The organism is Synechococcus sp. UW106, from assembly GCF_900474015.1.
Classification (GTDB): domain Bacteria; phylum Cyanobacteriota; class Cyanobacteriia; order PCC-6307; family Cyanobiaceae; genus Parasynechococcus.
This window is the reverse complement of the sequence record NZ_UCNV01000006.1, coordinates 55,977-100,794: the sequence shown is the minus strand read 5'-3', so window position 1 is coordinate 100,794 and position 44,818 is coordinate 55,977. Positions and strand designations below refer to the sequence as shown.

At 51.2% G+C, this 44,818-nt stretch carries 60 protein-coding genes (1 of these 60 running past the window's edge); 25 read left to right on the top strand and 35 right to left on the bottom strand.

Going from position 1 to position 44,818, the window contains the following annotated elements; translation table 11 throughout:
- Window positions 1-803 precede the first annotated feature (803 nt).
- Window positions 804-1,583: a MarC family protein gene (locus tag DXY30_RS04595; protein WP_244281263.1), complete on the bottom strand. Its 780-nt coding sequence runs from the start codon at window positions 1,581-1,583 to the stop codon at window positions 804-806.
- A 526-nt stretch (window positions 1,584-2,109) separates the two neighbouring features.
- Between DXY30_RS04595 and DXY30_RS14295 the strand changes: the two genes are divergently transcribed.
- Window positions 2,110-2,274, top strand: a complete 165-nt coding sequence (locus DXY30_RS14295; RefSeq protein WP_206749519.1) for a hypothetical protein — start codon at window positions 2,110-2,112, stop codon at window positions 2,272-2,274.
- A 207-nt stretch (window positions 2,275-2,481) separates the two neighbouring features.
- Here the strand turns inward: DXY30_RS14295 and DXY30_RS04590 are convergent, their stop codons facing one another.
- The 4 genes from DXY30_RS04590 to mscL form a co-directional block, all read right to left on the bottom strand.
- Window positions 2,482-3,897, bottom strand: a complete 1,416-nt coding sequence (locus tag DXY30_RS04590; protein WP_137006790.1) for an ADP-ribosylglycohydrolase family protein — start codon at window positions 3,895-3,897, stop codon at window positions 2,482-2,484.
- Window positions 3,898-4,203: 306 nt separating this feature from the next.
- On the bottom strand, window positions 4,204-4,371 hold the full coding sequence (locus tag DXY30_RS04585; RefSeq protein ID WP_244281261.1) for a hypothetical protein: 168 nt from the start codon (window positions 4,369-4,371) through the stop codon (window positions 4,204-4,206).
- Window positions 4,372-5,061: 690 nt separating this feature from the next.
- Entirely contained in the window at window positions 5,062-5,190 is a 129-nt protein-coding gene (locus DXY30_RS14530) for a hypothetical protein (protein ID WP_256359540.1), read from the bottom strand.
- 55 nt (window positions 5,191-5,245) lie between these two features.
- Entirely contained in the window at window positions 5,246-5,617 is a 372-nt protein-coding gene (mscL, locus tag DXY30_RS04580) for a large conductance mechanosensitive channel protein MscL (protein ID WP_244281260.1), read from the bottom strand.
- Between the two features lie 271 nt (window positions 5,618-5,888).
- Here mscL and DXY30_RS13920 point away from each other — a divergent pair, with 271 nt between their 5' ends.
- Window positions 5,889-6,056, top strand: coding sequence for a hypothetical protein (locus DXY30_RS13920; RefSeq protein ID WP_170951129.1), 168 nt, complete (start codon window positions 5,889-5,891; stop codon window positions 6,054-6,056).
- 260 nt (window positions 6,057-6,316) lie between these two features.
- On the opposite strand, the gene DXY30_RS04575 is transcribed toward DXY30_RS13920, so the two are convergent.
- Window positions 6,317-6,574 (bottom strand): hypothetical protein, encoded by a 258-nt coding sequence (locus tag DXY30_RS04575; protein WP_115093558.1) that lies wholly within the window; start codon window positions 6,572-6,574, stop codon window positions 6,317-6,319.
- 27 nt (window positions 6,575-6,601) lie between these two features.
- Window positions 6,602-6,757 carry a hypothetical protein gene (locus DXY30_RS13915; protein ID WP_170951128.1) on the bottom strand — a complete coding sequence of 52 codons (156 nt, stop codon included), beginning with the start codon at window positions 6,755-6,757 and terminating at the stop codon, window positions 6,602-6,604.
- Window positions 6,758-6,866: 109 nt separating this feature from the next.
- On the opposite strand from DXY30_RS13915, the gene DXY30_RS04570 reads away from it, so the two are divergent.
- Entirely contained in the window at window positions 6,867-7,061 is a 195-nt protein-coding gene (locus tag DXY30_RS04570; protein ID WP_115093557.1) for a hypothetical protein, read from the top strand.
- Here the strand turns inward: DXY30_RS04570 and DXY30_RS04565 are convergent, their stop codons facing one another.
- From DXY30_RS04565 to DXY30_RS13540, 11 genes are all read right to left on the bottom strand, one after another.
- Window positions 7,062-7,220 (bottom strand): metallothionein, encoded by a 159-nt coding sequence (locus DXY30_RS04565; RefSeq protein WP_115093556.1) that lies wholly within the window; start codon window positions 7,218-7,220, stop codon window positions 7,062-7,064.
- A 26-nt stretch (window positions 7,221-7,246) separates the two neighbouring features.
- Complete coding sequence (locus tag DXY30_RS04560) at window positions 7,247-7,393, bottom strand: DUF1651 domain-containing protein (protein ID WP_244281270.1); 147 nt, start codon at window positions 7,391-7,393, stop codon at window positions 7,247-7,249.
- Window positions 7,383-7,856 carry a DUF1214 domain-containing protein gene (locus DXY30_RS14400; RefSeq protein ID WP_244281259.1) on the bottom strand — a complete coding sequence of 158 codons (474 nt, stop codon included), beginning with the start codon at window positions 7,854-7,856 and terminating at the stop codon, window positions 7,383-7,385. The genes DXY30_RS04560 and DXY30_RS14400 overlap by 11 nt, the downstream gene beginning before the upstream one ends.
- A 57-nt stretch (window positions 7,857-7,913) precedes the next feature.
- On the bottom strand, window positions 7,914-8,510 hold the full coding sequence (locus tag DXY30_RS14395; protein WP_244281258.1) for a DUF1254 domain-containing protein: 597 nt from the start codon (window positions 8,508-8,510) through the stop codon (window positions 7,914-7,916).
- A 179-nt stretch (window positions 8,511-8,689) separates the two neighbouring features.
- Window positions 8,690-8,932 carry a hypothetical protein gene (locus tag DXY30_RS04550; RefSeq protein ID WP_115093554.1) on the bottom strand — a complete coding sequence of 81 codons (243 nt, stop codon included), beginning with the start codon at window positions 8,930-8,932 and terminating at the stop codon, window positions 8,690-8,692.
- Between the two features lie 48 nt (window positions 8,933-8,980).
- Window positions 8,981-9,511, bottom strand: a complete 531-nt coding sequence (locus DXY30_RS14390) for a tyrosine-type recombinase/integrase (RefSeq protein ID WP_244281268.1) — start codon at window positions 9,509-9,511, stop codon at window positions 8,981-8,983.
- Window positions 9,512-10,252: 741 nt separating this feature from the next.
- Window positions 10,253-10,531: a hypothetical protein gene (locus DXY30_RS14290; protein WP_206749518.1), complete on the bottom strand. Its 279-nt coding sequence runs from the start codon at window positions 10,529-10,531 to the stop codon at window positions 10,253-10,255.
- Window positions 10,532-12,275: 1,744 nt separating this feature from the next.
- Complete coding sequence (locus DXY30_RS04535; protein WP_115025361.1) at window positions 12,276-12,509, bottom strand: hypothetical protein; 234 nt, start codon at window positions 12,507-12,509, stop codon at window positions 12,276-12,278.
- Between the two features lie 291 nt (window positions 12,510-12,800).
- Window positions 12,801-13,058 carry a hypothetical protein gene (locus DXY30_RS04530; protein ID WP_115093552.1) on the bottom strand — a complete coding sequence of 86 codons (258 nt, stop codon included), beginning with the start codon at window positions 13,056-13,058 and terminating at the stop codon, window positions 12,801-12,803.
- Between the two features lie 802 nt (window positions 13,059-13,860).
- Entirely contained in the window at window positions 13,861-14,076 is a 216-nt protein-coding gene (locus DXY30_RS04520) for a hypothetical protein (RefSeq protein WP_115093550.1), read from the bottom strand.
- 1,148 nt (window positions 14,077-15,224) lie between these two features.
- Window positions 15,225-15,452: a hypothetical protein gene (locus DXY30_RS13540; RefSeq protein ID WP_137006789.1), complete on the bottom strand. Its 228-nt coding sequence runs from the start codon at window positions 15,450-15,452 to the stop codon at window positions 15,225-15,227.
- A 99-nt stretch (window positions 15,453-15,551) separates the two neighbouring features.
- Between DXY30_RS13540 and DXY30_RS13910 the strand changes: the two genes are divergently transcribed.
- The 5 genes from DXY30_RS13910 to DXY30_RS04495 all read left to right on the top strand — a co-directional run bounded on the left by DXY30_RS13910 (window position 15,552) and on the right by DXY30_RS04495 (window position 19,999).
- Window positions 15,552-15,740 carry a hypothetical protein gene (locus DXY30_RS13910; protein ID WP_170951127.1) on the top strand — a complete coding sequence of 63 codons (189 nt, stop codon included), beginning with the start codon at window positions 15,552-15,554 and terminating at the stop codon, window positions 15,738-15,740.
- A 212-nt stretch (window positions 15,741-15,952) separates the two neighbouring features.
- The gene (locus DXY30_RS13905; protein ID WP_170951126.1) at window positions 15,953-16,129 is read left to right on the top strand and encodes a hypothetical protein; all 177 of its coding nucleotides are present in this window, start codon (window positions 15,953-15,955) and stop codon (window positions 16,127-16,129) included.
- A gap of 3 nt (window positions 16,130-16,132) precedes the next feature.
- Window positions 16,133-16,279: a hypothetical protein gene (locus DXY30_RS13900; RefSeq protein ID WP_170951125.1), complete on the top strand. Its 147-nt coding sequence runs from the start codon at window positions 16,133-16,135 to the stop codon at window positions 16,277-16,279.
- A gap of 285 nt (window positions 16,280-16,564) precedes the next feature.
- Entirely contained in the window at window positions 16,565-17,560 is a 996-nt protein-coding gene (locus DXY30_RS04510) for a pectate lyase (RefSeq protein ID WP_115093548.1), read from the top strand.
- A gap of 1,722 nt (window positions 17,561-19,282) precedes the next feature.
- Entirely contained in the window at window positions 19,283-19,999 is a 717-nt protein-coding gene (locus DXY30_RS04495; RefSeq protein ID WP_137006788.1) for a class I SAM-dependent methyltransferase, read from the top strand.
- Here the strand turns inward: DXY30_RS04495 and DXY30_RS14385 are convergent.
- Complete coding sequence (locus DXY30_RS14385; protein WP_244281256.1) at window positions 19,939-20,322, bottom strand: hypothetical protein; 384 nt, start codon at window positions 20,320-20,322, stop codon at window positions 19,939-19,941. The genes DXY30_RS04495 and DXY30_RS14385 overlap by 61 nt on opposite strands.
- A gap of 110 nt (window positions 20,323-20,432) precedes the next feature.
- Here DXY30_RS14385 and DXY30_RS04485 point away from each other — a divergent pair, with 110 nt between their 5' ends.
- Complete coding sequence (locus DXY30_RS04485) at window positions 20,433-20,630, top strand: chlorophyll a/b-binding protein (RefSeq protein WP_115093545.1); 198 nt, start codon at window positions 20,433-20,435, stop codon at window positions 20,628-20,630.
- Window positions 20,631-21,100: 470 nt separating this feature from the next.
- Complete coding sequence (locus tag DXY30_RS04480; protein WP_115093544.1) at window positions 21,101-21,568, top strand: hypothetical protein; 468 nt, start codon at window positions 21,101-21,103, stop codon at window positions 21,566-21,568.
- Window positions 21,569-21,579: 11 nt separating this feature from the next.
- Here the strand turns inward: DXY30_RS04480 and DXY30_RS04475 are convergent, their stop codons facing one another.
- From DXY30_RS04475 to DXY30_RS14525, 3 genes are all read right to left on the bottom strand, one after another.
- Window positions 21,580-22,062 (bottom strand): DUF427 domain-containing protein, encoded by a 483-nt coding sequence (locus DXY30_RS04475; protein ID WP_115093543.1) that lies wholly within the window; start codon window positions 22,060-22,062, stop codon window positions 21,580-21,582.
- 120 nt (window positions 22,063-22,182) lie between these two features.
- Window positions 22,183-22,581, bottom strand: a complete 399-nt coding sequence (locus DXY30_RS04470) for a hypothetical protein (RefSeq protein WP_115093542.1) — start codon at window positions 22,579-22,581, stop codon at window positions 22,183-22,185.
- Window positions 22,578-22,703, bottom strand: coding sequence for a hypothetical protein (locus DXY30_RS14525; protein ID WP_255617931.1), 126 nt, complete (start codon window positions 22,701-22,703; stop codon window positions 22,578-22,580). The genes DXY30_RS04470 and DXY30_RS14525 overlap by 4 nt, the downstream gene beginning before the upstream one ends.
- Before the next feature lie 120 nt (window positions 22,704-22,823).
- On the opposite strand from DXY30_RS14525, the gene DXY30_RS04465 reads away from it, so the two are divergent.
- The 5 genes from DXY30_RS04465 to DXY30_RS04445 all read left to right on the top strand — a co-directional run bounded on the left by DXY30_RS04465 (window position 22,824) and on the right by DXY30_RS04445 (window position 25,576).
- The gene (locus DXY30_RS04465) at window positions 22,824-23,111 is read left to right on the top strand and encodes a hypothetical protein (protein WP_115025161.1); all 288 of its coding nucleotides are present in this window, start codon (window positions 22,824-22,826) and stop codon (window positions 23,109-23,111) included.
- Window positions 23,098-23,559: a hypothetical protein gene (locus tag DXY30_RS04460; protein WP_115093541.1), complete on the top strand. Its 462-nt coding sequence runs from the start codon at window positions 23,098-23,100 to the stop codon at window positions 23,557-23,559. Before DXY30_RS04465 ends, DXY30_RS04460 begins: the two co-directional genes overlap by 14 nt.
- A gap of 155 nt (window positions 23,560-23,714) precedes the next feature.
- Complete coding sequence (locus DXY30_RS04455) at window positions 23,715-23,966, top strand: hypothetical protein (protein WP_115093540.1); 252 nt, start codon at window positions 23,715-23,717, stop codon at window positions 23,964-23,966.
- A 141-nt stretch (window positions 23,967-24,107) separates the two neighbouring features.
- The gene (locus tag DXY30_RS04450) at window positions 24,108-25,280 is read left to right on the top strand and encodes a tyrosine-type recombinase/integrase (RefSeq protein ID WP_115093577.1); all 1,173 of its coding nucleotides are present in this window, start codon (window positions 24,108-24,110) and stop codon (window positions 25,278-25,280) included.
- Between the two features lie 23 nt (window positions 25,281-25,303).
- A complete protein-coding gene (locus tag DXY30_RS04445; protein ID WP_115093539.1) occupies window positions 25,304-25,576 on the top strand; it encodes a DUF1651 domain-containing protein in 273 nt (90 codons plus the stop codon).
- Between the two features lies 1 nt (window position 25,577).
- Here the strand turns inward: DXY30_RS04445 and DXY30_RS04440 are convergent, their stop codons facing one another.
- Complete coding sequence (locus tag DXY30_RS04440) at window positions 25,578-25,919, bottom strand: hypothetical protein (RefSeq protein ID WP_115093576.1); 342 nt, start codon at window positions 25,917-25,919, stop codon at window positions 25,578-25,580.
- Window positions 25,920-26,210: 291 nt separating this feature from the next.
- On the opposite strand from DXY30_RS04440, the gene DXY30_RS13535 reads away from it, so the two are divergent.
- The 7 genes from DXY30_RS13535 (at window position 26,211) to DXY30_RS04415 (ending at window position 31,699) form a co-directional block, all read left to right on the top strand.
- Complete coding sequence (locus tag DXY30_RS13535; protein WP_206749517.1) at window positions 26,211-26,873, top strand: hypothetical protein; 663 nt, start codon at window positions 26,211-26,213, stop codon at window positions 26,871-26,873.
- Window positions 26,874-27,177: 304 nt separating this feature from the next.
- Window positions 27,178-28,158 (top strand): carbamoyl-phosphate synthase, encoded by a 981-nt coding sequence (locus tag DXY30_RS04430; protein ID WP_115093537.1) that lies wholly within the window; start codon window positions 27,178-27,180, stop codon window positions 28,156-28,158.
- A 210-nt stretch (window positions 28,159-28,368) separates the two neighbouring features.
- Window positions 28,369-28,587 (top strand): hypothetical protein, encoded by a 219-nt coding sequence (locus tag DXY30_RS04425; protein ID WP_115093536.1) that lies wholly within the window; start codon window positions 28,369-28,371, stop codon window positions 28,585-28,587.
- Window positions 28,588-28,710: 123 nt separating this feature from the next.
- Window positions 28,711-29,286 (top strand): hypothetical protein, encoded by a 576-nt coding sequence (locus tag DXY30_RS13530; protein WP_137006786.1) that lies wholly within the window; start codon window positions 28,711-28,713, stop codon window positions 29,284-29,286.
- Between the two features lie 777 nt (window positions 29,287-30,063).
- The gene (locus DXY30_RS04420; protein WP_115093535.1) at window positions 30,064-30,537 is read left to right on the top strand and encodes a hypothetical protein; all 474 of its coding nucleotides are present in this window, start codon (window positions 30,064-30,066) and stop codon (window positions 30,535-30,537) included.
- 216 nt (window positions 30,538-30,753) lie between these two features.
- Window positions 30,754-31,254, top strand: a complete 501-nt coding sequence (locus DXY30_RS13525; RefSeq protein ID WP_137006785.1) for a hypothetical protein — start codon at window positions 30,754-30,756, stop codon at window positions 31,252-31,254.
- A 136-nt stretch (window positions 31,255-31,390) separates the two neighbouring features.
- Window positions 31,391-31,699, top strand: coding sequence for a hypothetical protein (locus DXY30_RS04415; protein ID WP_115093534.1), 309 nt, complete (start codon window positions 31,391-31,393; stop codon window positions 31,697-31,699).
- Here DXY30_RS04415 and DXY30_RS04410 read toward each other — a convergent pair.
- The 5 genes from DXY30_RS04410 to DXY30_RS13520 all read right to left on the bottom strand — a co-directional run bounded on the left by DXY30_RS04410 (window position 31,673) and on the right by DXY30_RS13520 (window position 34,964).
- Window positions 31,673-31,999, bottom strand: a complete 327-nt coding sequence (locus DXY30_RS04410; RefSeq protein ID WP_115093533.1) for a hypothetical protein — start codon at window positions 31,997-31,999, stop codon at window positions 31,673-31,675. The genes DXY30_RS04415 and DXY30_RS04410 overlap by 27 nt on opposite strands.
- Before the next feature lie 372 nt (window positions 32,000-32,371).
- Window positions 32,372-33,628: an AAA family ATPase gene (locus DXY30_RS04405; RefSeq protein WP_115093532.1), complete on the bottom strand. Its 1,257-nt coding sequence runs from the start codon at window positions 33,626-33,628 to the stop codon at window positions 32,372-32,374.
- The gene (locus DXY30_RS04400) at window positions 33,629-34,246 is read right to left on the bottom strand and encodes a hypothetical protein (RefSeq protein ID WP_115093531.1); all 618 of its coding nucleotides are present in this window, start codon (window positions 34,244-34,246) and stop codon (window positions 33,629-33,631) included.
- A gap of 3 nt (window positions 34,247-34,249) precedes the next feature.
- Window positions 34,250-34,534 carry a helix-turn-helix domain-containing protein gene (locus tag DXY30_RS04395; protein WP_244281254.1) on the bottom strand — a complete coding sequence of 95 codons (285 nt, stop codon included), beginning with the start codon at window positions 34,532-34,534 and terminating at the stop codon, window positions 34,250-34,252.
- 4 nt (window positions 34,535-34,538) lie between these two features.
- Entirely contained in the window at window positions 34,539-34,964 is a 426-nt protein-coding gene (locus DXY30_RS13520; RefSeq protein WP_137006784.1) for a hypothetical protein, read from the bottom strand.
- A 306-nt stretch (window positions 34,965-35,270) separates the two neighbouring features.
- Between DXY30_RS13520 and DXY30_RS04390 the strand changes: the two genes are divergently transcribed.
- Window positions 35,271-36,188: a histone deacetylase gene (locus tag DXY30_RS04390; RefSeq protein WP_115093574.1), complete on the top strand. Its 918-nt coding sequence runs from the start codon at window positions 35,271-35,273 to the stop codon at window positions 36,186-36,188.
- Window positions 36,185-36,751, top strand: a complete 567-nt coding sequence (locus DXY30_RS04385) for a pyridoxamine 5'-phosphate oxidase family protein (protein ID WP_115093530.1) — start codon at window positions 36,185-36,187, stop codon at window positions 36,749-36,751. Before DXY30_RS04390 ends, DXY30_RS04385 begins: the two co-directional genes overlap by 4 nt.
- On the opposite strand, the gene DXY30_RS04380 is transcribed toward DXY30_RS04385, so the two are convergent.
- The 7 genes from DXY30_RS04380 to DXY30_RS04345 form a co-directional block, all read right to left on the bottom strand.
- On the bottom strand, window positions 36,752-37,087 hold the full coding sequence (locus DXY30_RS04380) for a hypothetical protein (RefSeq protein WP_115025165.1): 336 nt from the start codon (window positions 37,085-37,087) through the stop codon (window positions 36,752-36,754).
- Window positions 37,088-37,150: 63 nt separating this feature from the next.
- Complete coding sequence (locus DXY30_RS04375; protein ID WP_115093529.1) at window positions 37,151-37,666, bottom strand: hypothetical protein; 516 nt, start codon at window positions 37,664-37,666, stop codon at window positions 37,151-37,153.
- Window positions 37,667-37,678: 12 nt separating this feature from the next.
- Window positions 37,679-38,680 (bottom strand): hypothetical protein, encoded by a 1,002-nt coding sequence (locus DXY30_RS04370; RefSeq protein ID WP_170951124.1) that lies wholly within the window; start codon window positions 38,678-38,680, stop codon window positions 37,679-37,681.
- Between the two features lie 698 nt (window positions 38,681-39,378).
- Entirely contained in the window at window positions 39,379-40,416 is a 1,038-nt protein-coding gene (locus DXY30_RS04365; RefSeq protein ID WP_115093527.1) for a chlorophyll a/b binding light-harvesting protein, read from the bottom strand.
- A gap of 1,573 nt (window positions 40,417-41,989) precedes the next feature.
- Window positions 41,990-42,187, bottom strand: coding sequence for a hypothetical protein (locus DXY30_RS04355; RefSeq protein ID WP_115093525.1), 198 nt, complete (start codon window positions 42,185-42,187; stop codon window positions 41,990-41,992).
- A gap of 383 nt (window positions 42,188-42,570) precedes the next feature.
- Window positions 42,571-42,771 carry a 50S ribosomal protein L33 gene (rpmG, locus tag DXY30_RS04350; RefSeq protein WP_115093573.1) on the bottom strand — a complete coding sequence of 67 codons (201 nt, stop codon included), beginning with the start codon at window positions 42,769-42,771 and terminating at the stop codon, window positions 42,571-42,573.
- Window positions 42,772-43,548: 777 nt separating this feature from the next.
- The gene (locus tag DXY30_RS04345) at window positions 43,549-44,076 is read right to left on the bottom strand and encodes a hypothetical protein (protein WP_371638602.1); all 528 of its coding nucleotides are present in this window, start codon (window positions 44,074-44,076) and stop codon (window positions 43,549-43,551) included.
- Between the two features lie 40 nt (window positions 44,077-44,116).
- Here DXY30_RS04345 and DXY30_RS04340 point away from each other — a divergent pair, with 40 nt between their 5' ends.
- Window positions 44,117-44,818 carry the 5' portion of a putative 2OG-Fe(II) oxygenase gene (locus tag DXY30_RS04340; RefSeq protein WP_115093571.1) on the top strand. It continues 9 nt past the right edge of the window, so only the first 702 of its 711 coding nucleotides appear in the window; it begins with the start codon at window positions 44,117-44,119; its stop codon lies beyond the right edge, outside the window.

The window sequence follows — 44,818 nt, the reverse complement described above, 5'->3', positions numbered from 1 at the left end:
AAGCTTATCCACCCCTTGCTCGAGCTTTCAAGTTGTATTTCAAGAAGTTAATATTTTTCATATTTAAGGAGCAGGTCAAGTATTAGCTTAAGTTAAACATTGCGAAATAATTCGCAATGAAATCAACGGGGAATGGGTGAGAATAATAATTAGAGCGCTTGAAAAAACAAAAATGCTCTTTGGAGTTTGGTTCCATCAGGCATCTGCGATCCACTTCCAGGCGGCAACGCTGACCGGAATCCAGACGACGAAGAATAGGGCAAAGACTGGCATTGGTCTTGTTTTCTCTGCATTCACGGTCGCTGAAGGGGGGGGCGATCCCACATCACCCGAATGGGAGATTTCTGCTGGGTCGAACGGCACCAGTTGAGGGATGGGTATTGGCGCCCTTTTGGGCGTCGAATGTCAGCCGGTTAGAAGGTTCATTTGCGAATGAGCTGTGTGTGATAAACCGGCTTGTTTGTGTCTATCGAACGGGCGGCCTGCTCAGCCGCGAGCCTATTCTGAGCATCTTGTCCAATGCCTCAATGGCGTTGTGCCGAAGCATTCACCTACGGGTTTGCGGCACTGGTGGAGGGGGTGGCATCCAGCTGTAGGTACGCACCGAAACCGATTGCGCATGGACCGTTGCCGAGTCGGCTTTGAACTTACAAAGCAGTTGCTGTTCGGAACTCAATTTCCAACCCTAGCCACCCGTTTTTTCAGGCGGGAGGTTGATGACGCGTTCCTTATAATATCAAAGCCAATAAAAAACCCCGCCTTTCGAGCGGAGTGAATAGTTTCGTCGGGTGGAAAAGGGTTTTCTACGATAAGGCTTGACTCAGTAATGGGAATACTGAAACGAATCCATTAATCAGCATCTGAATAGCAATCGCGGTTAGCAGAAGCCCCATTACCTTTGTAAGTACCTGCAATGCAGAAGAACTGATTCGACTTGCTATGCGATCTCCAGCAGAAAAGATCAGAAACACCACAACACCCAGCAACAGAACTACCAAGCTGATTCCCAGTTGACCACTAAGGCTCGCAGCTAATGGGTCGGCAATGACAACCGTTAACGTTCCTGGCCCAGCAAGAAGCGGAATCCCAAGAGGGACAACACCTTTTACAGAAGAGGCTTGATCGCGAGCTACTGATTCAGGGTCGTGATGCTCTGGAGGCGTCTGCGAACGCAACATCGAAAGTCCAATCAAGACAACGACCACACCACCAGCAATTTGAAAGGCACCTCGACTGATACCAAAAAACTCAAGAAGACCGTTCCCAATCCATGTAGATAGCAGTAGAGCAATGACGAATGTTAAAGCTGCGCTGCGGGCAATCGCTCGATCACGTCGTGGATTTCCATCTGTGAAGGACAAGTAGATCGGAAGGTTCCCTATGGGGTTTGCAATTGTGAAGACACCAACAGCGGTATGCAGAAGGGACATCAATGAGAATGCTTTTAATTGATTTGTACTCGAAATATGACAAGGCTGCAAAAATGTTAGGAAAATCGTCTTACGCAGACCATCCAGGCTCAGCAAAGGCATTGGAATGCGGCTTCCTAAACATGTCAGGGGCATTGACGCGTAGCGCAACAATAAGCTCCCCCATCAGGAACAGCGCAATGCGTGTGTCGCGGGTCATGGGTCAGGCGTAGGTGCCTTGAGTGTTCCCCGCTCTGATCAGCGGTAAAAAAACCGCCATTGCTGACGGGGTGAATGTTTTGTCGGGAGATGGATAGCGACAATCACAACGCCCCCTGCTTTTCCCTTGCGGGTCTTGTATTGCTTTCAACCTGCGAATGATTTAACGATCACCGCTTCTGGCATCAGGCTTCCCGACAAAAAATGAAGCCGCCTGAGCTGGAGGACACAGCATCTTGTCGATTTCGTCGGCGATTTCGTCGGCGACGACTCGAACCTAATAGCAGGGTTTCTGCGTCTCGACCCAACACTCCTCTTTCTGTAGGTCAGCCATCCAGTCACACTCATCCTCTGCCCAATTGACGAGACGACCCAGTGCGAGGGAAGTGAAGCAATAGGCCTCGCAGAGTCATTCTATTTCGAGGATGTGGCTTGCACCTTTCCAAATCAGGCTGTGAATATACCAAGACTCTGAGATGCCTTGAATCAGTGGCTTCAGGTAGAACTCGGTATCGAGCAATTGAACGATCGCAAAGGCCTTGTCTTATGCTTCATGGAGAACTGCGTTAGCGAGGAGATTGGCGAGCTGATTGGCGGCGACCATTGCTGCCGTGTGCATCTTGATAACAACGTTGAGATTCATTGAGAATGACGTGGCCCGTGTGACATAGGCAAGATTTGCGAGAAAGCCATCAGGAGTCTTGTCTTCGCAAGCTTTGTTGACTTCTGGGATCAGGAAGTTTACCTCTGTTGAAGAAGAAAGCTGGAGCGGAACACTGAAAAATCTGTTGCTGGCAACAGTACTTGATCTGAAACAATGCTGAAATTCTTCATACACAAGACAAGATGATCTTTAAAGGTAGAAGTCATACTCCTTAGATTCACTAATGTTTTTCGATTCTCTAAACAAGCAATCGGAAAAAGCGTATGCGAAGGTGCGCATGTCCACATTAAATGTTCGCAAATGCCTTTCAACCTCTAAAAATATCGACTTAGTACCAAGCCGCCCTGAGAGCATTGAAATGGCAATGCTGAAAAATGTATCATTGTCGATCCACTTGCCGTAGTGATATCCGTGGCAATTGACAAAATCTTCGTATTCATTTGTACTCTTCAGATGGTCCATATCTTTGTCCCGCTGACTCTGCAAATAGGTATTGCTATCTATGGTGATCATGTTTTTATTGAATCTTGGATGCGGTGGAATATTAATACTTCTAAGCTTAAAGCCTTTGAACCATTTATTATAATTGTCGTCAGAATGGAAACTCCAAAAAGTAGCTGCAATCGGTGTCGACCAGCAAAGGTGATCGATACCTATATATTTTGAAAGCTGAAACAACTGAAGGGATGGATGGTGGTTTCTTGTCGCAATTATTGCAGCAGTATTTGCTCTATCAAGAAAGAAATCGGCTGAATTTCCTAGCTTCAGAATTCTGACTGCTCTTGCAAGTTGGTTGAACAGTGATGATGGAGTAGCCGTTACGTCCTGAGAAAAGATTTGCCTATACCTTAAAGCTGTTAATACAGAACTTAATCGAGCTTCAACTGATCCATGCGTGATGGACGCAATTTCCGATGCAGCACATACAAGATCTTCAAAGTTATTGGTATAAAAAGCTCCAATTCCAAGCGTTCGCATTGCCGCACCATCGGATACTCCTTTTTCTGCCTGATACAGACTATCGGTACTATTAATTAATTTCCACATCTGTCCTTTATATCTCTTTGGAGCAAGGCCTCCAGGAGAAAGAGGTTCTCCATTCATTGTGATCGGGGGAGAAGACCTCAATTTATGAACAATATCTGCGTGGCAAAACCCCGATTTTTGAATTAATGATTCTGCGATTAGAATTGTTTGCACAAAATCATCAGAACCGCCCGGTTTGCCGAACTTTGAATTCACCCATGCAAGACCTTCGAGAGCGTCATGGATTGAATTGGCAAATATACTGGGTGAGATTCTAGAATTAAGGCCGCTGTTTGATTGAACATTGTATGCAGTAGCACCCTCATCATTGATTAAAACTCTAGGGCTAGGAACATCACCAAGAACAAGTTCATATTGGATTCCCAGTTCTTTGAGTGCCAAGTGCGTTTGGGCTAAATTTAGATGTTCAGGCTGATTATCTTCTGTTCTAGCGGTCAAAAAATATACCTTTCCGCCAGTTCGATTAATTGCTCCTATTATTTCCTTTCCTTGGTGCGTTACCATATTGGTTCCATACATAAAGAATGTACCATCTAAGTCAACTAGATATGCAGCCAAGGTTCTCTAAAAATAGTGACTAAACCAATCGTAACGCCGGACCTGAAGTTTCGAGCACCTCTCAATCATTGAATACATTGGGAATACTCCCATTAATCAAAAATCCTTCGGCGTTCAGCTGCTTAACGGTGTCGTGGAGGTTGATGTAGGTCATTGATTTAGTGTGATGTGAGATTAAGTGGGAGGTGTTTATCCCCGATGTACAGACCATCGCCGTAATCAACGACCCAGCTGATGACCCCAGTCATCTGCAGGTGTGATGTTGGTCACAGAGCCCAAAAGCCGTTGCAATAAAAGGGCTTACGACTAACCCGCTTCGGGTGCCCAGCCCACTTCCTTCTGCCACGTCGGTGCCCACAACTTGCAGCGCTTCTCTAGGTGCTGACCCTGCTGCAGCTGCTTCTGCCTGAGGTTGCAGCCCACCATCGTGTGGCAGTGCTGGTCAACGCCATAGGTGAAGTACTGGCAGGTCATGCAGACCACGCCGCCTTTCCAATTCTGCAGGTCGCGCTCGCCTACGAAGCCCCACTCCTCCGCAACCCCTCATCACTAATACATATGTTCTAGCAGCGATGCCCTGTTGCCGTCAACTCGCCACTGCAACGTCGTGCCCTCCCAGTGACTCGACACGCACTTCCGACGACGGACCTTTACCTCGACCCTTCTGAGGACAACAGTATTGCCAAGCATCTGGAGTGAACATAACGCGTCTTCAGTAGAGCCTTGTACCCCGCATTCAGTTTTCGATGAAGCCAACCGAATTCCCATTTTTATGTTGCAGGAGTATCCCTCCTGTTACGTCTGGATGGCTCGTCCAAACACCACCCCTTTCATCCACAAAAACCCCGTTGCCTTGATGGCTATAAGTCTCTGTAATGCCATCTGACCAACGCATCGTCAAAACGAAAGGGTTCTGCGAAACAGAACAAGGCATTCCCCTTGAGTTGAAGCAGCAGGTTCCTCGGTACTCAGCTGCTTGGGCTGTAGTTGAAAGCGAGAGGACGGCAGTAAAAAGAGCAAATGGCAGGAATGTTCGGTGGCGAAGGGGCATTCGTCATTCTGTGTTGTGGGACTCTCGCCCCGTGAACACACCATGTCCGTTCCAGCTGGGAATCAACTCCCACAAACGAGTGATTTATTCAGCGGGTTGCATCCCCCATCTGGTTAGAAGCTCACCCCCAGGTGCCAACCCAGAAGCCTGTCCTGCTCCTCAGCAGTCAGGAACCAGTAGAGCCAGTCCTGCAGAAACTCCTCCACCTCTATCACTCCAAGCTCCTGAATGCCCTCGGACAACAAATTGTAGAAACTGACTTCTAGATGCAAGGATAAGTCATTGAGAGGAATGAAATCAAAGAGTCATCTTCTCGATAACTTCCGTCAAATGCGTCATGGCAGAAGCAAGTTGAGCCTGGGGATCTGGTTTGGATTCTTCAACGGCTTGCTTTCTGCGATTTGCAGTTTCGATTGATTGAACAATCAAGAAGCAAATGAACGCAATTGCAACGAAATTAATCAGAGCAACAAGAACAAGCCCTGCTGGGAGCTCAGCAAGTGAATTGACATTTGCTTTTTCTAATGCTGGCTCTAAAGCATTGGTCATGACCAAGGTGACAACAGAATTGACTACCTCTTTAAATGCACCAGCAATGATTACAGCAATTGCTAGATCAATGACATTTCCTTTGCTAACAAAAGCTTTGAATGCGGTGATGAATTTCAAGGGATGTGACATTAATTAATTAAGCAAGCCATGTTTGAATGCGATGAAATCAAGAAAAAACCAGGCTTGAGCGTGCACCTGGTTCGCCTCGCTGCTTGCGCACTCAAGTTTTAAGACCGTTAATCGTTTTTGTTCTGAGGAACAGCTGAGAATTTCTAAGGACTGCAGATCACCAGGAGCCCCACCATTGCTGACGGGGTGAATCCTTGGTCAATTCTCTGGGAGTTCTCACAGGTATCACACGAAGCCTGAGCTGCTCATCGCTGAAGTGATGAAGCCACCTCTCTGTCTTCATGACGAGCGTTACTCGCGGTTTCGGGCCAGCCAAGTCAGCAACAGTTCCTCGTTTGTTGTTGATGGGAGCGGTCTGCGGTCTTGTGATGCCATGTATGGCTGCAATGGCGTTGAGTCAACAGCTGCATCGATGGCCTGTTGGTGAAAGCAATTTCAGGATCTGGTGAAGCCCAGTCGTATTACTAAGTAGGTAGTACTGAAAGAGTTCTCCCATCAGGAACAAGGCAATGCGGGTTTCTTGGGACATGGGTCAGACGTGACTGCCTTGAGTATTCCCCGCTCTGGTCAAGCAATAAAAGACCCAGGCAGCTCTCAACACCACCTGGGACGTATTCCTCGCTGCCCCGCCAGTTAAAAAGCTTTCGACTGGTTTGTTCTGAGGTTCAGCTGAGAATTATGCGCTTCTCAGTCTGAGAGAGCAGAAAGCGTCAGGAAGTTGGTGATGTCACCGCCGTTGCAGTAGTGGACAGCAACAGGACGCTCAAGGAATCCAGGCTTGCCGTCCTTGTCGAGAAACTCAACCCCAGTCAGCTTGACGATGGCGTCTTCAGAGTTCTTGACGCAGTTCACGAACTCCTTGGACTGCTTGGCCATTGGGGCAAGCAAGACGAGGGCTCCAAGGACAGCAGCCCCAATCAGACCCTTCTCAATTTTGGAGTTCATGCTCTTTGCGCGGTTGGCTCACAGGTTTTAAGGGACAGGAGCCACATTCGCCAGGGAACATTTGGGCAGAAGTGACCGCTGCAGCAGCTCATTTGGTCGCTGCCATCGCGTCATTTGGAACATCACAGCACCCATCGCCTCCGCGATGGTGTCATCGGAAGTTCTGCCGTTAGGGCTTTCCATCCAATGGGGCGAAACCATTGGGCGCTGATAACACCACTGACTCCTCTGTCATGAGCGATGCGAGGAGTCAGATCAGCGTTAAAAAGCTCTCAAGATCCCTTTACTACCTGTGTCTACTCCCAAAGAACTCCAACGCGTTGAGCTGCTGAACTACACGAAAGCCAACGGGGAGGAGCTAGTTGGGCTCGCTGTGGAATTGGCTGAAGACCCCAGTGGCGGCGTTCAAGTACGGGTTCTTATGGATTCAAATGTCGTTAGCGGCGTAACAGTGGTCCCCCTGCAACAAGGCGGCTGCTGCGACTAATCAGCAGCAATCACAACTTGAGCAACATTGCTCTTCTCCGGCGTGACCATCAGCACAGGGCTGAGAGCAATAGATCTTTCCATCTTTCTCGACGGCTCTTTCAGGGGAAACACTGCAGCCACATGGCTCACACGCGCATTGCTGGTTTGCAATTGGCATGGATTCGACGATCAACTCCCCTTGTCTTAGTCGAAAAAACAACCAACGCATCCCTCAACCGAGGGAATTAAACCCCACCGCACGGGTGGTGAGCACCGCCGCCAGCCTGTTTTGAGCATCTTGTCCCACGCCTCGATGGCGTTGTGCCGAAGTATCAATTTTTTAATTAACACCAATAGCAGACTGTATTTCAGGAACTATCCAGCTCCCGTCAAAGTAAGCCTCTTGGGGAGAGTAGATTCGAAGGGTGGCATTTGAACCAGGGTAAATTTCTAGAAAATTTTCTTTTGTTGAATCTTTTCCGAAATTGAGCACATAGCTTCCGTTGTCGCCCTTCTTCGCGAAGGAGCTATCGATATTGTAATTATCTCCTTGAGCAAATCCATCTTTATCGTAAACAGTTACCGACCAAAAAGCATTATCAGCCATAGGCACATCTTTCAGGGTGAGTGTCAAGTCCTCGCCCGATTCAGGGATAGAGATAGACGGATAGACAGCTCCTTTTTTAGTAAGTGCTCCCCACCCGAAGGCTACCCCCATATTTCTCATTTCAGAACTGATCTCGCCTTTCTTGCCAAACAAATCTTCGGGATTAATACCTTTTTCCTCTTTTTTCTTTTGATAGTCTGACCTCATTTTAAGCATTTGGTCTCTATCCCAGTTTTTAGTTTGTACGAATTCGCCGCGACTCTCTTAGCTGATATTTATTTTATTTTGAATCGCACCAACCCGCTTGATGTCAGCGCGGTCCTGCATATTTACCTGGGTGCGAATGATGACATATGCGAAGCGGCTTCCAACCATTTCTTTGGTGATTTCATAGTCTCCAGGCTTGCTCGATTCCAATGGAATCCAGGAATCTGAGCTAATGACTTCCAGGATTTGCAACCGGTCGGAGGCTGGCAAGGTAAGCGTTGCTGGACTTGTCAAGTCAAGGACAGCCATTGAATACAATGTATCGAAATTCGCTCTTAATATGGTTTTATCTTTTGGATCCATTGCCTTGCGGAGATGCATGAAAACACCCACACCATCTGAACATGTTGCTTTAGCAATCTTTTCTACATAATCACCAAGGATTATTTCCGTTTCAGCAAACGCATAGTTGTCTGTATTAACAACGGCTATTGTTGGACTTTCCTTTTTAAAGGCAGGTTTGATATCGGAGCAATTTGAAGGCGCACTGCCTGCAAAAACAGGAGCATTGGGACTCATTGCCAATGAAACTCCAATGGAAGTGGCAATACAAGCAGCAGACGCAATAAGGACCTTATTAATTTTCGATTTCATCTACTTTGTTTTGCTCACCCAAGTGTTCTAAGCACAGAACCCACTTTTGCCAATAAAGCTTGGTCAGCGGCAACTGCCCAATTGCTCCACCGAGGGATTGGTGGCGCGGTCCTTGTTCGCCATGGGGTGGAGTCTGGCGAGCGGGGAAAACCCAAGGCGTAAGCAAGTTGGCTTGGCGATCAAAAACCGCGGCCGTCACGCTCCCGCATTTCCAGGCGGAGTTGCTGGTAGCGAACTAAAGCCCGATCCTCATCCAATTGAGGAAATAACAAACGGGCCTCTTCCAGGCTTGCGGGCTCAAGAAGCCAATCATTAGAGCGATCCGGGGCCACTTGCTCAGGATTGCGATCCCAGGGCTGGCGACATGGCAGCACCCAGCTGAACCAGCGACGAAAGCGGTCGAATAGGTCGAGTGGATGCATGTATAGCGCGGTCCTTATTCGGCATGAGGTGGAGTCTGGCTGAGTCAACTAGGCGTTGACAGCGGCTACGAGGTCAGCCGTCGCGTTGGGTTTGAAGCGGGCATAGCTCTTGAGATGCACCTCGATGGTGTGACCCATGGCCTCAATGATGTTGGCGATTGGGAGGTTGTTGGCGTGCATCCCTTTGGCGAAGCGATGACGGAATGAATACGGCGTTAGCTGCTCACCCTGTTTCTTGGCGTCATCCCGTAATGCCATCCACACGGCACGACGGCGCAGGTATTGGTTCAACGCCTGCCCACCATCACCATCACGGTTCAACGGCGGCAGTTGTTCGCCTACCTGGAGGCGTGCCTGCAATTTCCAGTCGATAGCGGTGCCGTCACCATCACGCAGGAAGAGGGGGTGGAGCCTGCGGGGTTCTGTTTTGGCCCCTTTGGTGCCGCCCATCGACTTCTGATAGATGGACCAGAGTTCTGCCCCTCTTGCCCCGTCTTTGATTCTGAGGTGCCGTAATTCCTCAGGACGTAACCCGTAGACGGCACAGAACTGAATGGCAAACCGCCAGCGGTCATGAATTTCACCATCGGGGAGGTTGTCCAGCAGCTGAAGGATCTGTGCATCGCTGAAGGGGTATCCGATGCGCTTTGGCTAAGGGTCTCTGGAAGCGCCGCAGGGGGGCTGTAGATGGGCTTGAGGTGCCCACGTTGCACCGCCTGAAGATCTGTTGGATGCGAGGCAGGGCTGCACTAGCCCCCTCTTGGGACTAGGGGTAGATCAACATCACCGAACAATGGTCTTGAACCTCAAGCCGTATCCGCCCATGTGCATTGCGCACCTTCCATCCCGGGCCACAGGAGGAGCGAACCAAGTCTCGAAATGGCTTAATCCAAGGGGCTGCATCGACGACGCGCGGCAAAACTACAGAGGCATCTCGCCATGACAGGTGTGCGCAAAACGTGCGCAAAACGCAAAATACCTGCCAACACCTGCTGACAGCTCGCCACTTAGAAGCATTGCTAAAACTGAGTCAGAGACTGGGAAAACCCAGAAAACGACTCAAGGAATCTCTCGCTTTGGGAGCAAGATGCCGCAGGTTCGAATCCTGTCTCCCCGATGCCCATCAAAGTCAGTCCCCAGCAAACATCTCCGCCGCTCCGCAAGGGGCGGTTTTTTATTGCTTACGCAGACGTGTGGAGGCAGATCACAGGGCCACGCAGCTCTCACCACACGACTTTTCTGGACACCACCTGAGATGTGGTTAATGAAGGGATGACCCCAAATCACAACCTCTCATTAGGTCTTGCTTTCCCAGACCTTTTACGAGAAATCAATATCGATGTCTAAGTAGTTCATTGCTTCACTCTCGACCGCAACGACACTTACCGCCTCACCACTTGGAACACTTCGACTTTTTTCATCCCTTCTTTTTCTTCTTCTTCTGTTCTGAAGGGACTTGTTTCTGAGCCATCTCGCCCGTTGAAGGCCGTGTGCCGTAATAGAAGGCAACCCCTCCACCCCTCCGATGAGACCCCCTAGGGTCCATCGAGAAGTTGTTGGATTGCCAAAAAGTACAGCTCCCGCAACAACAGCGGCCACCAAGGCCATCCAATATTTCCATATTGAGGATATCGGTCGTCTCGGTGAATGCGTCGCTGAAGCACATGGGATGTCTCATCTTTCCAGACTTGAAGCCTCACATCTGGCCCATGTATGCGCGTGCGATCACCAGGACTGCTTTTAATCGCAGCCTTGGTCGTCGTGATAGCTACGGGAGTGAGGAGATCCGAGAGCTACACGACCCACATCGGCTCCAGGGTTACCCCAGCAGAGGCTGGTTGCTTAAGGCAGGGGAGGTCCGAAGAGAAGAGGGCAAGCCGCTGAAGGTCTTGCAGTGTCCTGTGTGGGTGGCTTTCACCTTTGTGTCTTCTCATTGGTTTGTAAGTCGATACTCGCGGTGGCCAGTGTTGAAAGGGCCTCTAAATAAACAAGAAATTCAATGGGGTAGTGGAGGTGCCTCCACGGTTCGCTTTGTGATCTTGGGGCACACCACATCTCAAAGGAACCCACGTAGGCAGCTACTGGCGATCCGACCAGGAGCAGCACAGTGAGCAGCCTGAATGGAACACCACAGTTGTACGACTTTGATTTGGTACGAGAGCTGTTGATTCAATGTGCTGAAGAGTCTCAGAAGCTGTTCTGCCGTCTCGGCCCATGCTGAAGTAGAGGAATGCTCGAATCGCGATCAGTCAACGAATGGGAATCATGGCTGCAACGCCGTGATTCAAATTATGTGCACTGGGATGACGCAGAAGAGCTGAGGTTCTTATCAAGTGTTCTGTTGATCTGCTTGCCGAAACGCTGGATGCACGAAATGCAAGTAGCAGGCAGTAGCGACGTGAGTCGCTAACCAGGCTCTGGAATCTTGTTCATATGCGTCTTCCAAACAGGAGGCCAGATTTTTGATTGATATTTAAAAGAGTTATGTATTGAGTCAATGCTCCTTCGTTGCCTCTGCGGTCGCCCGACGTCAAGCAAGGAATAACATTACCGGGAACTTCTATCAAATATAGACAAAACCAGCCTGCACGATTATTGACTTATCATCCCAAATGAGTAGCAGAATAATGTCCTGCTCTGCTGAGCAAAGCCAATGAATCCGTCAACCCGTCTATTAGGAGGCCATTTTCAAGCCCATCGGACAGGTGGTAGCCAATCCTTAACCCGCGTCGAGATCTTTTGAGCGGCGCAACCTGCTCATAAGTCAGACATGAGAAGTCTTGCAAGCGCCAAGCTAACCAAAGAAGGCGCATACGAAGGCACCTTCTTTCCAATGGTTTTTCCGTTAACCGTTGGGCGCTGGTCACTGCACTGACTCTCTTCTGGCGATGCAGAGAGTCAGACCAGCGTGTCTTCTTTTGGAGGGTTGCAACGCAGACGGCCTAACTGCTGCATCGTCGCTCCGCCTTCGATGATGGTCTCACTGTGAATCACCGTCACACAGCCATAATCTCTATGCAGACCTGACGCCTAGATGCGAGAGGGAAACCACTTGGGCATCGTTGTTCGATAGATGGGTGGTTAACGAGCTTTCGGCTATGTCACTCCTTTTCTGGTACCTCATCAACTGCAGCGACGTTGAATAGCAGCATTTAAGCGGAACACAGCGATACCTACTCAGCACCGACACCCTGGAAAGCATCAGCAGCAATCCAGAGAAGCAATAAAAAACCCTTGGAGCGAAAACACACCAAAGGCGCTTTTTCCTCTTGCGATGACGCCCATCACCCTTGGCCCCATTCATCAATGACCCAAAAGGATCAACAGAGCAGAAACATTGTAATTATGCAGCCAAAGACTGTTGTTTAAGTGACAAGCGACCTCCAGCCATCGAGTTATGAACTAAATCTTGAGCATATTGGCGGCCTGCTTTTTGTGCTTCACGCACACTTTTAAAATTACCGACAAAATCGTACTCTTTTCCATCAACCGTTGCTGCTACGGCATAGAGCTTGTCAGCGACCTTACTGACAGACCAGCGCAAGAAACACGCAGGGGAGTTCTTCTGGCTGTGCATACTGTCCTCCATAAAATACAAGTGGACTTAAGCACTTACCCGCTTAACCAAGCCAAAGGCTTTATATTACGCAAATAGGTAATTATTTTCTTTTCATTATTTGACCGTCAAAGGCTCATTCACTCAAGTGCATACGTTGGGAACAATTGCCTATTTTTTTGTACAGGTCCGTCAGGCATGGCATCACCCACACCAAGATCTGATGATCGGGATGGAGCAGCCAGCATTGACATCCTGAGCTGAGGAATGGAAGGGGGGGGGATCCCTCCAGACTGAGCCCCGCATGAGAGCTCAGAGGATGCCGAGAGGTCCCTTTTTCTTCTTGCAGTAGCCAGCGCCAATATTCATCCATCCTGACGGGCAAGCTTCGCCGGCAGTAGGGGCCACCTCGTAATAGATGGGCGACACACATGTCGTGCCCAGGGTATTGACGTAACCAAGCGGGCACTGGTCATGCCCCGGAGCTTTGGGGATCTCCTTTTGAGCCATTGCAGCAGGCATTACTGAAGCAAGTGCCAAAGGCAGCAGCGCGAAGAGTGCTCTATTCATGGACGGATGGTTGCTTGGTTGCGCTCTAGCAACTCCAGTCGTCCAAGACAAGGTGCTTCGGCCTTGGGTGAGGCCATCAAATCAGTTATGGCTTCAGCTTGAGCCGCGCATGAGTTGAGATATTCAGGTGCACCTCAATGGAGCACTCGATGGCCTCGCGGGTGTAAGCGATAAGGATCAACGAAAATGGAGTCAGTGGGTCGATCTAGAGCTCAAAGCGAGATCATCGGTTGCAAGGTCTAGACCAGCAAAGAATTGGCACAATTTAAATGAATTGCCAACAATAAAGATGCCTTGCTCTTCTTAGCTTGAGAAAAACCACTTCGGATGCTCTTCATTCGGATTAGTTGTCGTTTCTATATTTTTATCGATGATTCCCACAAGCATGCTCGCGCAGGAAAGCGTGATGGGGGCCTGCACCTGGACAAAAGAAAACTCAACGCCACGCAAGCAATCATGCACGATACAGCACTTCAACTCTGGAAGCCTGACAATAACTACATACAAAAATAATTATATTTTTTAGCCTTAAAGCTCCAGAGGTGGATACAAGCATTTTACTCGAATTTTTCAATTACATGGCGATTTAAACCCGAAGGTTAGTAGACAAACTACATTAAGCCTGATTAGCGTCGAAGCAAGCAAAACGTTTAAGAAGCTTGAGTTCAACTCTGAGAATCCATAAAAGAGAATTTTCATCCATATCAATCAAGAGGCTAGTATTCAAAGAAAGTGCTATGGGTTCTGCGAAACCGACAGGCGAACCTCGGCATCTGCAAACAGATGATCAGGAAAGAATTCATCATGGTTGATCAAGGCCTCTCTCCTTCGCATAACTCTTGAAATGATTCGGGAATTCATCTGCAAGAAGAACAAGCGCATGGCTTGCGGAACCCATTTGTTCGGAGACTTCATCAAAAACCGAAGCGAAGCAGCTTTCGCACCTGATTTCCAGGCAGAGCTCTTCCCATGTTGTGTGTTGTTGATTAAAACTGGCAACAAGCTCCTGGAACGTCATTGGAATCAGCTACATCTAAACCTGCTTATCATAAGGAAGGCTCAGAAAGCATTTGATGTCTCTCAGCCTGCATGATTTCATCATCCTTCATCGATGGCGTTAAAATATCGGAGCGGAGATCGATAGGCTCAACCTTCACCGTTATGGCCTGAGCAGAACTGAGTGTGATTGATCAAGAAAGGAAAATGAAACGACTGCAGCGACTGCTTCAGCGATTGGTAGGCAAACGGGAAAAGCCTCCATTGCACACACCTGAAGAGCTGGAATGCTTTAAAGCAGATGCTATTGAAAACCGCAGCAAGCACTACTGATGCAGGGAGTAACAGAACTGGCACTGCTCACTCTTGCTTTTGTGGGTCTCCAGCTTTGGTGGCTCAGCAAGGTCTTTTTGAATCGCCCTCGACAGCCAAGACCCCTGGGCAAACCGATGCGAGCAAATTCACTCCAGAATGAAAAAACCATCCTGCAAAAGATCTTTGATCAATCCTGATCACTCACATCTGATGCTCTTACCTCGATGGCCATGGAGCTAGAGAACAGGGCTATCGGTGTGACTAGGGACAAACACCGATGCATTCCATGATCTGAACGATCAGCGTGGATCATCAGCAAAGACAAGAATGTCACTCATTTGTTGTGCTCACTGTGGCCACATGCACTCGAGCTTGAGAGTCGACTGCCCTCAGTGCAACGTAAAAGCGGACGATCTGAGCACCCTTAGGGCAACTGCGCAGAGAAAAACATGGAGACCCAATCCATATGCTGATCGTTTGCAAGCAAGGAAGAGCCAGCCAAAAGCACTCTGAAGACAGCACGGACGATGACTGGCATTTTGGTGCTTTGGAAAGGCATCCCGCTCCTCGGATGAGATGACCGCTCAGTGCAGTGCTTCAAAAGAGGCCGTTACCAACCCATGGGTGCTGCAGCTGGGGTTAAAACTCTGGTGACAAACCAGTCGATTATTTTTATTTCGGTCGATACCGACAGTGACAGCAATGGGACGACGACTGTGCGTGTCGGACTTTTCGTTGATGGAAGAAGGATCTCCAATCTTGTCTCACCTCAGGCCAACGGAGGCTGGCTGCAAAACTCCTCGAACTGGTTCTCTGCAACTGAGCTCAGACACTGCCGGCTGCTAGAGCTGCGTTTCAGTTGCTAAATGTTGGGTGCGTGATGCAACAACCATGACCTTTGAAGCTCCCCCTGCAGAGGGTCGTCAGTGCACAAGCTGCGGTGACATCAAAATCCTGAATTTCTTTGGCTTGGACAGCAAAGAGTGCCGAAACTGTGAAGCGATACGTCGCCGACAGGCCTTGAAACAAGAGGCCGATGGTGCAACCGAGGATTGAAGTGCCAAAAACGATCAGTTGACTCAACCAAAATCATGCAATTGGCCCAGCCTTCAATAAGTATATGCACCAATGTTCAAGCGGTAGCAATGCGCTATTACCGGAGAACAGTTGAAAAGAGTTGTCATGGGCAAGGTTCTTTCCGCAGCCAAATGGTCATTTGATCTTCTTGGTCAACGCATCGCCGCTCTACGTTTGAAAAAAAGCTTTTCAGAGTCAACAATTTACAGCAAATTTGCATACGACGAATCGCAGATGAGGGAAACAAATGCAATTAAGAGACAACAGAAATCAACTCTCGAATACGACTGCTGAACCTGCCAAAACCATGGATGCGAAGTGGATGAAGAGGCCACTTCGCATCTTCAAGTGATCCCACTGGAAGAACGCAGAGTCCCCCCCGCGCCAAGAGCTTTCGATTCAGGAGCAGGATCTCGGCCGAAATGCCATGGAGTGCTGAACAGCTCTAGGGGGGTTGGCGCTTTCAGCCCAAGTCCCCTAGAACGCAAGTCAACACGCTTGTCGTTATGGCCTTGATTCCCCGCTGGCAGTACATGACTGACAGCAGCAAAGCAATGGTCAAACGATCCGCGATCACGCTTGTGGTCGTCTTGATCGGTTTAACGCTTTTGCGTGCCATTTTCCCGTGGATTCTGCTTGGACTGACCATCTACGGAGCTTGGTGTCTGCTGAACCGGCAATAATCCATGAAAGAAGAGACAACGCAAGCCAGACGAACGCTATTCATCTGGGCCCTTGCTCTCAACATCGTCGCTTGGGGCGCCTATTTTTATTTAACCAAGGTGATGGGGTTCGACTTTGAATCGATTCGTCAAGCCAGGATTGCTGGTTGAGTCTTGACGCACCATGTGAGGGCTTTCCTCAGAACAAACCACCGCACAGGTCGGATGAAATTCAGCGATCTACAGGCTCGATCGACTTCAAATCACAGTGCGGCGTTACATCGGGACAACCGCTCCACGATGAACGAGATGCTCAGCCCAGGCTGAGCAATGGCGGGTCTTCAGCATGGGTTGCACCATGCAAGCAGCAGCTGCATGATCACCCACTCTTCATTTGCCTGCACCAATGAAAGGCGTCGCGTCATAACCTCCTGTTAAACAGCAGAGCACTGCCGCATGAATCGCTCCCTGAAGCCGAGTCCTGAGGCTCAGCAATCCTCTGGAGATGGTCAACCGGAGAGCTTGATCAGGCAAAAGACTGTGCAGAAGATATGTGGCCAAGCCTTTGTGTTTTTTGGAGTGGTTGTTCTGGGGGTTTCACTTTATAAATTTTTTAGTGCTTTTTGGTTCAATGTTTCTCCCTGGCCCGAGCTGCTGCTTGGTGCCGTTGGGTTGGTGTTGGTTATCTCAGGAAGCATTGTCCGAAACTCAGCTTTTTCAAGGTCCTTGCTTTCGGAATTCAGCCCTTCGGGTCGAGCTCGACGTTCACTGCTCATGCTTGCCCTTGCCTCCTTGTTGATGGGCTGCGTGGTTCTGCTCAAGTTTTCCGTTCAGGATGTCTTGCGTTACAAGCGCCTGCTTGGTGAGGGTGGAATTCTTGAGTATTTGCAAGCCCTGATCTTGTTTACTTCGGCGTGGGTTTCTTGGCTGATTTCAAGGGATCTATGGAGACGTCTATTCATGCGCTTGCACGCAATAATTTACGCCATCATTTCTTTTGGGATGTTGTTCGTTGGCCTAGAGGAGATTGCGTGGGGTCAAGTATTATTTGGATGGAAAACACCAGAGAACATTGCAGCTGTTAACGCTCAGAATCAAACCACATTTCATAACCTAAAGTTCTTCCAAAATCATCTTGATCTCAACCTTTTCTTGTTTTCAGCCTTGATCCTGATCTTGGTGCTATGGCGACCCTCTGTTGGCTTTATCCGATCAAGACGTCTTAGCAGAGGGGCAACTTTACCCACAGTATTCTTTATGCCCAGATATTTTTGGCCACTATTCTTCTGTGCCGCATTTTTATCTTATTTCGTAGCCACGGAATCGGGGGCTGAATTTGTAATTAATATCGATCAGGAGTGGGCAGAATTTTGCCTATACCTCGCTTTTGGATTGGGCCTATTAAGAACATATATTCTACTTGGTGATGCTCCACGCCTTCAGCGTGACTGATTAATCCATATCCACACTTCACCCGATACATCCGTGTTACTAACGATCACTATTAAGCTGTAAAAATAAAGATGCAATACCAATCAATGTCGGCACTGAGAGATCGATCTTGATTTCGAGATGCGCTTAGTTCTTTGACGCTTCTCAGGAAGTCGCTCATCTTTCATAGTCTATGTCGTCATCCAGTCTCCGGATGAATTCATCAACACTGTGGCAATGGGAGTACCTCACTCCAATGGCGCCACCCGATCGGCCCTTTGCTCCGCAGCGTTGTTGCATCCAATCCGGCTCGCCGGCTGTTGGATGGTCCTGACAAGCCTGGTACGCAAGAGAAAGATCGTCACCACTGCAACCGGCCTTCAGCGGAGCGAACAAACAACCCAAGCCAGATCAGGCTCCACAAGCTCCTTGAGTGCGAACCATGGCTTGCCAAAGCAAGGGTTGCAGGTGCAGATCAACAGCTGACCGCATCCAGCTGCAACAGGCTTGCTCGAAGGGAGACCGAGGTTATAAATCGTTCGGTGCAGACAAAAAACCGCCCCATCGCAGGAGCGGTTTCAAGAGCCGTAGCAATCCCCATCACCCGGCAATCTGCACCAGATTTTGATGCAATAAAAAAATAATACCGTTTAGCCCCCAGATGTAGTGGAGGACAATAGTCACTTAAGACTCAGATGAATATGCGTAACGAAGCTGCATCAGGCAAGGGCGGCACTGCATCTAGTGCTGGCGGGATTGAAGCATGCTCACCCAGATCAACCAAGCTTGTCGCCACAACAAGCTAGTGATTGGCGAGACACTAGATCTGGTGGAGAGCGTCAACCCAGCGACGGAACCATGCTGCGCCATGATGAAGACATTCTTAAGGGAGCAGCCATGATTGCTGGCCCGTCCTGCCCATTGCACTTAGGACTTCTCGACAGTCCTGACTACTGGACTGATGACGCACTCATCTCTGCATTGCGTCCCTTGAATGCAGAGGAACTTCACCACTTAGCCATCGGATCACAACAACAGAAGAAGCGAGAAGAAAGTCACAGACGCTTCGCTTAAGCGCGAATGATCTGGCCTCAGGCCAATGCACAGAGCAAGGAATGAACAACAGCATGCTTGTTGGCGGGCCATCCAGACCTCAAGCCACAGCAAGCCTGCTTGCGAGCATCACAGCGTTGTCGTTACATCCCCTCAACATGCTTCCTGAGGTTCCAGGTTCCGACAAAATCCATCATTTCGCTGCCTAGGCAGGGCTGGCCTTTCCATCCGCACTGCGCAAGCCCAGACGAGGCCCATCATCATCCTCGGCTTTGCGCTGTACACCGGCTTCATCGAACTGATCCAGCCCCGCGTGAATCGCTAAGTAGTGTGCATGGATTTTCTAGCCAATACCTGCAGACTTTTAATTGGCGCTGTGTTGTCTTTTAACCAACAAGCTTAAAAAGCATTAACCAGGCAAGAATTAATTTGCACCAGCCCGTAAAAGTATCTCTCTCTATGGACTAGAAATACTGTCATCTAACGAGAGCTCCTTGGAGAGATTAAACAAATGTCATCGCAACTTGATATTGACAAACTTTCAACCTTGTTGTGAAAAATGCAGTCTGCAAGCCCTCGTTGTCTCGGCCTCAACAATTACCCTGGCTTGTCATTTTAAATCGATAAACTTCAACGAAGGATCCATGGCTGATGTTCGTGGATTGGGCCTCTCACGAAGATTTCTTCCTCATGAAATTAGATCGTGTCGTTTTCTACGGGAGACTTGGGGAGCAGGCCATGCAGATGTTCGGTCTCGCGGCTGAACTCGACCGCTGGCGGGGCTCCACAGTTCTCGACTGCCCTGGAGGTCCGGGGACCCTGGCGGCCCACCTGCGCGCCGAAGGCTGCGACGTCACGGCCATCGATCCTGTCTATGCGCTCCCCCGGGCGGACCTGGAGCGCCGCGCCCTGGCGGATCTGGAGCAGACCATGGCCATACAGGCCACCAGCCCCACACTGCGCAGCGACTTTGATCTTGAGGCCTGTCGACAGGAGCACCTAGTCGCCCTAAAAGCATTTCTCGACGACCACCGGGCCCATCCAGATCGCTATCTGAGTGCGGCCTTACCCGATCTGCCCTTCAAGGATCAGAGCTTTGATCTGGTGCTCTGCGGTCACCTGCTGTTCTCCTATGCGCCCCTGGCCGATGGGGGACTGATGGCTGGTCAGGGGCTGGATCTGACCTGGCATCGTCGTGCTCTGTCGGAACTGTGCCGTGTCAGTCGCCAACAGGTTCGGCTTTATCCGGCCCACACCATCGCCCTCAACGCCCGCCGACATCCCTATGCAGAGGCTCTGCTGGCCGAGCTGCCGGCCGGCTGGCGAGGCTGTTTCGTCCCAAGCATCTATGACCAGGGGCATCGAGGCTGCACAGATGCCCTGCAGTTGGTGCGCCTTGAGCCATGACCGGCTCCGCTGTCGCGACCTAGCTCAGCGCAAAGCATGCTCAGATCCACCCCAGTTTTGGCGTAGAGCTTCAAGTCGGCAGGGTTGCCCCCAGGTGCTTCCAGCACGATGGAGGCTCGAGCAGGGCGCGCCTCTGCCTGAGGACAAAGCATGGGAACCAAGGTTGCCAGGGACTCCGGGCTGAACTCGTCAAGCAACAGGGCATCCGCGCCGGTCACCACCGCAATTCCGGATCGATCCGGAGGAACGAAAATCGTGTCTGGACTCGGTTTCTCGAGGCAGACATGGCTGTGGGAGATGACATGGCTTTGGTCTGCATCCAAACCAATCCCTTTGCCAGCAGTCGGTGACGCTCCTTAGCGAGAGAACTCTTCGACCCATCCTTTACAAAGCGTTACGCAGGGCTTAACATTTCGAAATCTTCTCAATAGATATGGCATCTTCCACTCCCAATGACGACTGGTTCCAAAACGCTGCCGCCGCACAAATCCGCAACGAGCGCTTTGAGCGAGCCGAGCTACTGAATGGCCGCACAGCAATGATCGGCTTTGTTGTGGGCGTCCTGACGGAGGCCCTGACGGGACACGGGATCGTCAGTCAAATCACCTTTGGGGTTTTCGGCTGCAACTGATTGCTTCGGGGGCTTCCTGAACACCTCACCCGTGGCTCCCAAGCTCCCACTCCATCGACATCTGCAGGCAATCCCCAAAGCCTTCGATGGGGACTGCAACTCATCGCATCGCCCCTACAAGAGAAGACAAGCAAAAACTGCGCTTAAACCCGCTTGTTGCAATGACTCTTGAAGTTATGGACGTTTTGCGATAGAAGGTTATGAATTGGTTATGAAGCAATGAAGACAAGCACAGCTCACTTACGTCTCGAGTCTCTCCAGCTCGCTGCAGAAGAGTGCAAGACCCGCGACGAAGCCCAGAAGATTCTGAAGAAAGCTGACAAGGCTCACGCCAAGCTCGAGTCATCGGCAGCTCCGTTTCATCGCCCCAGCTCTTAAACGCTCCAATCAGATGTCAAGGTCATACAGGGGCATGTTCGATAAATGACAGCTCCTTCATGATGAATCGGAAAAGCTGAGCACAACCCACTGTGGATCTTCGTTCTTCAGGTGCATTGCTTCGGATCTTGGTGCTGATGGCAATTGCCGATGGTGTCCTTGCACCAGAAGAGCTTGTGATGTTGGAGAGATTGAGTAAGCAATACTTCAAGAAGTCAAAATTCGATAGCTGGGATCAGGCTTTTCAAAACCCGATGGATCTGAAGCAACTCGCCCAGGAGATTGCGATTGCCGATCGCCCTCTGGCCGCGAAGCTCGCCTATATGGTGATTGGCTGCAGCCGAGAGGACTACGGGTTTGCTGTTAACTCGGCAGAACGCAAAGCATTCGATCAATTAACTCAGAGTCTTGATCTTACGGAGCTTCAAAAAGACTTAGCCATCCAGGAGGCGAGCCATGAACTCGCTCGCCGACCTGGTTTTTGGGAGATTCTGATGAACACCTTTAGCAACCAATTCATGTTGGATACAGATCCCAATCCCATGGCTCCATCGAACTGAACACGTCCTGTTCAAATCAATTCCGGATGGTTGGGATCCCCCTTAAACGGACCACGCGTCCAAGGAGTGATCCAGCCTCCGTAGAACAAACCTGGCTGAGCCAAAACCGTTTCCCCTTCCAACCTGCAACCATCAACGCTTCTTGGATAAATGCTGATCCATCCGGCTAAGAGAGCAAACGATTGGGTTGGATCGGGATAGCTCCACCCCGCACGAACGCGACGACTGGTTCCATCATCAGCGCTTACATCCCAGTAGGAAGCCACTCCTTTCCATTCGCAAAACGACGGCCGCCCCGTTGAAGGGTGGAGCGTGCCAGGTTTAAAAGCCGAAGGATGGAGATAAATCGTAGGGGGATGGAATGTCTCACAGACACGCACATAGTGCTGATCTTGTGCAATCAACTCTCCCAAAATCCAAATTTCGACAGAACCCGACACCATCTCAACCAAGGGGGGACGGGGATATTCAGAAACATTTTCAACGGGTCGCATGTGATCTATCCCTGTCTCATTCAGAAGCAATCTTAACGGCAATGATTGGCACAAGAACGCGACACTGTTCGATCACAGTTCCTGCATTGATGGCCAAATCAAACCTATCCGCTGTAGAGGTCAGCCCATGTCGAGCAGATAGTGCATCACCGCAACTCGATGGGCGACCCCAACTCCATCGGAGGAATCGGGACCGATCAAAGCATCCGGAACGCGATGAATACGACTGATCGGCCTAATTTCATAGGCCGTTCCTTCGGGAGCACCGCCGCCTCGACTGCGGTCCCAGATCCCATTGGGGTCCCCTTTGTAATGCCCCACCACCTGCGAAAGGTGTGCGTAGAAATTCAGCCCTACACGACATAAGACGATCGCCAAACAGGCATCAAAATCTTCGGAAGACAAAACATTGACGCCATCGCGAACAGCACGTTCGTCGACACCGAGAACCATATCTTCAAGGGCTGTTTCACCCGTCAATTGCCAGCAACGGATGGTGACGGCTTCGTGTTGGCTCACTTTCTACGCGTGAGGTCTCCAAAATCATCGTCGTTTGGCTGAAGAAATTGCCAAACGACAGGAACTGTGATGATGACTGTTAAGCCGATGGTGACCCAGATCGCTGTTGCGTAGTCACCCATGCCCATGCATCAAACCCATCCGACCATACCCACTTCGATCTACGAGCTGATCGGAGAGTCAGGCCTGTCGTTGACGGCGGAGACGACGCTTCTTAGCTTTGCTGCACCCACTTCAGCCGAATGCGCGGATTTCTGACGGCTGGATTTCTGCTTTGCACGCTGCTCCCTGCAGGGCAAGCAGCTGTTTTCACCGTCAAACCAGGCACATCGTTTTATTCCAAACCTCAAGCCAAGCAAGAGCTTCTGCTGCAGCTACCGGAAGTACGTGTTCATGTTCCACCGAAGAAAGACGCCGCTGGCTTCTGCCAGTTCAAGCTGATCTACAAAATTGCTGACCGTGACAACCCCGAGCTGCCATCAACCGGCTGGGCACGGTGTGTCTCGACCGACAAGCTTGTCCCGAACTGACCGCAAGTGGATTCAGCTTCAGCGATCGATCCCAATGCTGTTCGCAGCGCTTATCGCCGCATGTGTCATCGCACCAGAGGCAGCCAAGGCCACTGAGCTTGAACAGACGGTTTGCAGGAATGGCACCAGAGAAGCGATCTGTAGCGTCAAGCTCGACGACAACAGCCTTGAACTGAAGCTTCAACCCGATCTCATGCTGCAAGCAAGGCGCCTGGGGCGCTGGCGGATGAGCCACCAAGACGGGATCACAACCCGCAGCTGCAATGCACGCATCGATCTCGGAAGCGAAGTTGTCTATGGGGTTTTACGGATCAGCTCCAGCACAGGGACCAGCCTGATCTGGCCCCAGCAGAAACTTGAAATCCCGGATTTGCACTTCAGCTCAACCCACTCCATGCCGAGGGAGTCACACTTGGACACTCCCTCGGCACAGCCTGGTCATCCTTAATCCGCTCGCTGAGACCACACTCAGCTCGGGGGCGAGACACCCCTCACACGCGGACCAAAGGCTTCCGTTCAATCCGGGGGCCTTTTTATTGAGCCCATGAAAGAGACCTGCGAGTCTCATCATGAAATAATTAAGCGATCCTTAAGGGGCGCTGCATGGGTTATTTCGCAAAGCAGCTGAGCGCGCAAGAGGTCAAGCAGGGATACGCACTGCTCAACCTGATGGAGCATCTGGATCGCGAAATGGACCTCCTCAACCAACAGCGAATCCGTGTCGGAGCATCATCCGAGGAGGGCCAACGGCTCACCCAGATCAAGCAGAGTCATCTGCGCAAAATTCAAAGCTGCATCAGCGAACTCAACACCAGTGGCTTCAACGACTGGTTGCTGCACCAGCAGCCGGCATAAGCGGGCAAACACCGGGTTTTCCTAGTCCAGCACCCAGTTCTCGCAGTGTTTCTGCGTCATCAGCTGTCAGCAGGTGGCAGCAGATACTTGACGCGGTTGGCACGCCTTTGGCACACTTCGGTAGCAACCGGCCTCTTTCACTTGCCACGCCTCAGCGAAACCGATGGCTGGATCAAGCCCTTTCGCCGTCAGGTGGCAATTACCTGCGGAGATGGCTGGTACGTCCGCAATAACCGTGGACGGATGCGCCTCAACGTCCCCGGTCACGGCTCCCTCTCTCTCAACTACGACTGGTCAGAGCGGGGCGCAACGCAAGCCCTCCCCTTCATCCAGCAGCTGTTCAAGCGATGGGATGGTGGGCGCATCACCCTCGCTGCTGCAGCCACCTCCACCAACACCAGCAGCAGCCAGAAAAAGCTGGATTTCAGCCAGTTAATTGAGACATATCGGGAGTTCGTCCCCAACGCTGGCGAGAAGACCTGGGAAGGCTTCTACCTGCCGGTGCTGCGCAACTGCGCCAAGCAATTCAAGGACCGCCCCCCAGTGGACGGTGAAGCACTTTGCATGGCAGCCCTCGCGCAATGGGAACAAGGCACAAGGATGCGTCAGACCGCACGTCAGAAGCTTTATGGCTTTCTGAACTGGACGGTGCAGCGTGGGCACCTCAAGCCCATCTACAGCCCGCCTGCGACCCTCCCAGAGGTGCTCAAGCCAAAGCGCATTGGCTATCCCCTCAGCGATGCGCAGATCCTCCAGATCCTCGACAACCTGCCGCAGGGTGAAAAGCACAACCGCTGGCGGTTCGCCATTCAGCTTTGTGCCGTCTACGGGCTGCGTCCTGAGGAATTGCGGTACCTGCGTATTAAGGACGGGGCAAACGGGGCAGAACTCTGGACGATTTATCAGAAGTCGATGGGCGGCACCAAAGGCGCAAAGACGGAACCCCGCAGGCTGCACCCCCTGCTGGTGCGCGATGCCGATGGATCTGCCATCAACTGGAACCTGCAAAGCCGATTGCAGGTGGGCGAGAAATTGCCGCCATTGAACAGCGAAGGCAACGGCAGCGAGGCATTGAGTCGTTATCTCAGGCGCCGTGCGGTTTGGCTGTCGATGCGTGAAGACGCCAAACAACAGGGCGAACAGCTCACCCCCTATTCATTCCGCCATCGCTACGCCAAGGGGATGCACGCCAACAACATCCCCATCGCCAACATCAGCGAGGCAATGGGGCACACCATCGAGGTGCACCTGAAGAGCTACGCGCGGTTCAAGCCCAATGCGACGGCAGACCTCGTGGCAGCGGTCAACGTCTGACCGATCTAGCCAGACTCCACCCCATGCCAAGCAAAGACCGCGCCACCAATCCACCCCCAGAAAAACCGGGTGGTGAAGGTTGGCTGGTGAGTCTTGAGCAGCAACTGCTTTGTCAGTTCAAACCTGACTCAGCGACGGTCCACGCCCAATGGGTCGCAGTGCGCACCTACAGCTGGGTTCCGCCTCGCCCACCAGTGCCGCATACCCGTAGGCGGATGCTTCGCCATAACGCCATCGAGGCGTGGGACAAGATGCTCAAAACTGGCTGGCGGCGGTGCTCACCACCAGTCCGGTGATTCAGAACTTTCTTGGGTAAGGGGGGGTGCCTGCCATTTCCACGTTGATCTCCCTGCAGATGTTCATCCATGCCCCCAATCCGAAGTTCACGCCATTAGGGCCATCGATGAATTCCTGAAACTCTTCCGCTGTTATTCCTTCGCGGACTTCCCAGATGCAGAAGGCAGGACCTTCAGGTCCAACGGGGCAGAACGAATGGTTGTAGAACCCCGCTTCTAGATTTTTGGCTACGGCCTCATCCCAGCCACCACCTGGAGCCATGGCTGCTTGGGCCGTCTCCCACCACTGCTGCGCTTTGCCTGCGCGGAATTCGTGATGAACGTGGAAGAACTTGGATGCCATGGAGAGGTTGCCTTTCGCCACATCCTGGGTTGAGTACTCAGCCTTCGTTGTCGCTTGCAGCACTCATCAGGAACCGACTACTGCTTGGGTTATGTGCAAACCACCAGTTCGCTGTCCCCGAAGGTTCAGTTCGTCATAACTGTGGTTGTGTCACCGCTTGGGATTCAGCCTCTAACCAGATAGGGGAGAAGGTTGCCTGAATAAATCCCCCAGGTGGGGGAGGTGATTCCCAGCTGGAACGGCGATGGTGTGTTTACGGGGCGAGAGCCTCACAACACACACAGGAATCAAATGAAACCAGTTATTCAATTTTTAGCCTTAGCAGTTAGCGGGCTAGCTTTAACGGGTCCTGCTATGTCACAAGTGAGGCACGGTCACGGTCATAGCCATAGGCAAGCTTGGTCTGCAAGTTCACAAGGAATCTCTTTCAATCCATCATCTGAGCGCCTAAAGCAATTTGCAAAACTCATTGAAAGTCAAGGAAATACAACTGTTGTCGGATCAAGCCATTGCGAGCCAGGCTTGGGAGGTTTCTATGCTCCTAGTCAAAACAAAATCACAATCTGCCTTAACAACCAATCAAGTACTGGAGATGTTTTGCAGACACTCCTCCATGAAGGAGTTCATAGAGCACAACACTGCAGAGGTTGGGGCTCAGCTTTCTCCAGCAAGACTGAAGTACTGGAGGCGTTTAGAAAGCTCCCTAAATACCATCAAGAAGTTGTTGCAACCCAGTACGACGATGCTTATGCACAAGTAGAAGAAGTTGAAGCGAGACTGTTGTCAATTGACGGCGGAAAGATTAGTCATGTCGAGCAGGAATATTACTTTTTCAATTTGGCAAAAGCTTGCGGAGGTAACTGGGCTAGAGGCTTGAGTGATTTTGGAGAATTTCAAGAATGCATGGGCAATCGTACTGGCTACATGAAGTCTGGCAAAAAATGCCCAAGTTAAAAATCCTTTGTCGGGAAGCCTGATGCCTAAGACACGGGGCTGAAAGCAATACAAAACCCTTCGGGGAAAAGCAGGGGGCGTGGTTGTCGCTATCCATCTCCCGACAAAACCTCACACACATCACCCCGTCAGCAATGGCGGGTTTTTTTATTGCTTGAGCAAAGCGGGGAACACTCAAGACAGTCACGTTTGACCCATGCCTCAAGACACCCGCATTGCCCTGTTCCTGATGGGGGAGCTGGTGGCAGGACTACGTGACGACTGACCACACCTTCGGCATCATTCGCGGAATCGAACCTGTCCGATGCTCCGCCGTCTTTCCAGCGGGCTTGTGGCTTCTGCCATAGCTCTCGCTCCGTTGCCCACAAAGGCTCAGGACGGCACTGCAGAAGACCTTGGAGATGTGATGAGCATCAGCCTTAAGGATGTGGTCAAACCCACCCTTGGATTCCAAGGCGCACTGCAAGGAGCTGGAACACCGAATCAAGCCGGTATTGGTGGGTTCTTGCCGATTTCCGTTGGCGACAACAGTGTGTTCTTTGCTGATGTACTGGCGAACGTCAACTTCGCTGATTACGGCAATGACAGCAGCATCATCAACACCACTGTTGCTGGCACCACGATCAGCACCTCATCAAGGCTTGGCTACCGCTGGTTGAATAGCGATCGCTCTTGGATGTACGGGCTGAACGCTGGTTATGACAGCCGCCCAATGAATACAGGTGATGCTGATACAGGGATGAACGTCAGCAACAAGCGCAGTGTGTTTTTCCAGCAGGTGGCTGTGAATGCAGAAGCAGTCTCAAATAGCTGGAATTTGAATGCTTATGCCTTAATTGCTGTTGGGGAGAAAGAAGCTCAACTCAACAGCGTTTATAAAGGCGGTTCACTCAACACCTACGGGCTTGATGTGGGTTACTTCATCACTCCAGTGGTGAATGCTTCTGTTGGTTACTACTACCAAAATGGTGATTTAGGAACAGCTGATGGCTCTGGCGTACTCGGACGCTTGGCTTATGAAATGACCAATGGAGTCACAGCGGGAGTGAATATCTCCTACGACGAAGCATTCGATACAAGAGTTTCAGCCGATATTAAAGTTCGCTTTGGTGGTGCATCTACAACAGCGCAGCGCAAAGAAGTTCAACAACTACCTGTAATCAATGCCTTAACATCAACACCAAGCAACCGGGATGTGAGGGTACACGATGCAGACTGCTGGCCAGGGGAATTGCCGTACTGTGCCTTTGTTAGAGGGCTGAGCTTAGTGGGTATGGATCTTTAAATCCTTAGTGATCAGTGGCGTTGTAGGATGCAACTTATCACTCAACGCCCCTGCGACCACAGGGGCTTTTTTATTTCTTCAGTCACATCAATAAGCAAACAAATCAGCATCCAATACCTGGCACTATTTTTCATTTAGCCCCGCTCGCAAGGCGGGGTTTTTTATTGCTTGACCAGAGCGGGGAACACTCAAGACAGTCACATCTGACCCATGCCTCAAGACACCCGTATTGCACTGTTTCTGATGGGGGAGCTGATTTACGCACTACGTGCCAATGACCCTGACGCCTTCAGGCAATGGCTGTCTGGTGGGATTCAAGACCTAGGTGAGCCAGTGGTGGAGGAACTGCTGCTGGACTGGCTGTATTCGTTCCTGACGGTGGAAGAGCAGGACAGGCTGACGGGTTGGCACCTGGGGGTAAGCCTCTAACCAGATGGGGGATACGAAGCGCTGAAATCAGCTCGATTTGTCCCTCGAAATGGTGATGCCATTTCCTGCTGCCATTGCCACTCTGTTGTTACGGGGCAAGAGCCTCACAGAAGCGGCAATCCAATGAAAAAATTTCTCCCAATATCGACCTTTGCACTTTTGGTCGCAGTATCAAACAACCATGCGTTTGCTAATTACGTCCATCCAGACACAAAGCTCTGTAATCAAATCGGCTGCTCAATGAGCCTTGAGGAATTTGCTGAAAGGATGAGCTTCAGCTCTGGAACCGATTTCCGTTTCAGCAACAACAGGGATTCATTGTGCAAAGAGAAAAAAGGTTTATTGGGTTACTACCGTCCCAGCACTCATGAAATAACTATGTGCAATGAGAACGCAAAGTCAGCTCAAGAAATTGCAAATACTATCGCTCATGAAACAATACATGCAGGCCAAGCATGTCTCAATTCATATGTGCCATTTAATAAGGGGGTGCTGAGCCAAAGAGAACAGATAATGGTGCAAAGACTATATCCTCCCAGTGAATGGGAAATTGAATATAACGCCAGAGCGATTTCAAATTATTTGGTTGGAGCCATTCGCGAATCCGATCATCTTGCAAGTGTCATTGATGACGCCTGCTCTGTAGTCAACACAAAAAATTTACCACGTAATTCATCAATTCGAGCCCTGCATCGATAGGATGCTAACCAATGAAACTCGCATCAAATCTAATCCGAGCAGCCAAATCAGTTGTTTTAATTGCTGGCATCTGCGCTGCTAGTCATACAGTTCATGCAGCCCCGCGAGACCCTTGGGACCCTAAGTGGCACTGGAGAAATCAGCTTACTGATAAGTCACAATGGCCTTATGACTACAAGCGCACTTGTTACTTCAATAACTTGCGCAGAAGATGCACGATTTTTAGCCACAGTGGAAGATATACTGTGACAAGAAACAATCACATAGATATTCTGTGGGAGGACGAGGAGGTGACATCAATAAGGTATTTAGAGCCTCCCCAAAAAGGAGCAAAAGTCCTTATAAATAACACAATTCCAGGAGTCATCCAAAGCTCTAGCTATATGAATAATGTGCTTAGTCTTCGCATTAAGTCATCTTCAGGAAACACAATACGGTTTAGGACGAGTGATTAGTTTCAACTAGTTCCCTTCATATTATTCGCCCCGTCAGCAATGGCGGGGCTTTTTATGGCCTACCCAGATAGGGGAGAAGGTTGCCTGAATAAATCCCTCAGATGGGGGAGGTATCACTAGTGGATCTAAATAACAATAAAAGAGCCAGCAAAGACAAGGAGGAATCTAGTCCAGGCCTCAGTTGTCATCAAAAAAAATTACTATGCCAAGCAAGTATCCAATCAATGAATCGACGTTTCCCTCTATTCCTATTTCAAACGAATTAAGGGAAACATATGACGCACTCCGTGTTGCATCTATTGGCAATAATAGGAGTTCCGGAATGAAGATTTCTCATAGAGATAAGCTGATTGACCAGCTTTATTTAGATCTTCAAAACATGCGTAGTGAGTTACTCGAAGCGAGTGCAGGAAAGCTCCAGGCACTTCAACGAATGGACAAACTAATTCAACAAATAGAAGAAGATGCTAAAGCCTGGGAACGTCTTGAGTCTGTGGGTGATGACTTCACATCTGCTATCGATCAATATCGAAGAGGTGTTGGCAAATTCTCAGGCGGGCGCCCCATTCAAGCGCTGATCGGTGCCTGTTACCGCTTTCTAACAACTTGGAAATCCATCAAGAAGCTCCGTTTAGACCGTGAACAACAACTCACTCACAGCGTCGACCCTCAACTCAGCCAAACAGTTGAGAGAGGAGATCAAGCAGGACGCGATGGCGACAGCACGACTGATGGACAACCTCGACAAAGGGTTGGCACGAGCACAGTCGACGCTGAACCAGGCTCGATCTACTGATTACAAAGCTCTTCCATCTTCAGAGGCATCAATTCCATTTGCTCCTGCAAAGCGAAGGATGACGAAAGACTGGCTTAACAAGCTGTACACCAGTCACAAGCCATGCTTCGAAAAAAGCGCATTCAAAGGAATCACCAACGCTAAAAGGCTATCAGTTACCAACTATGCAGACTGGCTTTCAGAACGAGGAATTGATGTTGTTAATTGTTGGACAGAATGTCTGACTTTTCCATCGCCCGAAGAACTACTGGCATTTTGGCGAGCGCAAGGTTCCCCCACACTATCTTCTTCAGAACAATGAACATCTTCTCTCATCTTCGTCATACAACTAATGACGCTTCAAACCATGTTGCCGACAAACCAAGGACAGTTGAATCCCAAGAAGTCCTTAATTTAGATTCTCCTGAAGTTCCAGACTATCCTCCGGCTTTTGCATACGTAGCCACCTCAGCACCATCCACTTCGTACCCTGAAGTTCAGGCAGTATCTTCTGATCGGGGGGAAGATCACTTTGCGGGAAAACAGAAACCAAATGCAGATGGTGACACTAACGCAGTTTTTGGATCCTTATTCTTAATAGCTTTTCACGGTTCACTATTTTTTCTCAAGCACATAGCAGCTTTAGCAATCACAATGCTCAGCTATGCGGACCATGACATCGCGAAAAAGTATGTATCCAAGAGGAAAAAAAAGGATGCGGGGCTGAGAACCTATTGAATCTCTCCATAAATAACTTTAATTGACAACTGCCTTCGCACCACCTCGTCGCCCCCTTGAAGGGAAAAGTAGGGGGCGCTGATGTTGTCGCTATCCATCTTCCGACAAAACCACACAACTGCTAATCCAAAAAAGAATGACTTACAAACTGATTGAAATGGATGGCGAACACGACAACGTCATTCTTGAAACCAACGACCTGGAGCAAGCAAAGGCAAAGTACACAGAAGTGACTACTGCCTGCAAAGCGGGAACCTACGACTTCTGGTGTGCCTTTGACGAACTTGAAGATGGCCTAACCATCGTTTTAGAAGATGAGGATGAAGAGGCAGTCATGGAAGAGACCTTCTACTTACACTCTCCCGACAAAACCTTACACAAAACACCCCGTCAGCAATGGCGGTTTTTTTCATTCCATCTAACTGCCTTCCAGCAGCCTGGTTAGCTGTGCCTGAAGCTTCAAGGCCCCAACCGCATTTGAGTGTTGCTTGCAGCGGATGCTGGCTTCGATGATTTCGTCCAGCAGGGCTAGACGCGTCCCAAGGAAGTCTGAGCGTTCGACTGAGTAGTCAGCCTTGATGATCTCTCTGGCACGTTGCAGGTATGTCTGTGCTTGTCGTTCAGTCACCCCCCATTCTTCAGAACAGAAGCGAAGGATGTAACTGGATGTCTTGGCGGACGACAATAGTTTCACGACGGTATGAACCCGCCGATCAATTTCTGCTTTGTCGGACTTCTTCGCCATTGCTTCATTCTGCCAGGAAGTCATTAAATGGCGCGATTTACATTAGAGAAAATCGTCATCGTGATTACATCAATCTGATAGGTCTCTCTACCGCGCGCGCGTATTTGAAAAAAGCTCCAAAACCCAGCAGTGTTTCAGAGAGAGACATGGAGAGAGAGTTGTTAGAGAGAAGGATTAGGGAGAATGGAGGTTTAGGAACATTCAGCCTGTATTGACATTCCGAAACTGCTTTAGATATTCCGAAACTGGTTTGGGAATTCGGTGAGTGGGGCAAAGGTTCCGAAACTGAATCCAGTGCAGGACTGGGATTTATGCCGATTCCGCGTGAGTTTTGGAATTTGGAACGCCCCATGCGAGGCATTCCGAAACTGGTCAGTACAACCAAAGCCATGGCTTCCGCCCGCCGGTGTTTGTTGATTCACCCTTCACGCGTTGGATGCCCAGGGCATTGCCGCTGGAGAAGTAGTCACGAAGCTCTCTGGCGACGGTCCTCTCATGGGCACCAATGCCCGCTGCAATCGTTTCTGTGTCCTGCAGATGCCCCTTCCGTTGGCGTAGGTAGTCCAGCGCCTTAGCGATGACTGTGCGCCGTTCTGAGGGCGTTGCGCCACCACCTTGAACACCAACAAAGGTGAGGGAGTAATCGTCTTTATTGCCCTGCAGGTCCCAGGTGGTTCCTGCCTCGCAATTCCGCTTACCGAGGCATCGCAGCATGAACTGGTCAGGGAAGGCGTCTTCTGCCTTGTTCGGCCAATAGCCAAAGACATCAGAACAAGCGGCGGTGAGCATTCCAGTGCCAAGGAAGTCGTCCAGCCCAACTGCTTTGCGTCCTTTGGCATTGTCGGGTTTGCGGAGGTGAATCAACAGGAAGATGACGACCCCAACTTCAGCGGCCAGGTTGTTCAGCTGATAGAGGAACAGGGCATATTCCGGGTCGGTTGATTTGATGCCGCGACCGCCCGCAACGGTGGTGATGGAGTCAATCCCGACGAACTTGGCTCCAGTCTTCTGAATCTTGCGTTTGAGGTCTGGAACCATTGCGGGGTTAAAGCCCCACATCCAATGGATGGGCAAGTCAGCGTCAGCGCCCATCGCGAGAAATTTCTTTTGGGCGTTCAGGTCTGATTCATCGCATTGCACGATGATTGCTGGAGCGCGTTGAACGGTGAGTTCATCAAAAAGCGGGGCACCAGAAGCAACAGCGATTGCGGCTTGATACATGAGGGTTGTTTTGCCATCGCCCTTGTCTCCGCCGATGCCGACTAAAGCGCCTTTGCAGCCAAATTGATCAATGCCCCAGGTGGCATCCCGCTTTCTTGCCATGAGTTCGGCAAGGGTGCAGTCCTTTTCATTGCGTTGCTCGTCAATGAGCGTTGCAACGGCTTGTTCAAATGCCTTGCTGCCGTTCAGCCCTGTTTTTGCCTTGAGGTTTTGAAGGGCAATAAACCGCTCTGTTGACGATGAAATGCTTTCGAGTGCTTCCAGCCCAAGCTTGAGGGTTTCGACTGCATCGGCACCTGTGATGGCTTCCAGCAGTGCAGCCTTCTTCTGTTCACGATTGGCGTGCCCGTTTTTGCTGGGCAGTTCAAACACGTCTGCAAGTTGTGGTGGGTCAGAGACGAAAGTCATTTAGAGCCCCTCCGCCATTGCACGAACTGCCACGGAGCAAGGGTTACCAAGTTCGTTTTGTTTGAACTGGCGGGCGTCGTCTGCCATGTAGGCAATGGCCTTGAGGTTGTCTTCAACGCGTAGGCGGTGAAGTTGCTTCAGGTCTGGGTGTTCACGCCAGATGGTTGGCAGATGCGGTGCGAGGGCTGCTGCTTTGGCTTGCGCGTCATCAATGGCGGTAAGTGCGTTTTTGAGTTGGTCTGGGGTGGCTGAATAGAAGTCAGGGACGTTCCATGCGGCGTCAAAGGCAGCGAAGAATTGATCCAGAACGTCTAACCACTGGGTGCGCTTCTGCTGAACTGCAAGCAGTTGTGCGGGGCTGCTTGGTGTGGGTCGTCGAAGGTCGCGTTTCCATTCCTCACGGTTGCGATCACGGTGAGGCTTGAAGACGGCTGCCATGCCGCTGAACCCACCTTTGTGATGGATGAATGCCCACTTGATGCCAGCGATGGTGATGGTGTCGCCTGGTCGTAGATCGGTACCTGTATGGCAAAGGATCGTGGTGTCATTCCATCGACAGTCGGTATCCTTCGTCCTGCCACAAACGGGGCAGGGATTGTTTCCTCTAGAGGAACGCATGACTCATTCCCCCTCTTTTTTGAGGTGGTCTTCTTCGCCATAGGTTTCGATTAGCCCCAGGCGTCGCTCTAATTCAGCTTTCCGTCGAGAGTCCTTTCCCTGCACTGCCGCGATGGTTCGTTCGGCAAGTGTTTTTCTGATGGCGTCAATGCGATAGACCACCGGGCCACCCGCGGTGCCAGTGGCAAAGATGTAGTGATCGCCAGGCGTCAGCCTGCCGTCACGCCGCATTGTGCGGATGGTGCTTTTTTTAATCGCCAGAAGCTTTGCCGCCTCTGACTCGGGCACCCATTCAGAGGTGGGTTCCGTGTTTGTAGCTGTGGTGCTGTGTGGCGAGCCAGCGCTCAAAGAAGGCTCGGATTTCGGGTGAGTCTTCCGGTGGAGGTTTGGATGCTTCTGCATCGCGAGCTTCCTGCTGCACTGCAGCGGGTGCCCTTCCCTCGGTCTTGAACAGATGCTGCTGAAGGTGGTGAAAGCGATTGCCGATCTTGTGGCAAAGCAGTTCACCTTCCCGAGGTTTGCCCTCGGTGTGCTCCCAAATGACGCCTAAGGCGTGGGCGCGTCGAACCTTGCTATGAGCCGCCGCCGTTTCAGCCGCATTCCCGCAACGCACCGGGCGCTCACCTTTAGGTGTGCGGATTGGCAAGGCAATCCACTCTTCTAAGGGCAGCGTCTGCTGCGACGGATGAATGGGCTTTAGCAGCTGTTCTCCAGACAACTGTTGACTGAGAGAAGGAGGTCGACGTCACCGCGGGTCGGGGGCACCGAGAAGCGCGATTCCGTTATGAGCAAAACGTTAGCTGGTGTGTGTACGCGTCACCAGGCGTTCAGAGAGGTCTCAGAAAGGTCGTGCCAAAAAACCTGAGAAATCCAGCAGCTATTGGCACCGCTTTGGCACATTTGAAGAATGTGATCTCCCAAAACCAAGTCCAGCAGGGAGATCTAGGGCATAAGGTCTGTTGCTGCACCAGCAGCCTGCATAATCCTTGAATGGGCCTGAGACCTCTTGGGTGAGAACAACCCCTTGACGCTTTCGGTTGTCTACCACCCTCGCTACTCCGCTCCGCTGCCGAGCACCCATCGCTTTCCGATGGCGAAGTTCCGGCTGCTGCATCAACTTCTGCTGGAGCAGGGGGTGATCCAGGCCAACCAGGTCCATCGGCCCTTGAGCATCGCCCGCAAGGATCTGGAACATGTGCACCCCCGCGGTTATCACGAAGCCTTCAGCCGCGACCGCCTCCCCCATCCGGCGCAACGCCGCATTGGGCTCCCTGCCACACGTCCGTTGGTGCAGCGCACCTGGCTCGCCGTGGGCGGCACCTTGTTAACGGCACGCCTGGCTCTACAGCGAGGCCTGGCGTGTCATCTCGCTGGCGGCACCCACCATGCCCACCCTGACTTCGGGAGCGGATTCTGCATTTTTAACGACTGTGCTGTCGCCGCACGGGTGTTGCTGACAACAGGGGAGGTGCAGCGGATTCTGATCATTGATCTCGACGTGCACCAGGGCGATGGTTCAGCAGCCTGTTTTCAACACGACCCCAGGGTGACCACCCTCTCGGTGCACGCCGGCAGCAATTTCCCCTTGCGCAAAGTGCAGGGGGATATCGACATTGCCCTCGCCGATCACACCAGCGATGACGACTATCTCGCCGCCATTGCCGATCGATTGCCAGACGCCTTGGACAACACCGCGCCGGAACTGGTTCTCTTCAACGCCGGCGTCGATCCCCACCGCGATGATCGGCTCGGCCGACTTGCACTCAGCGATGCGGGATTAATGATGCGGGATCGACTCGTGCTCGATGCCTGTCTGCGCCGCAGAATTCCAACCGCGACCGTGATCGGTGGTGGTTATGACGCCCTCACCCCGCTGGTGCAGCGCCACGCCATCGTTGTGCGTGCCGCTGCCGAGCAAGCTCGCTTGTTCGATCTGCCATGACTGAGGCCTTGCCCCCCTGGAGACCTCTGCTTCGTGCTGCCTTGCAGCGGGAGGGGCGCTCCGTTAGCGCCCGCTGGGTGCAACTGGCCACAAACGGGCGCGATCGAACGCCCCGGGTGCGGACGTTGGTGTTCCGAGGCTGGTCCGGTGTGGACCAGCTGGAACTATTCACTGATCAACGCAGCGAGAAAGGAAAAGAACTCTCCAACGATGGAGCAGCAGAACTGTGCTGGCTGTTCCCCAAAGCCCGCCAGCAGTTCAGGCTTCGCGGCATGGTGCAGCTGATCACACCTGCCGAACAAGCTGAACTGTGTCAGCAGCGCTGGCAACAGCTCTCCGATACAGGGCGTGCTGTCTGGGGCTGGCCCACACCGGCCTATCCACTGGATCCCTCAGCAACTTTCCCCGAGAAACTCAGTGAAACGTCACCGCTACCAAACCATTTCATGGTGCTGCGGTTGCAGATAGAGATCGTCGAGCGGCTCCACCTGGGGCCTCATCCCCATCAACGCACGCGTTGGAGCGCTGCAACGCACTGGCAGGAGCAATCGCTCAACCCCTAATCACCACCAACGATCGACGCGACCAACAGAAGGGCGGCCCGGTTTACTGGGTACTGTCACCACCGACAACCGCTGCAGATCACGTCGGTAATCAAAACGGCAGAAGCCGACGCCTGTGCCGGAACAGGCAGAGAGACTTTTGAGTGCAACAGACGACCAGCGCCGCTCTTCCGGCGTTGGCATTTGTTCAGGGGCAGGACGCCAACCATCGGCGATCAGATGGCGGTTCGCCTCGAGGATGGTCTGTCTGGCACTGAGCTGCGGCTCAGGCTTGGCAAGCACCGACCCTCCCATTAACCATGGAAGCAAAAGCGATAGGAGAACACAACGTCCCATGGAGGGCCTCATCCCTCTCTGCCCTAGCCATGGATTCATCGGCTGACCACAGGATCAGGCGACTCAGACCACACCCTCTGGGACAAGCAGATATCCCGCATAACGGATCGTTAATCCCAGCTGACCATCCCAGGCCACGGCGTAACTCCAATGGCCTTCACCGCGCATTCCGGTGGAAGATGGCCCCGGCTCGACCCAAAGAAGGGGCTCATCAGCAATCACACCGCAACGGCCACTGGCCTTGTTGCACACACGATCACCCACATGAAAACAAGGCATCGGCGTCAATGCCTGCCTCTGTTCATGTTGTGAATGATCAGGCTCGTTTGCAAGTGCAGCAGCAGGATCAGCTTCCTCCAGCAAATCAATCACCGGGGGCAACCAATTGGGGTCAGGCAGAGCACCCTGCAGGAGGTGGCCAATGGCCCGACCACGACCGACGCCGTAAAAGGCGCAGTAGGTGTCGAGCCGTTGCAAGACATCAGGCTTCAACCAAACCTGCACCGGCTTGGCCTTGGGTTCCTTGCTGGCCTGAAAGCGACCACCGGAATCTCTGGACGTGGATCGGGGAGCTGCCATGAGATCAAGCGGTCAACCTGCAGTGAACTGAGCGAGAGGCTGGATGCTGAGGGCAATCACCAGACTCACCACCACGCCGATGGCGGCTTTCCAAAGATCACTACCAATGATCTTGGCGAGCGTGCCGCTTTCCTGGTTGGTGAACACGTACTCGAATTCCCTTTCCTTGATCCTCAGGGCAATCTCTCGACCGCCCAGCAGCCCCAAAAACACCCAGGTGGTGCTCAAAGGGAACGTCGAAAGAAACGCTTTATAGAGCAGACAAAGGCCAAAAAAGAAGTCGATCACCGTGGCCGACCGAAGATCGGACGTGTTGGTCTTCGAGCGGAGTACAGCCTGAATAGGTCCACCCCCGGTGGCTACCAGAACACATAGGCCCACGCAGAGCACCAGCGTGGAGATCAGCATCGGGAAGAACCCAAGCTGACGGGGCAGGAACACGAAAATATTGGCCAAGTCCTGCACCAACCACATGCTCCAAAGGAAACCGGTGGAGCACCACTGCAGTAAGTACCAGACTTTGCTGGGAACTTTGCCCTCCTCAGAGCAGCGGAACACCCAGCGCTCCAACAACCACATGCCCAGGCCATAGGCGGCAAGGCCAACGGAGAAGGCAAGGACGTAGCCCGTCAGGGAGCTACTGATCAAGATACCGATGTTGGCCGGTTGGAAGGAGGACAACACCAAAAACGACGTGCTCACCGGCTCCCCCCATTGGGTTAATGCCAAAACCGCAAGGGGTGGGAGTACATACACCCAGGAAAAAGGTTCGGGCAAAGGGAACTCTCTGCCGGGAACACTGAGCCTTCCCCAGGCGGGATCGCCGTTGGAGAGAGCCCAGCCCAGCATCAACACCACGGTTGTCACTGTGCAGATAAAAAGCATCTGCACCGGCTTTGGCGTGCGTTTTTTGTTGGACGAGATGTAGGTGCCGAGAGTCTGAAGAGAGTCGTTCGCTACGACGGAGTACGCCGCAAGGAGAAAGCCGACAATCATCCAGAAGCTGACGTCCATAAAACCGATCAAGGTGCTGGATTGACTCCGTTGTAGTTCTCTGCCAAGGGAACGTCGGTGCTACAGACCACCCTGCCATCGGATGCCATCTGATCCGAACGCTGCAATCTGCACATCGACAATGAATGTTGTGTGGTCGACGGCGATGCACCACCGGAGCGATTCGACCACGGAATTATGTTGATGGACAAATCCGTGTCTACCGATACACCACCGAATTTCTTAAGGGACGAAGAGGCTTGACACAAGCCAAAATCAAGGCGAATCCCAGTGCCTGGCAGGCATCACTCAAAACAGCGATCAAAGGCTTGAAGCAACCAAAACGAGATACAAAGAACAAAATCGCAGACGATAGGTCGACATTTTGTCGGCACATACAAAGACAAGAGTCTTCATTTAGAGAATCCATCCAATACACAACAGGCCAGGCAGGAGCTCGACAAGGCCTTGCAATACTTCCGTAGCCCTTGAGATGTTTGATGCGAGATGGTCCATGGGTCTCATGATGACGACGTGGATATCTGCACCGCAGCCTGAAAAAATACCGCTAAAAGGTCACCGACAAGACAAAATAATCCAGGAAAAGGATGATGTGGTTTCAGAAAGAATCAGACAAGGCGGACTTCCGGCCGAATCACGAAACAAAAAAATCCCCCCATCTCACTGAGATGAGGGGTACATCAGAAACGGCAGATCAATCAGGCACTGATCTTGGAATTCCCCATGTTGTCAAGCGCCTCAGAAACGCGCTTGAAGTTAAAGCCCATGCCGCGCAAGGCATGCCAAAAATGTCCTTGCAGGAAGAAGAATGCAAGGTAGAAGTGCGTATTGGCCAGCCAAGCCCGGGCTGAGTGGGCACCACCTTCAAGAGTAGTTGCGTCGCTGAAGTATGGAGAGAAAGCGAAATTCAATTTCAATGGATCTCCATACAGCTCAACGGGGTAAATTGTTGTGTTTTGAGCACACCAAATGGCGGTCACAAATCCCATCAGAGCTATACCTGCAAGCGAGTAAGACAAAATTGACTCCCCGTTGTAGATCAAGACCTTTTTGAAGGGACCGAAAGGGCTGGAGATGATATGCCAAACACCACCAATCGTGAGAATGAAGGCCAAAACAGCATGGCCACCCATCACATCCTCAAGACTGCTGATGGAAAGAAAATTAGCCTGATAACCCCACACCATGCCGAGGTCAATGTTTGGTTCAACCCGACGAACAGCTCCAATGGCGCTGTCGTAAATTCCATGGCGCTTTGCCCATTCAACGAAGGCGATGACTCCGAGGCCGAGAAAAATCAGGTGATGACCCAGGATGAAAGTGAGCTTTTTGCCATCACTCCATTCAAAATGAAACTTTTGGGCTCGGCCCTCAGCACTAGACAGATCCTTGGGAGCTCGAAGCGTATGCCAGATTCCAGCTGCTCCAAGTACAGCAGATGAAACCAGATGGAATGCTGCGATCGCGATGAGGGGTTGCTGGTCAATGATTACAGCACCTTCTCCTACGCCGAAGCCAAGGCCGGCAAGATGTGGAATCAAAATCAGCCCTTGTTCTCCCATTGGCAGTGTTCCGTCATAACGGGCCAACTCAAACAAGGTGAAGGCACCAGCCCAAAACATGATCAAGCCTGCATGGGCAGCGTGCGCTGCAATAAAAGAGCCGCTGCGTTTAGCCACGCCTGAGTTTCCAGCCCACCAGTCATAACTGACTGATGAACTTCCATAAGACTGCATTTTCAAAAAAATGTGGCATTCGCAACTTAAGAATTGGCCCGATCCAATTCGCCTTATTTTTACATTACTTTTTAGGGGTAGATCTTATTTAACCAGAAAAAGAATCATTTGCACAAATCAAACCTTGATCGCATCAATGGAGACAACAGGAAAGATTAATTGTAGCAAGCAGTGGATCAATCAAGAACATACTGGATCCTGCTAGCTGCAAAAATCCACCAGCTTCCACAAGAAAGCACAAAAGCAATTGAGAGCATTCAAAGTATCAAATGAATGCGCAGGCATAGAAGAACAGTCTTTAGATTTCGCCTGAGCCTGCAGGGGTTTTGCAGGCTCAGGCAAGCCATGGTTCATCCACCCATGGCTTGTCTTTTAAATACAGAATAAAAAAGAGATCTACCCCTCGAAAGTATTGCCGAAGAGTAAATCACTTATGTTTTTGCCGAACCCCGTCCAAGGGCGACCTAACTATTATCAAGACTTGCCAGCACAGCCACGTAATTAACGCATCAAGAACATGTTAAATCTAAAACGTTGATCGAGTCAATTGATCGAACGGAAGAGCGACACCTTTTAGCGATGCCCTTCCAGAAGGCAATGCATAGGCGATGACTTCAAACCATCCTTAGCACCATATTGAAGAATACGGGCAATTCCAGCAACGGTCATATCAAAGCCAAAAAGAGGCAAAAAAAATGGAACAATATTTTGACTATTATTTTTGCTTGTTCACGAGAGAATCTGAGACCTAGCAAAACATCAGCATTACAAATTACTGGTGGAGTGTGGATTATAGGGATCGTGCCAAACGGTGGGACGCAATACTCGACGCCGCTCTGTCACGCATCGAACTGTGGTCTGATGGGCTTGTGCAATCGCATCAATAAGACCAATCGGCCATTCAGTTCCGCAACGCATCTCTGCTTCTAAAACTGATGCATCAAGGTTGGTGAGACGAGTTGTCTTACGTGACATCAGAGTGCAGAGCCAGAGTGGGAAAGACTGATGCAGGCGATTGATTAGCGCAAAAAGCAACCCAATCAGCACTGACATTAATACTGTTTTTAGTGCACGTCTGGCTGACCCTTGAACCTGGAGGGAAGAAGGGCCAGACGACGCCAATGAATTCGACAGCAGCGAATCCATTGCAGGAACAGCTCCGGCTGGAATGAACTGTTCAAACAAATATTCGCTGGCTCTCTGGAAAGATGTGCTTCCAATGCCGCTACAGCGAGATTCCTTTGAGCAATGACAACGTGACCAATGCAACCCCGGACGAAGGGATCAACTCTCTCGATCTTCCATGCATCAGCGGTGAAGGAGTGGCAAGGCTGAAGAGCGGTGTGACAAACCACAAAGTAGGTTCTCAGGCTGGTTCCCCTGGAATCCACAAGTCATTCTCGGTAAGCGCCTAAACATGAAGCCTGACTGGCTGGTCAGCCAAGAACAGGATTGACGCGTCAGTGCCAAGCCGAAGCAACAACAGTTCTCTCACAATGCGCTTCTGTGACCGCCATTAGCTTCACTGAACCATATCCACCCATACCACAATCCCTTTTGGGTTGAGTCAAGATTAGTCAATCTTTAGTCTTTGAGATTCATTTTCAAGCCGCTCTTTCACCAACTCCGCAAAATCACAATAGCTTATATCTTCTGTCTCTTTATCTCTCATGATCTCCTGAGCCTCCTGCATTAAATAATCATAGGTAGTCTTATCAGTGGTTCGGTTTGCTAAGTCAATGATATGGGCGAATGCTTCGATGTTGGTCATGACTAGGATGAGAATGCGGATGCCTAGAAATTAGCCTGATTACTGCTCAAGGGTCGTCTTAAATTCTACCAATGGCCAATCACATTGATACGCAAAATAATCAAAAACCATAAAGCGCCAATCAATTAATAATTCACCAATCATTGATAATGAGCATTGCCATGGTATTCACTTAGAAGCAAGGAAGAAAAGCCGCACTGGCATCAATCAAATCCACCATCCGCTCATAGACAATTGCGCTCATGGGAGCTCATCAGCGACGACCAGGCAAAGATACAGCAGGCAGATAAAACTGCTTATAGGCATGCATCTTCGTATCTCATATTGTGACCATTAAGCAATTCAATTATCCCAAAACAAGCACATACAAACTCTTATTCTTATTACTTGATTTCACGATGCAATGTCATTCTGTTGAGCTGCGGGCAGAATTTCATGAGCTCAAGTCTTTCTGGAGTATTTCTCCGATTTTTTGTGGTCGTATAACGGGATACACCTGGCGAGCGTTTTTCGGAAGTTGCAGCTGTTCTGCACTCGGTACATTCAAGAGTGACAATAATTCGAACGCCTTTGCTCTTAGCCATGAAAATGAAATTGCTATCAAAACAAAATGGCTGGACTGACTCTCCATCGCTCATGAAGAAGAGTCAGTTGTAACCCCAGCTTGATGACCCGGATAAGTCATCGATTTGAAGGTGCCTCGCGAGAACCTTCAAATTTCATCTTGCCTCCGGCTCACGCAGGCGTTGCATAAAAATGAGAAGTTGGCATCACTCAAATGAAACCAGGTTTCGTTTCAAAGCTGTCGAAGACAAATGCGATAACGCTGGACTGACTCTCCATCGCTCATGAAGAAGAGTCAGTTCTGCTCCAGCGCCCGATGGCTCGCCAGAATCATCGGGTGAAGAGGCGCCGTCAAGCTGCCCTTCAAAGCAACGATGACCTTGAAAAGTGGTAATTACCGTTCCGATGAAGCAGTGACTTTGACCAAATGAGACGGGAGCAAGTTGCAAGACGACTCATCAGGATGAGATAACGCTGGACCGACTCCCCCTACGACGAAGAAGTCAGTTGGTGTACCAGCGCCCGATGACACGATCAATCATCGATTTGGATGCTTCTCCAAGCCTCCACTACGAATATCTCTCAGTGAAATATTCAATGGCGTTCAGATGAGTCAACGACATTGTTCAAATGAGCCAAAGCGCTGTGACGATGAATCCAATACGTCTGCTGGTTTCAAGAAGCAGTCTGTATTGCTCAACAATCTCGCTGAAAACCGAGTTGACCTGTCAAGGGTCGATTTTTGAGTCTTGCTTAACGGTGCTGGCGTCACCTGGTGCATGACAGGCCGCAAAAAGTCAGTTCACCACCTTCAGGGTGCGAATTCCCGAGGCCTTAACCCAACTTGCGAGTGCATCGATGTCAGCCCTCTTTGGAATACAGATGCACCCTGTGCCGGGGTAACAGCGGTGGATTCCTAAAGCACTGCGAGTGGTGTCGAAGCGAGGGGTCAGGTCAAACCAAAGATCGTTACCCCAAGGTTCGGGACGTCCCAAGCTGTACTCGCCGGCGGGTAAGGGGGCAGCATTCCCGGGACTCCAGCGGCGATCAGCGGTTTGGCGCCCGGCAACACCACTGGCTGCTGGCCAACTGGCCAGGAGTCGAGCGCCTCGATGCAGCTCAACCTTCCAGATGCGGTTGCCGTCAGGGAACCGCTCAGCAGTTCGGCGGGTACTGAGCTGCAGTGCCCCGCCCTGAAGCAAGGCTGTCGTGGGACCCTGTTGCCCCAGTAGATCAGGAGCCGCCACAGCAGCGGAGCCCACAAGCACCAAAGGCAGCAGGAGTGCGTGGCGCAGCATCACGATCGGCATGAACAGTCCACCCACTTTGGGGCTGCCACGATGACCTGCAGCAGACCAATCATTGGTGGACGTTCTCGATCTGTTTCCCCGCTCCATCCTGCGGGGCACCCTGCCGGACCCTTTGCTCCAGCAGCTGATTGATCTAAGTGAAAGCGTTCTCGCCAATCCTGATTCCAGCCCCGATGCATCAGCGAAGCTGGCGGGTCAACTGCGTCAGCAACGCGAACTGCGGCCGGACCAACCCGGCGTGCAGGACCTCAGCAACAACTACCTGCTGCCGGCCTGTGATCGCTGGATCCGCCATGTGATGGACCGTCAGCCTCCCCAAGGTCGCGGCCCCTGGGTTCCCGGTCGATACCGCTTGCAAATGATTGATCTCTGGCTCAATTGCCAGACCGCAGGCGACTACAACCCCACCCACACCCATGGCGGCAGCTTTTCCGGGGTGATCTTTCTAAAGGTGCCACCCCAGATCAATGCCAACAGTTTTGATGGCCAACTCTGCTTCCACGGCCCGGAAGACTGGCATCTGCAGTCGTTCCGCACCGGAATGGCGCACTACGTGCTGCCCGTCCCCGGAGAGTTCTATGTGTTCCCGGCCTGGCAACCCCATTCGGTGATGCCCTTCCGTGGTGAAGGGGAGCGCTGGTCCCTCGCTTTCAATGCCATGGCAGCACCTGGTGCTGCACCAACCGCAATGCAACAGCCCGCCCAGCAGCACCCCCTTGGCAACGTCTCCCTCTCGAGTCAGCGCCCCACCGCCAAG

What these genes read in the sequence shown, in the direction of transcription:
- DXY30_RS04440 (WP_115093576.1), bottom strand. Translation starts at nt 25,919, where the DNA reads ATGGCATCCAAGTTCTTCCACGTTCATCACGAATTCCGCGCAGGCAAA.
- DXY30_RS04380 (WP_115025165.1), bottom strand. Translation starts at nt 37,087, where the DNA reads ATGGGACGTTGTGTTCTCCTATCGCTTTTGCTTCCATGGTTAATGGGA.
- DXY30_RS04400 (WP_115093531.1), bottom strand. Translation starts at nt 34,246, where the DNA reads ATGCGTTCCTCTAGAGGAAACAATCCCTGCCCCGTTTGTGGCAGGACG.
- DXY30_RS04375 (WP_115093529.1), bottom strand. Translation starts at nt 37,666, where the DNA reads ATGGCAGCTCCCCGATCCACGTCCAGAGATTCCGGTGGTCGCTTTCAG.
- DXY30_RS14395 (WP_244281258.1), bottom strand. Translation starts at nt 8,510, where the DNA reads ATGAAATCGAAAATTAATAAGGTCCTTATTGCGTCTGCTGCTTGTATT.
- DXY30_RS04455 (WP_115093540.1), top strand. Translation starts at nt 23,715, where the DNA reads ATGGGTTATTTCGCAAAGCAGCTGAGCGCGCAAGAGGTCAAGCAGGGA.
- DXY30_RS04445 (WP_115093539.1), top strand. Translation starts at nt 25,304, where the DNA reads ATGCCAAGCAAAGACCGCGCCACCAATCCACCCCCAGAAAAACCGGGT.
- DXY30_RS13920 (WP_170951129.1), top strand. Translation starts at nt 5,889, where the DNA reads ATGAAGCCACCTCTCTGTCTTCATGACGAGCGTTACTCGCGGTTTCGG.
- DXY30_RS04430 (WP_115093537.1), top strand. Translation starts at nt 27,178, where the DNA reads ATGCTCCGCCGTCTTTCCAGCGGGCTTGTGGCTTCTGCCATAGCTCTC.
- DXY30_RS04565 (WP_115093556.1), bottom strand. Translation starts at nt 7,220, where the DNA reads ATGCCAATTGCAAACCAGCAATGCGCGTGTGAGCCATGTGGCTGCAGT.
- DXY30_RS04420 (WP_115093535.1), top strand. Translation starts at nt 30,064, where the DNA reads ATGAAGATTTCTCATAGAGATAAGCTGATTGACCAGCTTTATTTAGAT.
- DXY30_RS04585 (WP_244281261.1), bottom strand. Translation starts at nt 4,371, where the DNA reads ATGACCTGCCAGTACTTCACCTATGGCGTTGACCAGCACTGCCACACG.
- DXY30_RS04365 (WP_115093527.1), bottom strand. Translation starts at nt 40,416, where the DNA reads ATGCAGTCTTATGGAAGTTCATCAGTCAGTTATGACTGGTGGGCTGGA.
- DXY30_RS04425 (WP_115093536.1), top strand. Translation starts at nt 28,369, where the DNA reads ATGCCTCAAGACACCCGTATTGCACTGTTTCTGATGGGGGAGCTGATT.
- DXY30_RS04355 (WP_115093525.1), bottom strand. Translation starts at nt 42,187, where the DNA reads ATGACCAACATCGAAGCATTCGCCCATATCATTGACTTAGCAAACCGA.
- DXY30_RS13900 (WP_170951125.1), top strand. Translation starts at nt 16,133, where the DNA reads ATGAAAGAAGAGACAACGCAAGCCAGACGAACGCTATTCATCTGGGCC.
- DXY30_RS14400 (WP_244281259.1), bottom strand. Translation starts at nt 7,856, where the DNA reads ATGAGGTCAGACTATCAAAAGAAAAAAGAGGAAAAAGGTATTAATCCC.
- DXY30_RS04465 (WP_115025161.1), top strand. Translation starts at nt 22,824, where the DNA reads ATGCGCGGATTTCTGACGGCTGGATTTCTGCTTTGCACGCTGCTCCCT.
- DXY30_RS14525 (WP_255617931.1), bottom strand. Translation starts at nt 22,703, where the DNA reads ATGGGTGACTACGCAACAGCGATCTGGGTCACCATCGGCTTAACAGTC.
- DXY30_RS13525 (WP_137006785.1), top strand. Translation starts at nt 30,754, where the DNA reads ATGTCTGACTTTTCCATCGCCCGAAGAACTACTGGCATTTTGGCGAGC.
- rpmG (WP_115093573.1), bottom strand. Translation starts at nt 42,771, where the DNA reads ATGGCTAAGAGCAAAGGCGTTCGAATTATTGTCACTCTTGAATGTACC.
- DXY30_RS13910 (WP_170951127.1), top strand. Translation starts at nt 15,552, where the DNA reads ATGGGCAAGGTTCTTTCCGCAGCCAAATGGTCATTTGATCTTCTTGGT.
- DXY30_RS13535 (WP_206749517.1), top strand. Translation starts at nt 26,211, where the DNA reads ATGAAACCAGTTATTCAATTTTTAGCCTTAGCAGTTAGCGGGCTAGCT.
- DXY30_RS04370 (WP_170951124.1), bottom strand. Translation starts at nt 38,680, where the DNA reads ATGGACGTCAGCTTCTGGATGATTGTCGGCTTTCTCCTTGCGGCGTAC.
- DXY30_RS04575 (WP_115093558.1), bottom strand. Translation starts at nt 6,574, where the DNA reads ATGAACTCCAAAATTGAGAAGGGTCTGATTGGGGCTGCTGTCCTTGGA.
- DXY30_RS04475 (WP_115093543.1), bottom strand. Translation starts at nt 22,062, where the DNA reads ATGCGACCCGTTGAAAATGTTTCTGAATATCCCCGTCCCCCCTTGGTT.
- DXY30_RS04485 (WP_115093545.1), top strand. Translation starts at nt 20,433, where the DNA reads ATGGCATCTTCCACTCCCAATGACGACTGGTTCCAAAACGCTGCCGCC.
- DXY30_RS04495 (WP_137006788.1), top strand. Translation starts at nt 19,283, where the DNA reads ATGAAATTAGATCGTGTCGTTTTCTACGGGAGACTTGGGGAGCAGGCC.
- DXY30_RS04385 (WP_115093530.1), top strand. Translation starts at nt 36,185, where the DNA reads ATGACTGAGGCCTTGCCCCCCTGGAGACCTCTGCTTCGTGCTGCCTTG.
- DXY30_RS13530 (WP_137006786.1), top strand. Translation starts at nt 28,711, where the DNA reads ATGAAAAAATTTCTCCCAATATCGACCTTTGCACTTTTGGTCGCAGTA.
- DXY30_RS04415 (WP_115093534.1), top strand. Translation starts at nt 31,391, where the DNA reads ATGACTTACAAACTGATTGAAATGGATGGCGAACACGACAACGTCATT.
- DXY30_RS04405 (WP_115093532.1), bottom strand. Translation starts at nt 33,628, where the DNA reads ATGACTTTCGTCTCTGACCCACCACAACTTGCAGACGTGTTTGAACTG.
- DXY30_RS04410 (WP_115093533.1), bottom strand. Translation starts at nt 31,999, where the DNA reads ATGGCGAAGAAGTCCGACAAAGCAGAAATTGATCGGCGGGTTCATACC.
- DXY30_RS04550 (WP_115093554.1), bottom strand. Translation starts at nt 8,932, where the DNA reads ATGCATCCACTCGACCTATTCGACCGCTTTCGTCGCTGGTTCAGCTGG.
- DXY30_RS13905 (WP_170951126.1), top strand. Translation starts at nt 15,953, where the DNA reads ATGGCCTTGATTCCCCGCTGGCAGTACATGACTGACAGCAGCAAAGCA.
- DXY30_RS04535 (WP_115025361.1), bottom strand. Translation starts at nt 12,509, where the DNA reads ATGCACAGCCAGAAGAACTCCCCTGCGTGTTTCTTGCGCTGGTCTGTC.
- DXY30_RS04520 (WP_115093550.1), bottom strand. Translation starts at nt 14,076, where the DNA reads ATGACGTTCCAGGAGCTTGTTGCCAGTTTTAATCAACAACACACAACA.
- DXY30_RS04530 (WP_115093552.1), bottom strand. Translation starts at nt 13,058, where the DNA reads ATGAATAGAGCACTCTTCGCGCTGCTGCCTTTGGCACTTGCTTCAGTA.
- DXY30_RS04510 (WP_115093548.1), top strand. Translation starts at nt 16,565, where the DNA reads ATGAATCGCTCCCTGAAGCCGAGTCCTGAGGCTCAGCAATCCTCTGGA.
- DXY30_RS13915 (WP_170951128.1), bottom strand. Translation starts at nt 6,757, where the DNA reads ATGGAAAGCCCTAACGGCAGAACTTCCGATGACACCATCGCGGAGGCG.